This is a genomic window from Novosphingobium sp. UBA1939, from assembly GCF_002336885.1.
Classification (GTDB): domain Bacteria; phylum Pseudomonadota; class Alphaproteobacteria; order Sphingomonadales; family Sphingomonadaceae; genus Novosphingobium.
In genome coordinates this window covers 1-52,362 of record NZ_DDFB01000111.1, presented here as the reverse complement: position 1 = coordinate 52,362, position 52,362 = coordinate 1, and the positions used below count along the sequence as shown (strand labels likewise).

Annotated in this window: 50 protein-coding genes, 1 tRNA gene, 1 pseudogene and 1 CRISPR repeat array; of the genes and pseudogenes, 25 read left to right on the top strand and 27 right to left on the bottom strand. The window is 63.7% G+C overall.

All coding sequences use genetic code 11. From position 1 onward, the window contains the following. Positions 1 to 575: carboxyl transferase domain-containing protein (locus B3547_RS14590; RefSeq protein ID WP_292964251.1), on the bottom strand; the 575-nt coding region annotated here is incomplete at its 3' end. A 113-nt stretch (positions 576 to 688) separates the two neighbouring features. Here B3547_RS14590 and B3547_RS14585 point away from each other — a divergent pair. Continuing rightward, positions 689 to 2,110 carry a helix-turn-helix domain-containing protein gene (locus B3547_RS14585; RefSeq protein WP_292964249.1) on the top strand — a complete coding sequence of 474 codons (1,422 nt, stop codon included), beginning with the start codon at positions 689 to 691 and terminating at the stop codon, positions 2,108 to 2,110. A gap of 1 nt (position 2,111) precedes the next feature. Here the strand turns inward: B3547_RS14585 and B3547_RS14580 are convergent, their stop codons facing one another. From B3547_RS14580 to B3547_RS14565, 4 genes are read right to left on the bottom strand one after another with little or no spacing between them, the layout of a single operon-like run. Further along, positions 2,112 to 3,404, bottom strand: a complete 1,293-nt coding sequence (locus B3547_RS14580) for a dicarboxylate/amino acid:cation symporter (protein ID WP_292964247.1) — start codon at positions 3,402 to 3,404, stop codon at positions 2,112 to 2,114. Between the two features lie 33 nt (positions 3,405 to 3,437). Then, positions 3,438 to 3,659: a hypothetical protein gene (locus B3547_RS14575; protein ID WP_292964258.1), complete on the bottom strand. Its 222-nt coding sequence runs from the start codon at positions 3,657 to 3,659 to the stop codon at positions 3,438 to 3,440. Next, positions 3,656 to 4,909: a TetR/AcrR family transcriptional regulator gene (locus B3547_RS14570; RefSeq protein WP_124810564.1), complete on the bottom strand. Its 1,254-nt coding sequence runs from the start codon at positions 4,907 to 4,909 to the stop codon at positions 3,656 to 3,658. Before B3547_RS14570 ends, B3547_RS14575 begins: the two co-directional genes overlap by 4 nt. 5 nt (positions 4,910 to 4,914) lie before the next feature. Continuing rightward, a complete protein-coding gene (locus tag B3547_RS14565) occupies positions 4,915 to 6,684 on the bottom strand; it encodes a class I adenylate-forming enzyme family protein (protein ID WP_414690564.1) in 1,770 nt (589 codons plus the stop codon). A gap of 325 nt (positions 6,685 to 7,009) precedes the next feature. On the opposite strand from B3547_RS14565, the gene B3547_RS14560 reads away from it, so the two are divergent. The 15 genes and pseudogenes from B3547_RS14560 to cas2 all read left to right on the top strand — a co-directional run bounded on the left by B3547_RS14560 (position 7,010) and on the right by cas2 (position 24,415). Continuing rightward, complete coding sequence (locus B3547_RS14560; protein ID WP_125954721.1) at positions 7,010 to 7,789, top strand: thioesterase family protein; 780 nt, start codon at positions 7,010 to 7,012, stop codon at positions 7,787 to 7,789. A 17-nt stretch (positions 7,790 to 7,806) separates the two neighbouring features. After that, entirely contained in the window at positions 7,807 to 9,039 is a 1,233-nt protein-coding gene (locus tag B3547_RS14555) for a serine hydrolase domain-containing protein (protein ID WP_292964253.1), read from the top strand. 52 nt (positions 9,040 to 9,091) lie between these two features. After that, positions 9,092 to 10,336 (top strand): annotated as a pseudogene (locus tag B3547_RS14550) (3-hydroxyacyl-CoA dehydrogenase NAD-binding domain-containing protein); the annotation flags it as partial. A gap of 26 nt (positions 10,337 to 10,362) precedes the next feature. After that, a complete protein-coding gene (locus B3547_RS14545) occupies positions 10,363 to 11,961 on the top strand; it encodes a class I adenylate-forming enzyme family protein (protein WP_292964244.1) in 1,599 nt (532 codons plus the stop codon). After that, entirely contained in the window at positions 11,954 to 13,129 is a 1,176-nt protein-coding gene (locus tag B3547_RS14540) for an acetyl-CoA C-acyltransferase (protein ID WP_194919602.1), read from the top strand. The genes B3547_RS14545 and B3547_RS14540 overlap by 8 nt, the downstream gene beginning before the upstream one ends. A 313-nt stretch (positions 13,130 to 13,442) precedes the next feature. Beyond that, on the top strand, positions 13,443 to 14,684 hold the full coding sequence (locus B3547_RS14535) for a tyrosine-type recombinase/integrase (RefSeq protein ID WP_125954717.1): 1,242 nt from the start codon (positions 13,443 to 13,445) through the stop codon (positions 14,682 to 14,684). A 181-nt stretch (positions 14,685 to 14,865) separates the two neighbouring features. Continuing rightward, a complete protein-coding gene (locus B3547_RS14530) occupies positions 14,866 to 15,771 on the top strand; it encodes a lysozyme inhibitor LprI family protein (RefSeq protein WP_292964241.1) in 906 nt (301 codons plus the stop codon). A gap of 411 nt (positions 15,772 to 16,182) precedes the next feature. Then, on the top strand, positions 16,183 to 16,821 hold the full coding sequence (locus tag B3547_RS14525) for a hypothetical protein (protein ID WP_125954715.1): 639 nt from the start codon (positions 16,183 to 16,185) through the stop codon (positions 16,819 to 16,821). A 95-nt stretch (positions 16,822 to 16,916) separates the two neighbouring features. Further along, complete coding sequence (locus B3547_RS14520) at positions 16,917 to 17,270, top strand: DUF3768 domain-containing protein (protein ID WP_125954714.1); 354 nt, start codon at positions 16,917 to 16,919, stop codon at positions 17,268 to 17,270. A 322-nt stretch (positions 17,271 to 17,592) separates the two neighbouring features. Then, on the top strand, positions 17,593 to 18,843 hold the full coding sequence (locus B3547_RS14515) for a hypothetical protein (protein WP_125954713.1): 1,251 nt from the start codon (positions 17,593 to 17,595) through the stop codon (positions 18,841 to 18,843). A gap of 36 nt (positions 18,844 to 18,879) precedes the next feature. After that, positions 18,880 to 19,350, top strand: a complete 471-nt coding sequence (locus B3547_RS14510) for a hypothetical protein (protein ID WP_292964237.1) — start codon at positions 18,880 to 18,882, stop codon at positions 19,348 to 19,350. Positions 19,351 to 19,429: 79 nt separating this feature from the next. Next, positions 19,430 to 19,822, top strand: coding sequence for a hypothetical protein (locus tag B3547_RS14505; RefSeq protein WP_125954711.1), 393 nt, complete (start codon positions 19,430 to 19,432; stop codon positions 19,820 to 19,822). A 224-nt stretch (positions 19,823 to 20,046) separates the two neighbouring features. Continuing rightward, positions 20,047 to 23,223 (top strand): type II CRISPR RNA-guided endonuclease Cas9, encoded by a 3,177-nt coding sequence (gene cas9 / locus B3547_RS14500; RefSeq protein WP_125954710.1) that lies wholly within the window; start codon positions 20,047 to 20,049, stop codon positions 23,221 to 23,223. Further along, positions 23,181 to 24,083 (top strand): type II CRISPR-associated endonuclease Cas1, encoded by a 903-nt coding sequence (gene cas1 / locus B3547_RS14495; protein ID WP_125954709.1) that lies wholly within the window; start codon positions 23,181 to 23,183, stop codon positions 24,081 to 24,083. The genes cas9 and cas1 overlap by 43 nt, the downstream gene beginning before the upstream one ends. Positions 24,084 to 24,085: 2 nt before the next feature. Further along, a complete protein-coding gene (cas2, locus tag B3547_RS14490) occupies positions 24,086 to 24,415 on the top strand; it encodes a CRISPR-associated endonuclease Cas2 (protein ID WP_125954708.1) in 330 nt (109 codons plus the stop codon). Between the two features lie 57 nt (positions 24,416 to 24,472). Continuing rightward, positions 24,473 to 25,168: a CRISPR direct-repeat array (repeat unit 36 nt; unit sequence GTCCTACCATGGGCAAATCGGTAGGGAAACCACGGC). A gap of 73 nt (positions 25,169 to 25,241) precedes the next feature. Here cas2 and B3547_RS14485 read toward each other — a convergent pair. The 5 genes from B3547_RS14485 to B3547_RS14465 form a co-directional block, all read right to left on the bottom strand. Further along, entirely contained in the window at positions 25,242 to 25,817 is a 576-nt protein-coding gene (locus tag B3547_RS14485) for a recombinase family protein (RefSeq protein ID WP_125954707.1), read from the bottom strand. Between the two features lie 231 nt (positions 25,818 to 26,048). Continuing rightward, positions 26,049 to 31,877 carry a DUF3320 domain-containing protein gene (locus B3547_RS14480; RefSeq protein ID WP_125954706.1) on the bottom strand — a complete coding sequence of 1,943 codons (5,829 nt, stop codon included), beginning with the start codon at positions 31,875 to 31,877 and terminating at the stop codon, positions 26,049 to 26,051. Between the two features lie 117 nt (positions 31,878 to 31,994). Continuing rightward, positions 31,995 to 32,333: a hypothetical protein gene (locus B3547_RS14475; protein WP_125954705.1), complete on the bottom strand. Its 339-nt coding sequence runs from the start codon at positions 32,331 to 32,333 to the stop codon at positions 31,995 to 31,997. A 314-nt stretch (positions 32,334 to 32,647) separates the two neighbouring features. Then, positions 32,648 to 33,553: a hypothetical protein gene (locus B3547_RS14470; RefSeq protein WP_125954704.1), complete on the bottom strand. Its 906-nt coding sequence runs from the start codon at positions 33,551 to 33,553 to the stop codon at positions 32,648 to 32,650. A gap of 198 nt (positions 33,554 to 33,751) precedes the next feature. Continuing rightward, the gene (locus tag B3547_RS14465) at positions 33,752 to 34,261 is read right to left on the bottom strand and encodes a hypothetical protein (RefSeq protein ID WP_125954703.1); all 510 of its coding nucleotides are present in this window, start codon (positions 34,259 to 34,261) and stop codon (positions 33,752 to 33,754) included. Between the two features lie 233 nt (positions 34,262 to 34,494). On the opposite strand from B3547_RS14465, the gene B3547_RS14460 reads away from it, so the two are divergent. Beyond that, entirely contained in the window at positions 34,495 to 35,136 is a 642-nt protein-coding gene (locus B3547_RS14460; RefSeq protein WP_125954702.1) for a hypothetical protein, read from the top strand. A gap of 106 nt (positions 35,137 to 35,242) precedes the next feature. Here the strand turns inward: B3547_RS14460 and B3547_RS14455 are convergent. From B3547_RS14455 to B3547_RS14440, 4 genes are all read right to left on the bottom strand, one after another. Beyond that, positions 35,243 to 35,318 (bottom strand) — tRNA-Lys (locus B3547_RS14455). 12 nt (positions 35,319 to 35,330) lie between these two features. Continuing rightward, entirely contained in the window at positions 35,331 to 35,852 is a 522-nt protein-coding gene (gene folK / locus B3547_RS14450; RefSeq protein ID WP_292964228.1) for a 2-amino-4-hydroxy-6-hydroxymethyldihydropteridine diphosphokinase, read from the bottom strand. Then, a complete protein-coding gene (aguB, locus tag B3547_RS14445; RefSeq protein ID WP_292964226.1) occupies positions 35,849 to 36,700 on the bottom strand; it encodes an N-carbamoylputrescine amidase in 852 nt (283 codons plus the stop codon). The genes folK and aguB overlap by 4 nt, the downstream gene beginning before the upstream one ends. An 83-nt stretch (positions 36,701 to 36,783) precedes the next feature. Beyond that, complete coding sequence (locus B3547_RS14440) at positions 36,784 to 37,635, bottom strand: class I SAM-dependent methyltransferase (protein WP_125954699.1); 852 nt, start codon at positions 37,633 to 37,635, stop codon at positions 36,784 to 36,786. Between the two features lie 112 nt (positions 37,636 to 37,747). Here B3547_RS14440 and msrA point away from each other — a divergent pair, with 112 nt between their 5' ends. Then, entirely contained in the window at positions 37,748 to 38,275 is a 528-nt protein-coding gene (gene msrA, locus B3547_RS14435) for a peptide-methionine (S)-S-oxide reductase MsrA (protein WP_292964223.1), read from the top strand. Positions 38,276 to 38,278: 3 nt separating this feature from the next. On the opposite strand, the gene B3547_RS14430 is transcribed toward msrA, so the two are convergent. Continuing rightward, positions 38,279 to 39,541: an RsmB/NOP family class I SAM-dependent RNA methyltransferase gene (locus tag B3547_RS14430; protein WP_292964221.1), complete on the bottom strand. Its 1,263-nt coding sequence runs from the start codon at positions 39,539 to 39,541 to the stop codon at positions 38,279 to 38,281. A gap of 70 nt (positions 39,542 to 39,611) precedes the next feature. On the opposite strand from B3547_RS14430, the gene B3547_RS14425 reads away from it, so the two are divergent. Then, positions 39,612 to 39,788, top strand: a complete 177-nt coding sequence (locus B3547_RS14425; RefSeq protein ID WP_124810593.1) for a DUF1674 domain-containing protein — start codon at positions 39,612 to 39,614, stop codon at positions 39,786 to 39,788. 26 nt (positions 39,789 to 39,814) lie between these two features. Here the strand turns inward: B3547_RS14425 and B3547_RS14420 are convergent, their stop codons facing one another. The 4 genes from B3547_RS14420 to dksA all read right to left on the bottom strand — a co-directional run bounded on the left by B3547_RS14420 (position 39,815) and on the right by dksA (position 42,847). After that, positions 39,815 to 40,246 carry a DUF4112 domain-containing protein gene (locus B3547_RS14420; RefSeq protein ID WP_292964218.1) on the bottom strand — a complete coding sequence of 144 codons (432 nt, stop codon included), beginning with the start codon at positions 40,244 to 40,246 and terminating at the stop codon, positions 39,815 to 39,817. A 5-nt stretch (positions 40,247 to 40,251) separates the two neighbouring features. Beyond that, positions 40,252 to 41,721: an ABC transporter substrate-binding protein gene (locus B3547_RS14415; protein WP_124810576.1), complete on the bottom strand. Its 1,470-nt coding sequence runs from the start codon at positions 41,719 to 41,721 to the stop codon at positions 40,252 to 40,254. A 102-nt stretch (positions 41,722 to 41,823) separates the two neighbouring features. After that, positions 41,824 to 42,192 carry a PilZ domain-containing protein gene (locus tag B3547_RS14410; protein WP_190287332.1) on the bottom strand — a complete coding sequence of 123 codons (369 nt, stop codon included), beginning with the start codon at positions 42,190 to 42,192 and terminating at the stop codon, positions 41,824 to 41,826. 196 nt (positions 42,193 to 42,388) lie between these two features. Further along, a complete protein-coding gene (gene dksA / locus B3547_RS14405) occupies positions 42,389 to 42,847 on the bottom strand; it encodes an RNA polymerase-binding protein DksA (RefSeq protein WP_124810578.1) in 459 nt (152 codons plus the stop codon). Positions 42,848 to 43,194: 347 nt separating this feature from the next. Between dksA and B3547_RS14400 the strand changes: the two genes are divergently transcribed. Then, positions 43,195 to 43,506, top strand: a complete 312-nt coding sequence (locus tag B3547_RS14400; RefSeq protein ID WP_190287333.1) for a sel1 repeat family protein — start codon at positions 43,195 to 43,197, stop codon at positions 43,504 to 43,506. 42 nt (positions 43,507 to 43,548) lie between these two features. Here B3547_RS14400 and B3547_RS14395 read toward each other — a convergent pair whose 3' ends face one another. From B3547_RS14395 to B3547_RS14375, 5 genes are read right to left on the bottom strand one after another with little or no spacing between them, the layout of a single operon-like run. Continuing rightward, positions 43,549 to 44,679 carry a GNAT family N-acetyltransferase gene (locus B3547_RS14395; protein ID WP_292964215.1) on the bottom strand — a complete coding sequence of 377 codons (1,131 nt, stop codon included), beginning with the start codon at positions 44,677 to 44,679 and terminating at the stop codon, positions 43,549 to 43,551. Further along, positions 44,676 to 45,452: a glycerophosphodiester phosphodiesterase family protein gene (locus tag B3547_RS14390; RefSeq protein WP_194919593.1), complete on the bottom strand. Its 777-nt coding sequence runs from the start codon at positions 45,450 to 45,452 to the stop codon at positions 44,676 to 44,678. Before B3547_RS14390 ends, B3547_RS14395 begins: the two co-directional genes overlap by 4 nt. Then, the gene (locus tag B3547_RS14385; protein ID WP_292964214.1) at positions 45,424 to 45,891 is read right to left on the bottom strand and encodes a RidA family protein; all 468 of its coding nucleotides are present in this window, start codon (positions 45,889 to 45,891) and stop codon (positions 45,424 to 45,426) included. The genes B3547_RS14390 and B3547_RS14385 overlap by 29 nt, the downstream gene beginning before the upstream one ends. Then, complete coding sequence (locus B3547_RS14380) at positions 45,884 to 46,513, bottom strand: HAD family hydrolase (protein WP_292964213.1); 630 nt, start codon at positions 46,511 to 46,513, stop codon at positions 45,884 to 45,886. The genes B3547_RS14385 and B3547_RS14380 overlap by 8 nt, the downstream gene beginning before the upstream one ends. Next, complete coding sequence (locus B3547_RS14375; protein WP_414690565.1) at positions 46,510 to 46,776, bottom strand: DUF3572 domain-containing protein; 267 nt, start codon at positions 46,774 to 46,776, stop codon at positions 46,510 to 46,512. The genes B3547_RS14380 and B3547_RS14375 overlap by 4 nt, the downstream gene beginning before the upstream one ends. Positions 46,777 to 46,851: 75 nt before the next feature. Here B3547_RS14375 and B3547_RS14370 point away from each other — a divergent pair, with 75 nt between their 5' ends. Further along, positions 46,852 to 47,214, top strand: coding sequence for a response regulator (locus B3547_RS14370; protein WP_125954689.1), 363 nt, complete (start codon positions 46,852 to 46,854; stop codon positions 47,212 to 47,214). A gap of 10 nt (positions 47,215 to 47,224) precedes the next feature. On the opposite strand, the gene B3547_RS14365 is transcribed toward B3547_RS14370, so the two are convergent. Further along, on the bottom strand, positions 47,225 to 47,869 hold the full coding sequence (locus tag B3547_RS14365) for a Pycsar system effector family protein (RefSeq protein ID WP_292964210.1): 645 nt from the start codon (positions 47,867 to 47,869) through the stop codon (positions 47,225 to 47,227). 130 nt (positions 47,870 to 47,999) lie between these two features. Between B3547_RS14365 and B3547_RS14360 the strand changes: the two genes are divergently transcribed. Then, positions 48,000 to 48,239 carry an acyl carrier protein gene (locus tag B3547_RS14360; protein ID WP_124810586.1) on the top strand — a complete coding sequence of 80 codons (240 nt, stop codon included), beginning with the start codon at positions 48,000 to 48,002 and terminating at the stop codon, positions 48,237 to 48,239. An 8-nt stretch (positions 48,240 to 48,247) separates the two neighbouring features. Beyond that, positions 48,248 to 49,447, top strand: coding sequence for a serine palmitoyltransferase (gene spt / locus B3547_RS14355; RefSeq protein WP_292964208.1), 1,200 nt, complete (start codon positions 48,248 to 48,250; stop codon positions 49,445 to 49,447). A 51-nt stretch (positions 49,448 to 49,498) separates the two neighbouring features. Here spt and B3547_RS14350 read toward each other — a convergent pair whose 3' ends face one another. Both B3547_RS14350 and B3547_RS14345 read right to left on the bottom strand, forming a co-directional pair. Next, positions 49,499 to 49,768 (bottom strand): usg protein, encoded by a 270-nt coding sequence (locus B3547_RS14350; RefSeq protein ID WP_124810588.1) that lies wholly within the window; start codon positions 49,766 to 49,768, stop codon positions 49,499 to 49,501. 126 nt (positions 49,769 to 49,894) lie between these two features. Beyond that, positions 49,895 to 50,545: a YqaA family protein gene (locus B3547_RS14345; protein ID WP_292964207.1), complete on the bottom strand. Its 651-nt coding sequence runs from the start codon at positions 50,543 to 50,545 to the stop codon at positions 49,895 to 49,897. 205 nt (positions 50,546 to 50,750) lie between these two features. Here B3547_RS14345 and B3547_RS14340 point away from each other — a divergent pair, with 205 nt between their 5' ends. After that, entirely contained in the window at positions 50,751 to 51,266 is a 516-nt protein-coding gene (locus tag B3547_RS14340; RefSeq protein ID WP_292964206.1) for a hypothetical protein, read from the top strand. After that, a partial coding sequence (locus B3547_RS14335; RefSeq protein WP_292964205.1) for a DNA-packaging protein occupies positions 51,256 to 52,362 on the top strand: 1,107 nt, incomplete at its 3' end. The genes B3547_RS14340 and B3547_RS14335, both read left to right, overlap by 11 nt.

Below are 52,362 nucleotides of genomic sequence, written 5' to 3'. Positions count from 1 at the left end.
ACGAACATGTACGAGCTGTCCTTCACCATGAAGATGAAGTCGGTCATCGCCGGGGAATAGACCGCGCCGCCCGCGCACGGCCCCATGATCAGGCTGAGCTGCGGCACCACGCCCGAAGCCAGCACGTTGCGCTGGAAGATTTCGGCATAGCCACCCAGCGAGGCGACGCCTTCCTGGATGCGCGCGCCGCCGGAATCGTTGAGGCCGATCACCGGCGCGCCGACTTTCATCGCCATGTCCATGATCTTGCAGATCTTCATGGCGTGCCGTTCGGACACCGCGCCGCCGAACACGGTGAAGTCCTGGCTGAACACGAACACCAGCCGGCCGTTGATCGTGCCCGAACCCGTGACCACACCATCGCCGGGGATCACCGTGTCCGGCATCCCGAAATCGACGCAATTGTGCTCGACGTACATGTCGACTTCCTCGAAGCTGCCTTCGTCCAGCAGCACTTCGAGCCTTTCGCGCGCGGTCAGTTTGCCCTTGGCGTGCTGCGCGTCGACGCGCCTCTGCCCGCCGCCCATCCGTGCGGCTTCCCGACGCTTTTCCATTTCGGCGATATTCGCAGACATATCCTCGCCCCAAACTGACCTGATAATCGGCCGCGATGGCGCAAGGGAGCGGCAGAGTCCAATGTTAAGTTGCAAACTTGCAAAGCATGAATTTGCAAATTATCGACCAAAGGATGAGCAAACGCCGCGTCTTTGCCGGAAACCAGCTGCGCACATTGCGAACGCGGCGCGGTTTGTTGCAGACCGCGATGGCGCGCGCGCTGGGCATCAGCGCTTCCTACCTGTGTCAGCTTGAAAACGACGAGCGCCACCTCACCCCCGCGCTGGCCGACCGGCTGCGCGCGCAATTTCCCGTGGACTGGGAAGACCTTGCCCCGGACCGGCAGGATCTGCTGGCCGATGCGCTGCGACAGGCGGTAGCCGATCCGCTGCTGCCCGCCGCGTTGCCCAGCGATCAGATCGAGCGCGTGGCCGAACAGTTCCCCGCCTTCGCCGAACAGTTCGTGCGGATGCACGCCATCCACCGCCGCGACCGGCAGCGGCTGGAAATGCTGGACGAAGCGCTGGGATCGGACAGCGTGGCGGCGGGGATCACCGGTGGCCGCCTGCCGTGGGAGGAAGTGCGCGACTGGTTCCACCTCGCCAACAACTACGTCGATCTGGTCGACCGCCACGCCGAAATCCTGGCGCGGGAACTCGCCCCCGATCAGGCGTCGCCCTCGATCGACCGGATGGAAGCGTGGTTCGCGGCGCGCGGCGTGACCATCGACTACCGTCCCGGCGGCCCGTTGCGCCTGTTCGATCCGGCACAGCGGCGGCTGGTGATCGATTCCAGCCAGCCGGTCGAAAGCAGCCGGTTCCAAATGGCCTACCAGTTGACCGCCATGGCGCTGGAGCAGGACATCGCCGCGATCGTCGAGGACACGTTGCTGGCCAGCGATGCCGCGCGGGAGCTGCTGACCGTGGGTCTGGGCAACTACGCCGCCGGCGCGCTGCTGATGCCCTACGAACAGTTCCGCACGGCCGCGCGCGCGCTGCGGCACGACGTGGACCGGCTGCGGCAGGTGTTCGGCACCAGCTTCGAACAGACCTGCCACCGCCTGTCCACGCTGCAACGCCCGCAGGCGCGCGGCATCCCGGTGTTCTTCTGCCGCGTCGACATGGCCGGCAACATCACCAAGCGCCATTCGGCCACGCGCCTCCAGTTCGGCCGGTTCGGCGGCGCCTGCCCGCTGTGGATCGTGCACGAGGCGGTGGCGATCCCCGACCGCATCCACGTGCAGGTGGCCGAGATGCCCGATGGCGTGCGCTATGTCTCGATCGCCAAGGGGCTGGTGAAGCCATCGGCCAGCTTCTACCGCCCGCCGCGCCGCTATGCCGTGGCACTGGGCTGCGAAGCGGCGCTCGCCAGCGAATTCGTCTATGCCGACGGCCTCAATCTCCAGCGCGACGAGGCGGTTGCGCGGATCGGCGCCTCTTGCCGCATCTGCCCGCGCGATACGTGCGACCAGCGCGCCTTCCCCCCCAGCGACAAGGCGATCATGGTCGATCCTAGCCAGCGCGATCTGGTGCCCTACCGGATCGGGGAGGGGTAGCTCAGGTCCTGCCCAGCGCCTCCCGCAGCGCGGCTTCATCCAGCTTGCCCTCCCAGCGCGAGACGACCACCGTCGCCACGGCGTTGCCGATGAAGTTGGTCAGGCTGCGGCATTCGGACATGAAGCGGTCGACGCCCAGGATCAGCGCCATGCCCGCCACTGGCAACGAAGGCACGATCGACAACGTCGCCGCCAGCGTGATGAAACCGGCGCCGGTCACCCCCGCCGCGCCCTTGGACGAAAGCATGGCGACACCGAGCAGCAGCACCTGTTGCCCCAGCGTCAGTTCCACGTTGCAGGCCTGCGCGATGAACAGCGCCGCCAGCGTCATGTAGATGTTGGTGCCATCGAGGTTGAAGCTGTAGCCGGTGGGCACGACCAGGCCGACCACCGCCTTGGGGCAGCCGGCGCGCTCCATCTTGTCGATCAGCGCGGGCAGCGCGCTTTCCGACGAGGACGTGCCCAGCACCAGCAGCAGTTCCTCCTTGAGATAGGCGATGAGCCGCAGGATCGAAAAGCCCGCCAGCCGGGCGACAACGCCCAGCACCACCAGCACGAACAGCGCCGAGGTAAGGTAGAACGTGAGCACGAGGTGGAAGAGGTTCGCCAGGCTGTCGATGCCATACTTGCCGATGGTGAAAGCCATCGCGCCGAACGCGCCGACGGGCGCCGCCTTCATCACGATCGCCACCAGCCGGAAGAACGCGACCGAAACGTCTTCCAGCAGCGCCACCACGCGCTCGCCCCGCGCGCCCGTGGTGGCGAGCGCGATGCCGAACAGGATCGCCACGACGAGGACTTGGAGGATGTTGCCCTCGCTCAGCGACGACAGGAAGGTTTCCGGGATCATCGCCATGAGGAAGCCGGTCACGCTCGCCTCGTGTGCCTTGGCGGCGTAGGCGGCGACCTTGCCGGCATCGAGCGAGGCGGGATCGATGTTCAGCCCCGCTCCCGGCCGCACGATGTTGCCCACGATCAGCCCCACGATCAGTGCCAGCGTGGAGAAGAACAGGAAATAGGCGAACGCCTTGGCGGCCACCCGGCCGACCGAGGCAAGGTCGCGCATCCCGGCAATACCGGTCACGATCGTCAGGAAGATCACCGGGGCGATCACCATCTTCACCAGCTTGATGAAGGCATCGCCCAGCGGCTTCAGCGCTTCGCCCGTGGCCGGAGCAAAATGACCGATCAGCACGCCGGCGGCGATCGCGACCAGCACTTGCAGATAGAGATGCCCATACCAGCGGCGCGGCGCGGCGGGCGCATCGGCCGGCGTTTCGTCGTGGAGTTTCATGGACACGGAGCATTGCGCAGTCCACGCCGCTTGTCATCCGATCACACCGTCAAAAACGTGCATACCCGGCGTTAACCCGGGCACGGTAAAAAGCGGGCCATGATCGACAAGATCACCGTGCTTGTGCCACATTTCCTGATGGCTCTGATGATCTGGCGCCTGCTGCACCGGCCCGATCTCGATCGCGATCCGCTGGTCGAAGGCAAAGGCGGATCGCCGGATGCGCAGGACCGCAAACCAGGCCGTTGGCGTCAAACGGGTTCCACGCCCGACAGCAGGCCATAGCAAAAGCAGGCGGCATAGCATTCCACCGCCTGCGCCGGATCGTCGAAACCCGCCGCCCAGCTCCGCAATTCGTTGGCCGGATTGATCGTCGCCGCCAGCACTTCGGCGGCGACCAGCGGATCGACCGGCAGCAACGAACCGTCCGCGATCCCGTCCGAAAGCATCCCGGCGAACCGCCGCGCGATGCGCTGCGCGCTGTTCAGCACCGCGCCGCGCCGCTCCTGCGGCAGGGCCTGCAACGCCGTGGTGCGCAGCAGGGGCGTGGGATCGGAAAGCTGCAACGCCACCAGTTCGGCCACCGCGCTCGAAATCCGCCCCCAGCCGTTCCGCGGCAGCGTGGCAGCGGCGAACTGCACCGCCGCGATCCTTTCGTTGCCGTGTTCGAAGCAGGCCAGCACCAGATCGTCCTTGGCCTCGTTGTGGTGGTAGAAGCTGCCCTTGGTCACGTTCAACCCGCTGGCGATGCGATGAACCGAGGCGCCTTTGTACCCGCGCTGGTTGATCGTGAGCGTGGCCATGCGCAGGAATTCGCCGTGGGGATTGCGCAGGCCCGCCGGTGGGGTCCGCCATGGCGCCTCACCGCCGCCGAGCGTTTGCGGCTGCCATGCTGCATCGCGCGGCGCGATGCCGTCCGCCAGCACGGCCAGCAGCCGCTGTTTGAGGCGCGGGAAATCCTGCTCGGAATAGAGCGGCGTCCACGCCGGCAGCCAGAACATCACCTGCAACAGGATGTGCGCCCGTGCGGTGCGCACGGCATGATCGCGCTCCCCCGCCCCGGCCGGCAGCAGATCGCGCACCACGCGGAACAGTTCGATGTACCGTTCCTGCAACGGACGGTGCAGCGCTTCGGGCAGCGTGCGCATTTCCGACAGGACGGCGATACGCCCTTCCTCGCCCCGCCGGATCATCGCGCGCAGATCGACGTGTCCGTCGATCCAGCAGGCCAGCCGCGCGCGCGGGGTGGGCGCCTGCGCCGCGATCCGCGCCAGCGCGATCAGGCGGTCGATCGTGGCCTCGAACACCGCGTGGACAAGGTTCTCCTTGCGCCCGAAGTAGTAGGCAACGCTGCTGGTGTTGAGCCCGACGCGCGCCGCCACTTCGCTGAACGTGGTGCCCTTCACGCCCTTTTCGTTGATGAGGTCGGTCGCCGCGCGCACGATATCGCGGCGGCGGCGCTCGAACCGTCCGGCGTCGTTGTCGGGATGCGCCTCGCTCGCCATGCCGTTCAGGCGAAGTGCCGCCGCAGTTCGGACTTGAGGATCTTGCCGTTGGCGTTGCGCGGCAACGTCTCGGCGCTGAACACCACGCGCACCGGCACCTTGAACGCTGCCAGCCGCGCCGCCACAAAGGCACGCAGTTCCTCCTCGCTCGCCTGCGAGCCCGGCGCAAGGTGAACCACCGCCGCCGGTTCCTCGCCCAGCGTGCGGTGCGGCATGCCCACCAGCGCCGCGTCGGTCACCGCCGGGTGTTCGTAGAGCACGTTCTCCACCTCGATCGAATAGATGTTCTCGCCGCCCCGGATGATCACATCCTTGGCGCGATCGGCGATCGTGCAGAAGCCTTCCTCGTCGATCCGGGCAAGATCACCGGTGCGCACCCAGCCGTCCACGAACGTCTGCGCGGTCGCCTCCGGCCGGTTCCAGTATCCCGCCACGATCATCGGCCCGCGCGCCCACAATTCGCCGATCTCGCCCGCCGGCAGCACGGTCACGCCATCGTCGGCACGCACCTCGATATCCGCGACGGCGACCGCCGGGCCGCAGCTCGACGGACGGTTAAGGTAATCCTCCGCGGCATGGTGCGTCAGCGTCGCCATCGTCTCGGTCATGCCCCAGCCGTTGCCGGGCAAGGCGCCGAAGGTCTGCCAGATCGCCTGCACCAGTTCCGGCGCGGATGGCGCGCCGCCATAGGCGATCGCTTCCAGCGAGGAGAGATCGTACTTCGCGCGGTCGGGATGCTCGATCAGTTGCCAGGCGATGAAGGGCACGCCGCCGGTGGCCGTGACCTTCTCGCGCTCGATCAGCCGGAAAGCCTCGACCGTATCCCACTTGTGCATCAGCACCAGCTTGCTGCCGCTGGCCAGCGAACCCATCAGCGTGGCGCTGCACGCGGTGACGTGGAACAGCGGGATCACCATCAGGATGGTGCGCGGCTGGGGCGCTGGCGGCATCTCGCCCCGGCGCAACGCGGATTGCGCGCCGCTGAAGGCACTGGACAGGATGTTGGTGGTGAGATTGCGGTGCGTGCCCAGCGCGCCTTTCGGCCGCCCGGTGGTGCCGCTGGTGTAGAAGATCGTGGCAGGATCGTCGGGCGAGATACCAGCGTCGGGCAAGGGACGGTCGGGCAGCGCCGCATAGCCATCCGGACCGCCGATCACGTCCTCCAGCAAACGGGTGCCTTCCGGCGCCGTGGTGTCCTTGTCCGCGCGGCACACCAGCACATGCGCCAGGCCAGGCAGTTCCGCACGATGGGGAGCGATGCGCTGCCACCGGTCGGCATCCGCGATCAGGACATGTGCACCGCTATCCGACAAAGCGAAGGCCAGTTCGTCGCCCTTCCACCAGGCGTTGAGCGGCACCGCGATCGCGCCGAGAACCGTGGCGGCGAACAAGGCCACCGTCCATTCGGGCAGGTTGCGCATGGCCATCGCGACGCGGTCCCCCTTGCCCACGCCCAGTTCCGCCAGATGGGCGGCGAGCGTGGCGACCGCGCGATGCCAGGCATCGAACGAAACCCGCTCCGTGCCATACACAAGGAACGTGCTGTCCCCGTGCTGGCGGGCCAAGGCGGCCAGAGCGCCGAGATGCGGCAGGGCGTTCTTCCACACGCGCGTCCGCACGCCCCGGATCGTCACCGTCTCCATCTCGAACGGCATGCCCGGAGCGCAAAGCTTCGCCCGCACCTCCTCCAGCGACATCGCCGGCCAGCCGGCCGGGATGGCGGGCAAGCGTTCGTCTCTGGCCGCATGGTCGGTGGCATGGCGTTGCTCTGTCATGGTGATCCCGTCCCGATCGGGCCATCCTGCCCGGATTGTCGTTCGCCGCGCAGACTATCTGCGCCACCCCCGTTCCGGCAACCCGTCGAAGCAAATTTTCATGAATAGGGTATGGCCTGCGCGAAGCACCGGATTCCGTAACGTAAAGCATGAAATTATCTGTTTTTTGCATGAAAATGCCGCCTGCATCACCGTGCGAATCCCCTTTTCTGAAAAGACGGTATGGACTAGCCACGGGATGGGATTCGGGCTTAACGTGCCTGCGGGAGAGATTGCGCCATCATGAAACCAAGCCTGGAAACCTCCGCCGCATGAGCCTGCTGCCATGAGCATGGGCGCACTGATCGCGCGGCTGCAGCCGGATGGCACTGACAGGCTGGTCCTGTCCGACGCGGACGGCTGGATGCAGGGACGCACGATGTATGGCGGCGCATCCGCCCTGATCGCCTATGCGGCCGCGCGCAGGCAGCGACCGGACCTGCCACCGCTACGCGGCGCGCAAATCGGCTTCGTCGCGCCGGTCGGCAGCGATGTGGAAGCGCGCGTTGGCGTCCTGCGCGAAGGGCGCAGCGTGGCGCAGGTGACGACCGACCTGTTCTGCGAAGGCGCGCCGGTGCTGCGCGCGCTGTGGCTGTTCGGGGCCGCGCGGCCGACCAACGGCGGCGTGCCTGCCATGCGAGCCGACGAAACCATCCCCGTCGAAGAGGCCGCTCCCGTAACCGCGACCGGCGATGCGCCGCAGTTCATCCACAATTTCGAAATGCGCCGCGCGGAACCCCGGGGCGGGGCGCGACCGGGTGCCATCCGCCGCTGGGTGCGCCTGCGCGATCGCAAGGGGCTCGATCCCATCGCGGAACTGGTGGGCATCGGCGATGCCCTGCCGCCCGGCGCGGTCCGGGCCATGGAACGGCGCGGCCCGATCAGTTCGATCAACTGGTCGCTGACGCTGCTGGGTGACGCTCCGCAGACGCGCGACGGTTGGTGGCTGCTGGAAACCGCGTCCAACTACATGGCCGACGGCTTCAGCAGCGAAACCCTGCGCATGTGGAACGCCGATGGCGTGGAAGTGATGCGCGGCCTGCAAAGCGTGGCCATTTTCGGCTGATGGAGAACCAGCAAGCGATGGACCTGATCCGCCCCGAAGACGCCGGTTTCGACGCCGCCCGGCTCGCCCGCATCCCGGCCTTTCTCGAAGAACGCTACCTTGCCCCCGGCAAGCTGGCAGGAACCGACGTCCTGGTGGCGCGCGACGGCCTGCCGTTCTTCCGCGCCACGCTGGGCAAGGCCCGTGCCGATGGAACGCCGCTGCGCGAGGATGCCATTTTCCGCATCGCTTCTATGACCAAGCCGGTCACCTCGATCGCGCTGATGATGCTGGTCGAGGAAGGGCTGATCGCCCTCGACGATCCCGTCACGCGCTTCGTGCCGGAGTTCGCGAACCTGACGGTCTATGCGGGCGGCGGGGGCGAAGCGCCGTTCGTGCCGGGCAAGCCCGCCACGGGGATGCGGATCGTCGATCTGCTGACGCATATGTCGGGCCTCACCTATGGCATCCAGAACCGCACGAACGTCGACGCCGCCTATCGCAAGGGCAAGCTGGACGGGCACGCCAGCCTGCCGGGCAACGACCATTTCGTGACCGAACTCGCCAAGATCCCGCTGGAATACGCGCCGGGCACGGGCTGGAACTATTCGGTATCCACCGATGTGCTGGGCGTGATCGTGGCGCGCGTTTCGGGCCTGAGCCTGGGTGAATTCTTCCGCACGCGGATTTTCGAACCGCTGGGCATGATCGATACCGCGTTCCATTGCCCGCCCGAAAAGCAGGACAGGCTGACCGACGCCTGGAACTACGTGCCCGGCAAGCCGCCCGAACTGCTCGACGAAGCGGCGAAGACCAATCTCACCCGCGAACCCCGCTTCGAAAGCGGCGGTGGCGGCCTGCTGTCCACCACGGCCGACTACCACCGCTTCTGCGCGATGCTGACCGGAGGTGGCGCGGCGAATGGGGCGCGCATCGTTTCGCCCAAGACGCTGCAGCTGATGGCGCGCAACTACCTGCCGGGCGGCGTCGATCTCACCCAGGTCTCCACCTCGCTGTTCAGCGAAGCGAACAACGCCGGCACCGGCTTCGGGCTCGGCTTCGGCGTGCTGCTCGATCCGGCCAAGGCGCTGGTGCCCGGCAGCGCCGGCGAATTCTTCTGGGGCGGCATCTTCTCGACCGCCTTCTTCATCGATCCCGTGGAGAAGCTGCACATGGTCTTCATGACCCAGCTTCTGCCCTCCTCCGCCTATCCGATCCGGCGGCAGCTCAAGACCCTGATCTACGGCGCGATGGCGCAAAGCCGCGCCTGAACCCGCAACCAGACCCCATACTCAGGAGAGGTACATCATGTCCGACCCCATTTCCGGCGCCAAGGAACACATCGACGCGGCCCGCATCGCCGCCGCGCGCGTTGACGACATTCCGGCCGACACCCCGCTGCTGCCCGTCAACCGCGTAGGCGTGATCGGCGCGGGCACCATGGGCGGCGGCATCACCATGAACTTCCTGACCGCCGGCATTCCCGTGACGATCGTGGAAATGACGCAGGAAGCGCTCGATCGCGGTGTGGCCACGATGCGGAAGAACTACGAGAACACGGTGAAGCGCGGCAAGATGGACGCCGCGCTGGCCGAAGCGGCCATAGGCCGCCTCATGCCGACGCTGGACTTCGGCGCGCTGGCCGAAGCCGACCTCATCATCGAGGCGGTCTATGAGAACATGGACGTCAAGAAGGAGGTCTTCGGCCGGATCGACGGCATCGCCAAGCCCGGCGCGATCCTGGCCAGCAACACCAGCTATCTCGACGTCAACGAAATCGCCGGCGCCACGTCGCGTCCCGAAGCGGTGCTGGGCATGCACTTCTTCTCGCCCGCCAACGTGATGAAGCTGCTCGAAGTGGTGCGTGGCGCGAAGACCGGCAAGCAGCAGCTCGCCACGGTCATGGCTCTGTCGGTCAAGATCGGCAAGGTGCCGGTGGTTTCGGGCGTGTGCCACGGCTTCATCGGCAACCGCATGCTCTCACCGCGCCAGGCCCAGGCGCACGCGCTGATCATGGAAGGCGCGAACTACTGGGAAGTGGACGAGGCTCTGCTCGAATTCGGCTTCCCGATGGGGCCGTACCAGATGTCGGACCTCGCCGGCGTCGACATCGGCTGGCATCGCGATCCCAACCGCATCGAAACGCTGCGGGATTCGCTCTGCGCGGTCGGCCGCTGGGGCCAGAAGACCAAGAAGGGCTTCTACGATTACGACGAGAACCGTCAGCGCACGCCGTCGGAAGAAGTGAAGACGATCATCGCCGAATGGGCCGCGCGCGAAGGCAAGCCCCAGCGCACGATCGGCAAGGACGAGATCCGCGAACGCCTGCTCTATCCGATGGTCAGCGAAGGCGCGCTGATCCTGGAGGAAGGCATTTCCCAGCGCGCGTCGGACATCGATACGGTCTGGCTGAACGGCTATGGCTGGCCAGCCTGGACCGGCGGCCCGATGTTCTGGGCCGACCACATCGGGCTGGATACGGTCGCCGCCGGCCTGGAAAAGTACGGCCTGCCGGTCGCGCCGCTGCTGGCGCGCAAGGCCGCCGCCGGCGAAACGTTCAACGCCTGATCCACCACGGCGGCGGGAGAGAAGCCTTGCGGATCGAAGATATCGCCGAAGCGGAGTTCGTCCCGCTCACCACCATCCTGCGCGCGCACGCCGCGCGCAGGGGGAATGCCACCGCCATTGCCGACGAACATAGCAGCGTGAGCTGGGCGGAGCTGGACGCGCTGCTCGACCGCGTCGCCGCCGCGCTCCAGCGGGAAGGCGTGGGCAAGGACGAACCCGTCGCCATTGCCGCGCTCAATTCGGTGCGCACGGGCCTTGCCTTCCTCGGCGCGATCCGGGCCGGCGCCGTGGCCGCGCCGCTGACCTCCACCGCCGCGCCCGAAACGGTGCTGGCGATGCTGGCCGACAGTGGCAGCCGCGTGCTGCTGCTCGATGCCGAGATGGCGGATCGGCTGGCGGGGCTGCCGTTCCCCACCGGCGTCCGGCGCATCGCGCTGGACGACAGCGCCGCCGGGGAACCCTTCTCGCGGTGGCTTGCCCCGGAAGGCGCACAGCCCGAGGAACGTCTGCCCGCGCCCGGCGATCCGTTCAACATCATCTATTCGTCGGGAACCACCGGATCACCCAAGGGCATCGTGCAAAGCCACAAGATGCGCCACGAATACGCGCGGCGCACGATCGTCGGTGGCTATGACGACGATACCTGCGTGATCTGCTCCACGCCGCTCTATTCCAACACCACGCTGGTCAGCTTCCTGCCCACGCTTACCGCCGGCGGCAAGGTGGTGCTGATGAAGAAGTTCGACGCGCGCGGCTTCCTCGAACTCTCCCAGCGCGAACGGGTCACACACGCCATGCTGGTGCCGGTGCAGTACCGCCGCATCATGGAAGTGCCCGATTTCGACCGCTTCGATCTGTCGTCCTACCGGCTCAAGTCTTCGACCTCGGCGCCCTTCCCCGCCTGGCTCAAGGCCGATGTCTTGCGGCGCTGGCCCGGCGGCCTTACCGACGGCTACGGCATGACCGAAGGCGGCGCGACGGCGATCCTGGTGGCGCACCTCCACCCGGACAAGCTCCACACCGTCGGCCAGCCCAGCCCCGGCCACATCATCAAGATCATCGACGAGGCAGGCAACGAGCTGCCGCAGGGCGAAGTCGGCGAAATCGTCGGCCATTCCCCGATCATGATGAACGGCTACCACGGTCAGGACGAGAAGACGCGCGAAGTCGAATGGTTCGACGGCGAAGGCCGCCGCTACATCCGCCACGGCGATATCGGCAAGTTTGATGAGGACGGCTTCCTGATCCTGATGGACCGCGCCAAGGACATGATCATTTCGGGCGGTTTCAACATCTTCCCGACCGATCTCGAAGCCGAACTCACCCGCCAGCCCGCCGTGCGCGAAGCGGCGGTCGTCGGCGTGCCCAGCGAGAAGTGGGGCGAAACCCCGCTCGCGGTGGTCGTGCTGGCCGATACCGCCGCCGATCCGCAGGCGATCCTGGCCGAAGCCAACAGCCGCCTCGGCAAGACGCAGCGCATCGCCGCCATCGAGGTGGTCGACGAACTGCCGCGCAGCCCGATCGGCAAGGTGCTCAAGCGCGAGCTGCGCGACCGCTTCGGCGGAAATCCCATTGCCCAAGCCACATCAATGACCCGGAACATCAAGGAGAACGACCATGCGTGATGCCGTTATCGTCGCCGCCGCGCGCACCCCGATCGGGCGCGCCTACAAGGGCGCGTTCAATGCCACCCCCGGCGCCACGCTGGGCGCGCTTTCGCTGCAGGCCGCCGTCGCGCGCGCCGGGATCGAGCCGGGCGAAGTCGATGACGTGGTGTGGGGCGCGGCGCTGCAACAGGGCGCGCAGGCCGGCAACATCGCCCGCCAGGTTGCGCTGCGGGCCGGCCTGCCGGTCACCACATCGGGCATGAGCATGGACCGCCAGTGCTCGTCGGGCCTGATGACCATCGCCACCGCTTCCAAGCAGGTCATCATCGACCGCATGGACGTGGTCGCCGCGGGCGGACAGGAATCGATCAGCCTTGTCCAGACCAAGGACATGCGCGTCATGCCCGACCGTTCGCTGGTGGAAATGCACAAGGCAATCTACATGCCGATGCTGCAGACGGCGGAAATTGTCGGCCAACGCTATGGCATCGGCCGCGAAGCCTGCGACGAGTACGCGCTCCAATCGCAGCAGCGCACCGCTGCGGGGCAGGCGGCCGGCAAGTTCGATGACGAGATCGTCGCCGCCGATGCCTCGATGGCCGTGGTCAACAAGGAAACCGGGGAAGTCACCTATCAGGACGTCCACCTCGCCAAGGACGAAGGCAACCGGCCCTCGACCACACTGGAAAACCTGACCGCGCTGAAGCCGGTGATCGAAGGCGGCATCGTCACCGCCGGCAACGCCAGCCAGCTTTCCGACGGTTCCGCCGCCGTGGTGATCATGGAAGCCGCCGTGGCCGCGCAAAAGGGCCTGACGCCGCTGGGCCGCTATGTCGGCATGGCGGTCGCCGGCACCGAGCCGGACGAGATGGGCATCGGCCCGGTCTTCGCCATCCCCAAGCTGCTCAGCCGCTTCGGCCTCAAGATGGACGATATCGGCCTGTGGGAACTGAATGAGGCCTTCGCCGTGCAGGTGCTGTACTGCCGTGACAAGCTGGGCATCCCCAACGATCTGCTCAACGTCAACGGCGGCTCGATCTCGATCGGCCACCCCTATGGCATGACCGGGGCGCGTTGCACCATGCACGCCCTGATCGAAGGCAAGCGCCGGGGCGCCAAGTACGTCGTGGTAACGATGTGCGTCGGCGGCGGCATGGGCGCGGCCGGCCTGTTCGAAGTGCTGTGAACCACGCGGAGGGGGCGCAGCCGCGCTCCCTCCGATCGGCGCGCATATGGTGCGTTGGCGCCCCGTCCGGATGGGGCGCTGCGTGCAAAACCGTCGATGCTGGAATGGTGAGCCCTGCTGGATTCGAACCAGCGACCTACTGATTAAAAGTCAGTTTTTTGGGACTACGGCGGTTTGCCCCCGCTTACCTCTCCCCACCATGGAGTTACTGATTTTACGTAATTTTTCTATTCATACGGCAACGCCGCTTTGCCATTGAATGCCACCATATGCCATGTTGCGTGGTTGCTATGTGGTTGCTATTTGTGCGTCAATGAGCAAGCTAACCAAACGTGAAATCGATGCGCTGGAGGCTGGTGGCCCGGCTCCCGTCTTCCTCTGGGACGAGGCCGTACCCGGGTTTGGCGTCAAGGCTCTGCCCAGTGGTCAGAAGCGTTTCATCCTGAAGTACCGCACCGATGGCGGCGGACGCAGCGCCAAGCAGCGATGGTACACTATCGGCACCTACGGAGCGCTAACGCTGGATCAAGCGCGTGACCTCGCAAGGCAGGCATACGCAGAGATAACGCGAGGCGGAGACCCACAAGGCAAAAGAAGCCTGCTGCGCGCCGCGCCAAGGCTCAATGACGCATGGGCGCGATTCGAGAAAGAGGAACTGCCCCGGAAGAAGCCACTCACCCAGCGCGACTATAAGGCAATCTGGAACGACCTGATTGCCCCCCGGTTCGGGACCTCCAAGGTCGAAACCCTTGCCCGAAGCGACATCGATCGGTTCCACAAAGGATACCGTGACGCACCCTACCGCGCCAACCGAGCACTTGCCCTGCTCTCCAGATTGATGTCGCTAGCTGAAGCATGGGAATGGCGCTCCCAAGGAACCAACCCTTGCAAGCACGTTGCCCGTTTCGAGGAGCGGTCACGTACACGGTATCTGACCGGGACCGAACTCAAGCGCCTTGGCGCATCGCTGTCGAAGCTTTCAACGGACGGCACGATAACCCAGACGGCCCGGAATGCGATCGAACTCCTCCTGCTCACGGGCGCGCGCCTGAACGAGATACTGACCGCACAGTGGAAGTGGGTCGATCTCAAGCATGGCGTGCTGAACCTGCCCGATAGCAAGACAGGGGCAAAGCCGGTCTACCTCAGCGACCAGGCTAAAGTCGTGCTGAAGCGCCAGAAGAGCATATCCGGTCGGAAACTTTATGTTTTTCCCTCGGCCTCGGACCCCAAGAAGCCATTCGCCAACCTGCGCAAGCCCTGGCAGCGGGTATGCGTGGACGCAAAGATCAATGAAGTGCGACTGCACGATTTGAGGCACACAGCCGCCAGCATCGCGGTTTCGCAGGGCGCATCCCTGCCAGTCATCGGCCGCCTCCTCGGTCATTCGCAGGCCCAGACCACCCAGCGATATGCCCACGTCGACTCCGACCCAGCACTCAAAGCCGCGAACGAGATCGGGACGTTCATTTCAACCGCTTTTACTCCCGCAAAGAAGAGGGCCAAAGCGAAGGTGCGGGTAAAAAGGACCTCGGACGTGATTGAGATCATTTAAGCATCACGCCCCCCCTTTTGGAGACACGCTATCGAAGAATCTGGCGACCGTCGCGGCAGCGGGCAATTAACATCCATAATGGCAGGTAATTGCCTTACGGCATCCCATAATATTGACGCATCCCCATAATTTACTAACGATTAATCGAATGCACGGGAGTGCGTTGCAAACGGGGGACACAATGGTTCGTTCGGCTGCTCTGCTTTTGTTTGCCACCGCATGCCTGTCGGGTTGCGGCAGCGCCTTCGGCGAAAAACTCGGCTGCACCTCCTCCTCGGGCCAAGAGACTACGATATCGATCATTAAAGAGCAGATCGAAAAGAAGATTTCTTCTGAGAGTGAAGGAATTTACGGATCGATTATTTCAAAATCAAAAATTCGAGCAGCTCTCGAACAGATCAAATTCGTGATAGAGGATGTGCGCACATCGAAAGAAGATCCGAACAGCACGAAGAAATTCTGCACCGGCAAATTGAAGGTCGTTTTTCCAGACGCGATGATTACGGATGCTGATAAAACACGAGAGATGCAAGGCCTGAACAAAGTCTCAGAATTGGCTGACAACAGCGGCGCTGAGCGTGAAGCCAATGCATTTAAAATTGATATCGATTTCAACGTGCAGCCGACCGATGATGGCCAGAAGGTTTATTCCGAACTCGAAAATGCTGACGCGACACCCACATTCATCAGCGCGATCTTGGGCGGACACCTCGGCTACAGGTCTATCCAGCAATCGCATCAACAAGAGCAGCAGCAGGCCCAACTCGCCGAACAGCAGGAACAAGCAGCGTTGACCGAGCAGAAGCAGGCCACACTCGGTGAGGCCAAGGCGGAGTTCGATCTTTCGAATCAGACGATCAACACGATCTGGGGAGCCATCCCAAGCGACCAACGTGATCAACTCCTTCCCGTCCAACGCGCATGGATCAAGCGGAAGACTGCAGACTGCAAAATCGAAGCAGCTTCGCAATCAATAGAGCCATCCGTGAGAGAAGCAGCGAGGCTAAATTGTGAGACGCGGATGAACAACGAACGGTCGGGACAGCTTCGCCGCTTCACCTATCACGATAACGACAATGGCTACTGAGCCCAGATTGCGCGCTCCCGTCGAAACGACACATCTGTTATATGCGCACGGAAAGTGAGCATGCATGACCTCACGCATAGCCTTTGGTAGAGGGCAATATTTGCAATGAAATTTCCATAAGTTATTGAATAGAATATCCTTTTTAGCGCCAGCAAACTGGCCATTTTTGACATTTTCGGCCCCCTCCGCTAGTATGGCGCAGCGCCAGCCATTGTCGCCGCCGGATGAACCGGGGTTGGCGCATTCTCGAAACGCGGTCCACGAAGGGGATGGTCGGGATGGTCCCGGCCGGGTCAATGTGCGTGCCGTCGGGGGATGTTCCCCGCGACCATCGCACCCTGCTGCAAGACCGGTGTCACACCGGAGGAGGTCCCCTTGGTGGCCTCCACTTCTGCAAAGGGATTGACAAACATGGACCACGAACACCGCGCCAAGGCCGCCGATCGGCAGGATCACGAATGGGCCGCCCGGGTGGTGCGCACCATTGGCCAGATCGAAGCGGACTTCTTCCACGCCGCCGGACCGTTGAGCGAGCGAATGATGACCGAGGGGCTGCTGGCGATCGAGAAGGTCGCCAAGGACCCGTGGCAGGTCATCGAGAACGATTGGATGACACAAGTGGTCTGCCCGGACTGGAAGATGACCCGGGGCGTCGGCACCGGCGACATGTGGCTGCAGGTGTCGGAGATTTCGGCAGACGAGGAAGGCAACGAGCATACCTGGATCGCCGCCGCGACCAAGACCGGTCCCTCGTTCCTGTGCGTCGAGCTGGTGTTCCGCAGGGGCCTGCAGGAATATGCCGAAGCGATCATCCGCGATGACAAGGCGGTGGCGGCCTTGTGGCAGCAGGGGTTTGCCCGGGACGAGGAAAGCCTCGCGCTGTTCGTGCCCATCCACATTCCCGCCGAGAAGTTGGCGCAGGCGTTCGAGCAGAACGACCTGACCGCGACCGTGGCCCCCTTCGGCAAGGCCATGGCGCAGGCCATCGCCGCCAAGCCCGCGCTCGACACGTTGCTCGAGCAGGTCCGCGCCGCCGCCAAGCGCAAGTAGGAATAGCGGGCCGCGCGGCGGACCGGTCTTCTTCATGGAGGCTCGTCCGCCGCGCGGCGTCTCCCCATCATTATTTGCCAAGAGGGATATTGATCATGGCTGGCCATGAGGATGTGACGCGCGATCCGAGGACGCGCAGGATACGGGAACTGAACGACCGGCTGCGCAAGACCGGGATCGGCGGGAAGTATGTCCTGACCCGGACGGTGACGGTGCGGGCGGCCGGGGAATTGCCCGAGCTGCTGCGCCTGATCCGCGCCTTTGACGATTTCAGGGCGGGCAACGACCCGTGGGGCGAACATGACTTCGGCGAGGTCACGCTCAACGGGGAGCGCTTCTTCTGGAAGATAGACGCCTATGACATCAATCTCGAATTCGGCTCGCCCGATCCGGCCGACGAGGCGGTAACGCAACGGGTCCTTACCGTCATGACCGCGATGGACCTGTGACCATGGGCCGGCGCCATCTTGAAAAATCGCGGCCTTCGCCGCATAGCACCCTTACCTGTGGTCAGTCCCACGGGGGAGGCCTAGTAACCTCAAACAGCGAACGCCGGTCGAGCTTTTCGGCCGGGCGGTCGTCCGCGCATGTCCAGGGCTCGCCTAAAGGCGGCGACGCCTTGGGTTCGCTCGGGGTTACTAGCGCCCGGCTTTGCCCGGCGCCTCCGTTGAACAGGGAGGCACGTGTGCAGCAGGGGTATCGTTCACGATCCAGTCCATTCGCCATCAGGTCTGACCTCCCCCACGCCGATGATCACGGTGGAGGCCGGTCATGGTGCTGATCCGAGCCTATGGCCACAACGCCGCCGTCGATCTGTTCGAGCATCATCTGGTGATCACGCGTCGACGCGGCAGCATGCTCTTCGATGCGGCCGCGTCGGAACAGTTCATTCCGCTCTCAAGCATCAAGTCGGTGGAATTCCATCCGGCCGGCTTGGTGGCGCGGGGACGGATGATCCTCACGCTTGCCGGCAACCCGTCCCGACATCCGGGAACGGAATCCGATGTCAACACCGTGTTCTTCGCCAAGGGGCAGGCGGACCAGTTCAAGCAGATCGTCCATGCCATCCGCGATGCCATCGCCACACCTTCGCTCGAACAACTGGCAATGGCGGCACAGCGCAACCGGGGACAGGATCGCGTATCGCAGGCACACCCTGCGCAGCGTTCCGGATCGGAGCCGACGCGCAACACGCTCCAGCGGATCGACGACCTTTCGTCTTCCCATGGCGGCGGATACGGCAACGCGGGTTCTTCCGGCCCTTATGAGTACTACAGGCAAGCTCCCCGGCAGGACACGCCACCGCATGACCCCATCGCCAGCCTTCCCACTGGGGGATGGTGGCAGGACATGCCCTTGGCGGGCAAGATCATCCTGATCGCCGTCATCGTGATCGCGGTCTTGGCAATGTGTTCACGCAATGAAGGGGCCACGCCAGATGCGGGTGAGCAAGCCTCTTCGGCCGCAACGGGAGAAGCCAGCGGTGAAGCCAGCGAGGCGGCGTTCAGCCCGGCCGAGGTTCCACCAGCCGTTTCTCAACTGGTCATGGATGGCGATAGCCGGGCCTGTGCCGACTCCGGAATAATCGAGACGGTTCGGAACATCCTCCTGCCCGATGGGCTGCGGCCAGAACCGTTCGGCTTGACGCCCGCCGAATTGAGGAAGGCCGAGCGCATGGCCACGACCGTGATCACGCAAGTGACGATGGATGACATACGCGATGACATTCACGAGATCAGATGCATTGGAAAGCTCGACTACGGGGACAGCGATGCCACGTCGATCGAGTTCACGTTGCGCCCAACCGCCGATCAAAGCGGTGACGTCATGGTCTTCGTCAAGGATCAACCGCTTCTCACCGGGCAGATTCTTGAAGGCCCGGTGAATGCCGTCCGAAGCCAGCGCCCCCAGTTGCAGCCTCAGGCGCCACAGCAGCCAGCCAACTCCGGACCGATGGGGCGGCCGACGCCCCGTCCTGCCGAGCCGACCGAGGACGACCTCTATGCGCCGCATAGCAACTGACTGGCGCTGGAGGACATGCCGATGCTCTTGAGCACCTTGGCCGTTCTCGCCGCAGGGCTACAGCCGGCCAGCGCCATCAGTCCCGCCAAGGCCGCGGACCTTTGTCTCGACAGCCGCATGCGCAAGGTGGCCGCCGATCTGGTCGGCGCGTGGTCGCAGAACTATCCCTTCGCCCGCGTCATCATCGGCAGCGATGGGCAGTATGGCGATCTGGGCGTGCCACACCCCGCCGTGACGGGGGCAAACTTTGTCGTGTGCGCGGCGTCGTACAACCTGATCAAGGTCGGCCGCGACGGCCGGGCCTACAGCGTCACGATGGATCGCTTCTACTTCCGCATCACCGGCACGGGCGAAGGCTATCAGGTCAGCCTCGAGGATCTCCCGGACTCGCTCGAGGGCACCGGCATGACCAGCCGCGAATTGATCGGGCGCTTCAAGATCAATGGCAGGCCCTACGCCGACATCCTGGCGGAGAACCAGCGGCGCATCGAAGGCAAAAGGCAGTGATGCCGGGCAACGGGTGTGATGCCAACGCGCAAAGCTGCGCCCTTGTCCCCCATGGCGCACGAACGCAGGAGAAAGAGCGATGCCATATGCTATCCTTGCCTTGTTGATCGCAAGCATCGCCAGCATACAGATGCATAGTCCGGACACCGCACGATTGACCCTAATCTTGGCCATACCTCTTCTACTGGCCCGATGGGCGCGCGAAGGTCTCCTTGGACCGGACTTGCACGCCATGGTCACAAGCCCCCCGGCATGGAAGATTTTGGCTGTTGCCGTTTTCATCATCGCCATCGAAGTGCTCGTGGATGGCCTTGCCTTGCCCCCGATGGTATCGCGCCACGTGCGTTCGGTGATGGGGCCGGTCAGCTGCGGCATCATCATCCTTGCTGGCGAAGTCGCGTATCATCGATACCGGCAAAGAAACATCGCGTCAGGCAAAGCTCAAAGCAACGGCGACACCTGGGAGATGTGACTGCTACTTCGCTCTCCAACAACAAAACCCTCCCCGGTAACCCAGGGAGGGTCTTGTGAATACAGAAGCCTCTGTATCAGTGCTCCAACAAGGAATTTCCCCTTCGGGATGATCCTTCACAGTGAAGCTCTGTTACCGTGGCTTCCCTACCGATTTGCCGCAATCACGATTGCCGATTGACCTTGCCGGGTCAAGGCGCTTCTTTCGAAAGAAAGGGGAAAGTAATGAACGGCCTCGTGTTTGGTATCGATCTGGGCATTGCATCTTGTGGGTGGGCCGCGCTGCGCCATCCCACCTCCGGTGATTCATCCGGCGAGATTGTCGCCATGGGATCATGGATGTTCGATGTTCCCGAAACCGACAAGGAACGGACGCCCACCAACCAGGTCAGACGCGGCAACCGCCTGCTGCGCCGGGTCATCCGTCGTCGCGCGCAGCGGATGGCAGAAATCCGCCGCCTGTTTACCCAGCGCGGATTGCTGGCTGGCAACGAACCGGATGCTCTGAAGCGCGCCGGACTTGATCCGTGGGAACTGCGCGCGCGAGGGCTGGACAAGCCACTTTCCCCCGCCGAATTCGCCGTTGCCCTGGGGCACATCGCCAAGCGACGTGGGTTCAAATCGGCCAGAAAGGGCAAGGAGGCGAATACCGCCGGCGACGATCAGAAGATGCTCAGGGCGCTGGAGGCGACCCGCGAGCGGCTCGGCCGCTATCGAACCGTTGGCGAGATGTTTGGCCGCGATGCAGATTTCCGTGATCGCAAGCGCAATCGCGATGGACTGTTTGACCGCACCCAAAGCCGTGATGATCTGATCCATGAGGTCGGAAAGTTGTTCGAAGCGCAGCGTCGCTTGGGCAATGATACGGCTTCAACCGCCCTTGAAGCTGAGTTCACTGCCATCGCTTTTCGCCAGTTGGAAATGCAGGACAGCGAAAAGCTGGTCGGCATGTGCCAGTTCGAGCCCAAGGAGAAGCGCGCCGCCAGATTTGCCCCGTCTTTCGAAAAGTTCCGCCTGCTCGGCAAGCTGGTGAACTTGCGCATTACTACGCCGGAGGGTGAGCGCCCGCTCACGCCTGAGGAGGTCAGACTGGCGACGGGCGATCTGGGCAAAACGGCCAAGCTCTCTGTCAAGGAGGTGCGCAAGCGGATCGGGTTGCCAGCGGATCAGCGATTCACCGCATTCAAGCCGGAGGAAGAAGCGCAAGACATCGCAGCGCGCACCGGCGAGGCGATGCACGGTACCAGGAAGCTGCGCGACGCGCTTGGCGAAGTGCTCTGGGTGGAATTACAGGACAAGCCGGAGCAGCTTGACCAGATCGCTCATATCATCAGCTTTCACGAAACGGCTGACAAGATTGGCGAGGAATTGCGCAAGCTCGGCCTTCGCGCCGCAGCGGTGGACGCGCTGCTGGAAGACCTTGCTGCATTTTCGCGGTTCAAGGGGGCGGGTCATATCTCCGCAAAGGCGGCGCGCGCACTGATCCCGCACCTCGAAGCGGGGCTGCGTTACGATCAGGCTTGCGAGGCCGTCGGATATGACCATGCGGCGTCCCGCTGGTCGAAGCGCGAGCAGGTAGCGGACAAGGCGGGGTTCAATGCGCTGGTCAAATCGATGGGCGACGAAATAGCCAATCCCGTCGCGCGAAAATCCCTCACTGAAGGGCTGAAGCAGCTTTGGGCGATGCGCAATCGCTGGGGTTTGCCCGATGCTGTGCACATCGAGATAGCGCGCGATGTCGGCAACAGCCTTGAAAAGCGCAACGAGATCAAGCGCGGCATCGACAAGAATACGGCAGAGCGCGAACGCCAGCGCGATGAAGTCCGCGAGCTGCTGGGCATTGAGGACGTGAACGGCGATACGTTGCTGCGTTACCGTCTATGGAAGGAACAGGCCGGGCGCTGCCCATACACGGACAAAGCGATTCCAGCGACGGCGATCATTGCAACCGACAACAGCCATCAGGTCGACCATATCCTTCCATGGTCGCGGTTCGGGGATGACAGCTACTCCAACAAGGTGCTCTGCACTGCGCGGGCAAATCAGGAGAAGAAGGGGCAAACACCCTTCGAATGGATCATGTCATCGCAAGGCGAGGATGCCTGGAATACCTTTCTAGCCCGGATCGAAGGGAACACCGCGTTCCGGGGCGCGAAGAAGCGCAACTACGTCCTCAAGAACGCGAAGGAGGCGGAAGAACGCTTCCGCACACGCAACCTGAATGACACTCGTTATGCATCGCGCCTGCTCGCCGAAGCAGTGAAGCTTTTCTACCCGGAAGGTGACCGGCAGGAAAAAGGCGGCAACCGCCGAGTGTTCACGCGGCCGGGCGGGCTGACCTCAGCCCTGCGCCATGCGTGGGGCGTCGAGTCCCTGAAAAAGGTTGACGGCAAGCGCGTCGAGGATGCCCGCCACCACGCTCTCGATGCACTCGTCGTTGCTGCGATCGGAGAATGGGAAGTGCAGCGGCTCACCCGGTCCTATCAGGAATGGGAACAGAAAGGCCTTGCCCGCCCGCTACGCCAGGTTGATCCGCCATGGGGCGATGCCGCCAGCTTCCGCCGGGAGGTCAAGGAAGCATATGACAGTGTTTTTGTCGCAAGGCCGGAACGGAGACGTGCGCGCGGCGAGGGTCACGCCGCAACCATCCGCCAAGTTAAGGAGCGCGATGGCGCGCTTATCGTCTATGAACGGAAGGCTGTGATCGACCTTGGCATGGAAAAGGGTAAGTTTTCCAAGGCCAAGGCTTTGAAGCAACTTTCAATGCTGAAGGATCGTGAACGCAACCTCGCGGTCGCAGAGGCAATCGAAAACTGGATCGAAAGGGGGCGTCCCGTGGAAAATCCTCCACTTGGGCTACCCGTTTCGAAAGAGCCCGACGCACCACGTCACCCCATTCTAAAGGTCCGCCTCGCTACAGAGAAGAAGCCAGCCGTGGGCGTTCGCGGTGGCGTCGCTGACCGAGGGGAATTTGTTCGAATCGATGTGTTCACCTTGCCAAACAAGAAGGGAGAGGACGAATTCTACCTAGTGCCGATTTACCCACATGAGGTTCATAGCAAGACTCCTCCGGCAGCCTTCATGACGACGGACGGCCAAGAGAAGTCTCTTACTTCCGATCATATCTTCAAGATGAGCATTTATAATCGAAGCTATGTTGAGATCGAGAAGCGGGACGGTCGGGTGGTTGCTGGATACGTGGTGTCGTTTGATCGATCTGTGGCAGCTCTGAAGATCTATGAGCACCATACACTCAAGCCAGTTGAAAAGAGCTCGGGTGTAAAGACCCTAAAAAGATTTTCGAAATATAATGTGGATCGCTTCGGCGTGCGTTCCGAAGTGAAATCCGAGGTCCGCACATGGCATGGCGTGGTCTGCACATCTCCAATCCCGCCAGACTGACGCATCGCAGCCGTCAGATCGTTGTCGATCCTGAAGATAGCGATGAGGTGCTCACCTTCCCGGTCGAAGACATCGCCTGGATAATTCTCGATACTCCGCAAGTCTCCGTAAGCGGCTCCCTGCTAAGCGCCTTGGCGGAAAACGGTGTTGCGATGGTGGTGCCAGACGCGAAACACCATCCGGCTGGAATGCTCATGTCATTCCACCAGCATCATGCGCAAGCCGCCATCGCCCACGCTCAGATCGGGATGAGCCAGCCGCTGAAAAAGCGGCTGTGGCAAAAGCTCGTTTCCGCCAAGATTGAAAACCAAGCCGCCGTCCTGCGCGGAATTGGAAGTGATCATGCAACCGCTCTGTCCGCCATGGCGGGACGGGTTGGCTCGGGCGATCCTGACAACCTGGAGGCCCAGGCTGCCCGTGCCTATTGGCAGCGCCTTTTCGAAGGATTCCGGCGCCATGACGAAGACCGGCGAAATGGCCTGCTGAATTACGGATATGCTGTGGTCCGCGCCGCTCTTGCACGGTCCTGCGCTGCATCCGGCTTGCTTCCCGCCTTCGGCATTCATCACAGATCCAGAACAAACCCATTCAATCTTGTCGATGATCTCATTGAACCATTCCGACCGGTCGTCGATCGAATGGCCCGTGCACGGGTAACCGCCGAAGAACGCGACGAGATGGACGTCGAGGATCGCCGCCATATGGCGGGCATCCTGAGCGAGAACACCTCGATCGGCGAAGAGCGCTTGACGATTCTTGCAGCAACAGAGGCGGTCGCCGCCAGCCTGGTCAGATCGATCGAAGCCGGCAACGCCACACCGCTAAACACACCGGCGCTTCCGCTGGCCCGGCGCAACTAAGCATGGAGGCCGACGAGGTACGCTTCATGTGGTTGATGGTATTCTTCGACCTGCCGGTGAAAACAAAACCGCAGAGACGGCGAGCCAGCCAATTTCGCCAGTTCCTCAAGAAGGACGGCTACATGATGCTGCAACTTTCGGTTTACGCGAGGGTCTGCCGGGGGCAAGATGCTGTGGATAAGCATATCCGCCGGGTGCGAAGCAGCCTGCCCAAGGAAGGCAGCGTGAGGACGCTCCAGGTTACGGACAAGCAGTATGGCAGAATGGAATTGATGTTAGGGACCGCGGCAAAAACTGAACAAGTCGGGCCATCCCAGATGGTTCTGCTGTGATTTCGGTGGAGTATTTCCACGAAAATCACAGCAGAACCAATCCGTTACCGTCGAGCAGTCCTACCATGGGCAAATCGGTAGGGAAACCACGGCTATGGCGTGCGCCGTCATACTGCCTCCGGAGTCCTACCATGGGCAAATCGGTAGGGAAACCACGGCCGTGGTGATGACCCTCCGTCAAGCCATCGCGTCCTACCATGGGCAAATCGGTAGGGAAACCACGGCTCTTCTGCGCTGTGTCGGCATAGATCGCACGTCCTACCATGGGCAAATCGGTAGGGAAACCACGGCTCTTGAGGCGACCCAGCGCAAAGGCCTTGTGTCCTACCATGGGCAAATCGGTAGGGAAACCACGGCACAGCGGCGGCGGCAGGGAACCACGCCCCGGTCCTACCATGGGCAAATCGGTAGGGAAACCACGGCCTGGTTGACCTTGACCTCGCGAATGCGGATGTCCTACCATGGGCAAATCGGTAGGGAAACCACGGCCAAAGCAGGGTTTCAGCGCTGCAATGCGTGTCCTACCATGGGCAAATCGGTAGGGAAACCACGGCGCGCAACTCGACGCCGCAAGTATCGACCGGTGTCCTACCATGGGCAAATCGGTAGGGAAACCACGGCCGTGCCGCCGGTGCTGGTGTCGATCGCGGAGTCCTACCATGGGCAAATCGGTAGGGAAACCACGGCCACCACCGGGGGCCGTAAGTCTGCCATCCTGTCCTACCATGGGCAAATCGGTAAGGGAAACCACGGCATCATCGAGAGCGACAAGAAGCACAACAACGTCCTACCATGAACCAAGAGCATACCATCATCCGGGGCTCACTCATTGCGCCTGTTCAACACGCTGAATTGCGGAACGGCTAACCCCGAATGCCTTGGCGAGTTCGCCAAGCGATGCCCCCTCTTTGCGCCGCCTGCGGACCGCTTGCTGCTGCTCAACCGTCAAAGCGCTAGGACGACCCAGTTTCTTCCCTTGCGCCTTCGCGCGCGACAAGCCCGCTTGGGTTCGTTCGACCAAGAGGTCACGCTCGAACTCAGCCACAGCGGCGATCACCGCCATGGTCATTTTGCCGGCGGGGCTCGTCAGGTCCACGCCGCCCAATGCCAAGCAGTGAACGCGGACACGCATTTCAGCGAGCTTCTCGACCGTGGCGCGAACATCCATCGCATTGCGCCCCAGACGATCGAGCTTGGTCACGACCAACACGTCATGCCAGTCGAGCCGAACGATTAGCTTGCGAAAGCCCTCCCGCTCCATGGCTGGTGTCGAGCCCGAAACCGTTTCAGCGACGATGTGTCTCGGCTCGAGTTGGAAACCCGCAGCCTGAATTTCGAGAACCTGGTTTTCGTGGGTTTGTTCAACCGTGCTGACACGGCAATATGCAAATACGCGCGACATGACACACCTGTATTGAAAATGTGTCTCGAATTATGTATTGTATCGAAATTAGGAGCAAGCTACTTTTCGAAACGGCGCACTTCCCTGTATTGAAAATGCTCGTTTTCAATACATGAATTCACGCCCTTGATGGCTCACCGCTTCGATTCAATGGCAACTGCTGCGGTCATTCCGAAACGGCGGATTTGGAAACGCAGAAGGCCACAATCTGCCTTTCGTGCTGGCGCAGGCCTAAGTCAGTTTGTGACCAATTGCTGCCTCAATCCTCGCTCGCGCGGATGCACTGAGTCTGCGTATCCCGAACATGCGAGCGATCTCAACGGGATCATCGCAACCCGTCGCGCGTAGTTCAATGAGAGCAACATCCTCTATCTGCCTGATGTGATCCTCGCTGGCGGGGAACCGGGCGGTCACCCCCATGGCCAGCGCCTTCACGCTGTTCCATATGAATGCCTCGCGACCACCGTCCGACGCCACGTGATGTTGCTGGCGCGCAAGGTGCATCACCCTGTTGTGAATCCGGCTCCCGGAGCGCTGGAAGCCATGAGCTCTGGCAATCCGGTTCACCAGTTGGCTTTCGGCGATGGGGCCTTCGGCTTCAACAACTCGAGCGACCAGCTTGCGCAAGGTCGGATAGTAGCTGGGCTCATAGAAGGTGGCAGCGTCGATAAGGCTGGTCAGTTCACCGAAATCGGTAAACCTGAATACCCCGGGTTCCGAGCCTGATGCCGACGGAAACGCCATGGGCAGGAGGTCGTCGACCGTAGCCTGCTTCGCGTAAACAACGGCTTCCTCGTCTTGAGTGAAGTCATCGCGCGCATCTCCTGCCGCGTCTTCGGACTCCGCATCTTCCTGAGCCGCTTCCGTTTCGGCGGCCTCGGCTCTGGCCTTGCGGTCTTCTTCCAGTGCATGAAGCAGGGCCTGATGCAGCTGATCCGCGGCCCGCTCGCGGTTGAACCACCACTCGGTCGACCAGATGCGCAGCAGCTTCCAGCCCAATCCTTCCAGGATGGCCGCGCGCACCTTGTCACGATCACGGGCCGTCGCGGCACTATGGTAAGCCGCGCCATCGCATTCGACGCCGACCAGGAAATCACCCGGCCAGTCGGGATGGACGATGCCGAGATCGATGCGGAACTTCGAGACGCCCACTTGTGGAACCACCTGCCAGCCCCGTCGCTGCAGATCTTGGCCCACCGCTTCCTCGAAAGGCGAGTCATAACCGCCCTGTGATCCCCGGTCAGCCGACGCGATAGCGTCCTTGCCGCGATGGGCGAACTCGACGAACGCCTTGAGATCGCGCACGCCGTCGGCATTGGTGCGGGTCAGATCGATCATGCCGGGGTCGAACGAGGTGAACACCTGCATCTCGCGCCGCGCCCGGGTGACCGCCACGTTGAGCCGCCGCCAGCCGCCGTTGGGGTTCAGTTTGCCGAAGTTCATCGACATGGTCTTCCCGCCGGGTTCGGTGGGGCCGAAGCTGACGCCCAGCAGGATGACATCACGCTCGTCGCCCTGCGCGGTCTCCAGATTGCGGACGCACACCGGTTCCAGAGTGGCATCCGGATTGAAGTGTTTCTCGATGGCCGGATATCTGCTTCGGGCCTTGTCGAGCAGGTCTTCCACCAGCTTCATCTGCTGGATGTTCATGGTGATGATGCCAAGGCTCAGCTTTTTTCCCCGCTCGTCGACAAAGGCGGGATCGCGCAGCAGGCGCACGGCCTCGTCGACGATCGCCTGGGCCTCGACTCCATTGGTGCGCTCCTTGCCCTTGGCGAAAACGCCGTCGACGCGGCGCCACTTGACGGCACTCGGCCTAGTGTCGGGGGCGGGGAAAGTGACCAGACGGTTCTCGTAATAGCGGACGTTGGAAAAGGTGATCAGGCTCTCGTGCCGGCTGCGATAGTGCCAGTCGAGGTTGATCTGGGGCACCCCGGCGCCAAGGCACTCGTCGAGGATGCTCTCCATGTCCTCCTCGGTATCGTCGTCATCGCTAACCGAGTTGCCCTGCCGCTCGAAATTGTTGCTGGGCGGCATCTGACGCGGATCGCCGGCGATGATGACCTGCTTGCCTCGCGCCATGGCGCCAATGGCGTCCCAGGGGGTAATCTGCGACGCCTCGTCGAAGATCACGATGTCGAACAACGCCTGATCCGGCGGCAGATATTGCGCGATCGACAGAGGGCTCATCAGCATGCACGGGGCAAGGCGCGTGAACGCGTCGCCCATGTCGCTCGCCAACTGCCGGATCGGCTTGCTTGGGCGCTGAAGCTGAAGCTGGTGGCGCAGGACGCCATAGCCGCTGTTCTTGCCGACACCCTCCTTGTCCGGGATCGACCCGCAGATCTTTGCCCGGATATACTGCGAAGCCAGTTCGCTCATGCGGTCATCGATGTCGCGGAAGCGTTCTATGCGGTCGGCATGCTCGCCCGGCATGAAGTTCCGCAGCAGGGGTTCCGCGTCCATGCGATGGAACGCGAACCATCTGGCATAGCCGGTCTCGAACTCGCGCACAGCGTCGGCAACCGCGAAGTCCTCGTTTTCGAGTCCCTCCACCAGTGGCGACAGGTCGAGCCGGATCGCTTCCTCGACGACACGTTGCCAGTTCGCCCAGTCCCGCAAGCGCCGCTCTTGCGCGACAACTACAGAGGCGCGGGCACGAAGCTCCGCCAGACCTGCTTCGCTTTCCGCACGGCTCAGGCGGTCGAACGCTTCCACAGCCTCGGCCATCTCGGCCGTTGCCCGATCAAGGCGTTTCGCCGCTCGATCAATGGCGCCGTCAGGTCCAAGAAGTTCATTGGCGTCCACGACCAAGCGGGCCACAGCGCCCCGCAGGGCTATCAGATCATCTGCCCCGTAGGCCTCGGCGGCAAGCGAATGGCGAAGTTGTTCGCCCCGCTGGATCGCGACCTCGACATCCTCCCTCTTGGTGGCCAGTCCGTGCCATCCGGGTACCGCCGCGGCCTTTCCGGCCAGCGCCTCGATCCGTTCCAGCAGATCATGCATTGCGGTCAGATGTGGCAGGTCGCTTTCCGGATCGACCTTGCCAGTCGCGCCGCCAGCCTGGGCAAGGCCCCGCGCCACCTTGCGCTTCGCCAGCGCCGAGAGGAACCAGAACTTCGTGCCAGCCTGCGTCCAGGCCTCCCGCAGTCCCTCGAGATCGAGCCGCCTCGCCACCTCGGAAGCATAGCTGGCGCTCAGCGCGCGCTCCTCCGCGAGGTATGCCTCGACGAAATCGATTCCCTTTCGAGCCGCCTCGACCTTCTCGGCCATGTCGGGACTGAACGCGAAACGCAGATCGTGCCCGTGCGCGGCCAAGCACGCATTGGCCAGCACCATCAGCCGTTTGCCATCCTGCCGGCTGTCTCCATTAGTCGGAAGCTGACTGGCTTTTGCCAGCCCCGCCACCGCCTCCTCGAAATCGTCGAGGACGGCCGGCAGCGCGCGGGCGGACGCGACGATCTGTTCCTGCCAGCCGTTGGTCCAATCGGCATGGGTTACGCCATCCAGTTCGACCGGAAGGTCGCTCACGGCCTGATAGGCAATGCCCAGACGCCGCGCGACATCGCGCATCGCATCCATGTCCGCTTTCGAATGGCGGGCTGTGGGCGGGAAGTTGAATTTAGGCGTGTATTCCTTGCCGTCGCGGACGACGCGGCCGATCGCCTGATGGATGGTGTAGCCGTTGTAGTCCTGCCGGTGGAGCAGGGCGACGGTTTCGTTCAGTTGGTCCCTAAGCGATTTCGCCTGACCCGCGCGCATGTCCCAAACGGCCGCCGACATTTCATCGCGAGTATCCCAAGCTGTGCCGAGCTGCCTCAGGACAGCCGATTTGGTGGCCTTGGCGGAGTGCAGTTCGAGGCAGAATGGCGCCAGCCCCTTGTCCGTCAGGCGCCGGTGGACGACATCCAGCGCCGCCTTCTTTTCCGCAACGAACAGAACGCGCCGGCCAAGTGCCAGATTGTGTGCGATCATGTTGGCAATGGTCTGCGACTTGCCGGTGCCCGGAGGTCCGTCCAGCACGAAATTATGGCCGCGCGCCGAGGCGATCACGGCCCGTATCTGGGAGCTGTCGGCCGGCAGAGGGGTGAACAGCTCGGCCGGCGTGATATCCCGGTCCAGATCCTCGACACGCGGCAATCCGCCCTGATCGAGATTCACCGCGCCATCCCGATCTATGAGATGCCGTACCAACGGACTTTCGCGCAGCAGTGCCTCGCGATCCACGAGGTCTTTCCACATGAGGTATTTGGCGAAGGAGAAGGTTCCCAGCGCCACGTCCTCTACGACCTCGAAGCCCGGCATTTCCTTGACCGCATGGCGCACGGAGCGCCAAATCCGGGCGACATCGATGCCGGAGTGATCGCGCGGAAGCTCCCCCTCGAGTTCGGGAATGGTCAGCTCGAAATCCTGCCGGAGCAACTCCAGCAGAGTGAGGTTGAATCTGGGTTCATCCTCGTGCTGGACCATTACCACGCCGGAAAGGGCGCTTTTGCGTTCCAGCTTGACCGGCAAGAGAATCAACGGTGCCCTGTAGACCTTCGTTTCCTTGTCTGACTTCTTCCATTTGAGGAAGCCGATCGCGAGGAAAAGCGTGTTGGCGCCGCCCTCCTCAATATCGGAATTGGCCTTGCGGTAGAGGTCGACAAGCTGGCCATCCAGCTTGTCCCTAGGGATGAGCGCCAGCACCTCATTCCGGTCCAGCGCCTCCGCCGCGACCTCCCGCCGTAGGCTGGAGGTATTTTGCTGATTGTAGAGTTCCTCGTCGCGGTCGCCGGTATCGAGATCGGGCATGGGACGGATGCGGACCTTCTTGCCTGCGGCGAGCAGGTCTTCCAGCCTGCCGCAATCAGGGCAAAAGAGACGCACAGCTTTTGCAGTATCGGAGAGATGCAGAAGCCGGTTCGCAGTCGTCAGGTTAAGCAGTTTGCGTTGCCATTGGCGCACCCGGCCGCCGGGCGTGACAACCTCCTCCACGACGTCAGAGTCAAATGACGGAAGGGAGGGAGCTTCTTCGACCGCTTCCGCCACCGATATGGCCCGCTCCGTCGGTTCCTTCGGCGTTAGGGCAACGCCCAGCGGCCGGATTTTCTGCATCCGGGCGCGGCGGACATCGACCGCCATCTCGAATTCTTCATCTAACCTTTCGTTGAGCTTCCCGTGGCCAGCGGCGATAGCCTGTGAGAAACTGGGCGGGTGATCCTGGGTGATGAGCGTCGTTTCGAAGACGATAAGTTCATCGAGGTCGAACCGCCGTCTAATTGCCGCCGCTTCATCAATGATGAGCGAGCTGAACTCGGTCGGCTGAAGCCACACGCCGACGAAGGCGTGGCCCTTGGTGAGGATCACCAGGGGATTAAGGCTTGCCTGCTCCAGAGCGGCAGCGAAAAGCAGGGTCGTGTCGAGGCAGGTGGCCATCCGGCCGTCCAGAATCTGGGACGGCGTTCTGATCTTCTGCCCGCTGCGTTCGAAGCTGGCTGGCGGCAGGGCATAGGACAGCCGAAGTCCCGCCACCGCCGACCATATCGCGGCGGCTAGCTGCCACACCCGGGTCCGCTCCCGACTTTGATACCCATCGATCGTATCGGGTTTGCCGGTTCGCCGCAGGCAGTCGGACGCTGCTTTGAGAATTTGGTCAACAGCGGGATCATTCGGCATGACGAACGCCGGGATTAGGTCGGCCATTTCACCCACGCCGCCCCACTCGTTATGAGCAAGAAGTTCCAACGGCTGGCGGGCCGATGCAAGTTCATGATCGGCGGAGTCCAGCAGTGTAAGAATCACGGAGGCAGTCATCGCCTCGGTAAGCCCCGACAGCAGGGTGCCGTTGAGATGGACGTCGCGATCTGAAATGACGATCTCATCCAGCGCGGAAACTCGATCGATGCGCCAGGTCTTTTCGGCCAGAAAAGGTGGGTCCGCGCGCAAGATCACGCGGCATCCGTCAACTGGCCTGTCGCCCCCGTTGCGGATGATGAGATCCCGGATGACTGGCGCCGAGTTCTGATGCGAGGCAAAGCCGACTTTGCCGGAAATGGTTGCCTCGATCGATAACGTCATTTCTTACCCCTTCGTTCTACTGGTCATTCGAATGAAGGCGTAAGTAAAGGGCTATCAGCATCGCGAAATGACCTCGTTACAGCCGCTTTTGTGGCGGATGCCGAAAGCGCAGCCGGATCAGCGCTTCTTCTTGGCGATGGTGGACGTGAAATCGGGGTCCTTATTCGCTACCCAATCGACGAATTTGCGCACGGCCGGGTTGGCGAGCAGACCCTCTACTTCCATGCCGTGGCGCTGCAGTTCGGAATTGGTGAAATTGGTGATCAGCGTCTGCTGGCAAATGGGGTGCATGGGAACCACATCGCGCCCACCCCGGCTCTTGGGCACGGGGTGGTGCCAGACAATGGTCTTGCCGGTCGGTCGGCCACAGAGCCAGCAGAGCACCACGGCCTCGGGAGCCTCTTCGTCCTGATGGAGGTCCTCATAAGGGCCGTGCTTCGAATGTTTGCGGGCCATTGGTCTGCCTGAATTGCCTGAGCTTGTGGTAGCCGCCTCATAACGGGTGATGTCGGTATTGCCACACCCGTGTCTCCGACCGGCGCGATCTCCACTGCAAAGGCATCCCACTTCAAATGACCGCTATCGAACCGCTTCAAATCTACGTTGAACGACGGCAACCAAGGTGCCCTTCCCTGTCGCGCCAGACGGCTGGAGTAAGTCAGAGTCCTTCGTTATCAGCTTCAGTAAACACTCCAGAACTCTCAAGCTTGATGGGCGAAACACAGAGTATCATCGTGTATCGCCCATCACGGACATACTGCGCTTAGCAACTAATCCACGCTGAACGGCTTGTCGTAGCCAAAACGGCCACTCCTATGCCTTCGCTGCCAAAAATCGGCTAGGTCAAAGCGGCGACCTTTCCCATAGCGAAGCAATCTCTTTTGGTGCCAATCGACTAACTGCCGCTTCCAATCCAGCCGATAAAACCTTCCCTCTCCTACACTAAAAACAGCGTCGAAAATGGAATAGTGCGAGAGGCCTTCGGCGATCCTGAGCGCCAACCGATTGGGATAGCCCTGCAATGTCGGACGGAAGCGCCACTTGTCCTCGCCGACGGGTACACGAATTTTTCCGTCGTGCGGAAGCTTTGCCACATAGCAGGCGATTCGAAGGACATCGTCAAATTTTCTCAGGTGACGATCTTTCACAGGTTCGGCCCCGAACTTATTTTGCCAAGATCTTGATTGGTTGAGCGCCCTCTTCGCGGACCTGTAAGCCCGGCGAGATGTCGAGCCCCAACATAGAGCGTGAGCATGCAACATCAGCGTGCGCCCTTCACCAAGTGCAGGGTAGTTCAAGAGAGGCTGTATCTCGATGAAGACAAGCGCTGACAAACCCAGAGTTCGAATGGCCTTGTCCACCTTGCGCTTCAGAGCACAAAATCTCAGGAGCGGATAGCGGTCGGACGTTATGCCGATATCATCGATAAACGTGATATGGCGGAACTGGACGCCAGAGCTATCAAATCTAGCCCTCAAACCGCCGACGACGTCGAAGAGTATTTCGGCACTCTTCTTTCTTGCCGATACATCGCACAGACGCAAATCGGCACGGCATTCATTGACACCTAGCAGAGCATGCAACTTTCGACGCCCGAGCAAAGGTGGTTTGATAAGTTCCACCCCATGAAGGACACGGTTAAGGAATGCTTCTGCCTTCTGCTGCTGGTGATGCAAAGTGTCCCGGGGAGACCTCTTTGGGTATTTCCGCATTTTGAAAAATCCCGCCAATGCAGGTGTAGCTCCAGAGCATCAGCAAAGCTCTGGAGAGCGTCAGACCTAGGAAGTTGGCCCCTTTAGGCTGCCCACCTGCGTATATTGCATGTGTCGACCAATTCGGAGGGGGCATTGGCCCCCTCCGATGATGCGCCGAGTTTACACCTTGATCGCGTGTTGCCTTGCAGTGCGGCTGGCGAAGGCATTCTCGGCTGCATATGCCCGAGCATCCTTCAGTCGATACCGAACATTTCTTCCAAAGTAGGTCACCATCGGTCCATCACCTTTGGAACGCAAATTTCGAAGGAACTTCACCGACACCCCCCACATGGCGGCAAGGGCCTTTTCGTCAACGTAATGCGGCCTTGGCGTTTCGCTCTCAACCGATGCGGTCAGCTTGGCTACCAACGCATACAGCCTGGTGAGCTCCTTTCGGCAATCGGCCTTACTTTGCATGACCGTTTCGATCCGTTCCGCAGCGGAATGTTTTGTCCGGCTGGCAGCCTGCAGATTCGCTTTGCCATCAAATGCAGCTACGATATCAGGCTTTGCCTTCCGCTCGGCCGATATCTTGCGATTCTCCGCACGCCGCTTTGCAGCAGCATTGCGCTTCCTACGGGCAGTCCGGAATGCTTCAACATTCTTGGCTGGTGCAAACTTCGATTTCATACTCAACTCCATTCTGTTGCTACAAAAGCGGAGCCCCGCGCGGGGCTCCGGATATTGTTTACCGAATGGGTTTTCGTCTTTGTGATTTTAGGTCTAAATATATATAATATAACGATATTATTTTATCTCTTTATGTCCTATCATATAAGGACATAAATCTGCGAAGTCTGGATTGTCCGCCTCCAAGAGGACATATTGTAACGAGAATTAATGTCCTCTATCGAGAGGACATTATGACACAACCGGCAAAACTCGTTACGAAAGGCAACGGCACGCGCCCGACGCCCGCGTTGGCTAAAGCGAATAAGGCTATCGCTGCTGAACGGAAGTTCATTCGGGACGGCCAGCGCCTGCTTCGGGAATGGTTAAAGCGGGTTGGGGAGAAAAAGCGCGTCAATGACAAACGCCAGATTCCTATCGAAGATCCGGATGATTGGATGCGGAGGACCACCTACCTCTATCTCAAACGAGTGATTGAGAAGACACCTCGAGTCATAACCCGGTTGCTGAAGGACTTGGATGGGAAGCACAAACGGGGGCCGAGCATCGCACGTCAACCCTTTAAGCAGGGCCTGCTTTTGATGCACGCTTTGCCGGCAATGAAACCGGTGGGGAGAGCCATCGCGAATGCAAACAGCCCTCCGAAGTTAGCAATGCCTAAGCTTCTCTCAGATCGGCAGCGGCGCGCTGATCTTGGCGACGCAATGGCATACGCCTACAAGCATGGTGTGACATCAAAGTACTTCAACGCGTTTTGGCGATATGTCGGCATGACACGAATCAAATCAAGGCTGCATTGTGACGAACTTGAGCCTGGATTTAGCCATCCCAAGAGTAAGGCCACAAAGGCAAAAAGGGCGCTTCCTAAGCGCTAACCATTTACCCTGGAGTACCCGGAGATGCCTTGCCGCGTGGTTGCCATGTGGTTGCTATCGACTTTGCGCAGCTGACCACGCCCTCCAGCAAGCTATTGATTTTAAATGGTGAGCCCTGCTGGATTCGAACCAGCGACCTACTGATTAAAAGTCAGTTGCTCTACCGACTGAGCTAAGGGCCCGACCAAGGCCGGTCACCTAGGGCGCGGGGTGCGGCGGGTCAAGCGGGCGTTGTGGTGTTTTATGCGCAAGCCGGTTTCGGGATCGCGCCAGCCGGGGGCGATGGCGGCGGCCGGGGTGAGGACGAACGTCCGCTTGCGGTATTCCGGATGGGGGATGCGTAGCGCGGGCGCGGTGCGCGGTGCCTGGCGCCAGACGCCGCCGCTCCACAGGATCACATCGAGATCGAGCGTGCGCGCTCGCCAGCGCTGGCCGCGTCGCACGCGGCCGAAATCGAGCTCGATCTGCTGGAGCAGCCGCAGCAGCGCGGGAGGCATCAGATCGCCAGCCACGATCGCCGCCGCGTTGGCATAGCGCCGGCGCGAAGGCCCGAGCGGAGCGCTGGCAATCGTGGGCGAAACCGCCTCCACCGCCAGCCCCTGCGCCGCGAGAGCGCGCACCGCGGCGCGCAGAACGGCGGCCGGAGCACCATGCCGCGCGTGGCGGACGTTGGCCCCCAGCGCGATCAGGTAACGCTGCGGCGGCGAAGCGGTCACACGTCCTGCGCCAGCCGCGCGTAAAGCTGCGGGCGGCGATCGCGGAAGAAGCCCATGCCGGCGCGGTGCTTCGCGGCTTCGGCCAGATCGATGTCCGCCACCAGCACACCGGTTTCCTCCGCCCCGTATTCGGCGAGGAAATCGCCCCACTGATCGCTGATGAAGCTGTGCCCGTAGAAGCGCTGTTCGTTCTCTTCGCTGCCGATGCGGTTGGCGGCGATCACCGGCATGCAGTTCGACGCGGCGTGGCCCAGCATGGCCCGGCGCCAGATGCGGCTGGTATCGAAGCTGGCGTCATAGGGTTCGGAGCCGATCGCGGTGGGGTAGAACAGCAGTTCCGCCCCCATCAGCGCCATCGCGCGCGCGCATTCGGGGTACCACTGGTCCCAGCACACGCCCACGCCGATGCGCGTGCCGAACACGTCCCACACTTTGAAGCCGGTGTTGCCGGGGCGGAAATAGAACTTCTCTTCGTATCCCGGACCGTCGGGAATGTGGCTCTTGCGGTAGATGCCCATGATCTCCCCGTCGGGGCCGATCATCGCCAGCGTGTTGTAGTAATGATGGCCATCGCGCTCGAAGAACGAGGTGGGGATGGCGATGCCCAGCGCTTTCGCCAGCTGGCGCATCGCGCGCACCGAAGGGTCCTGATCCAGCGGATAGGCCAGCGCGAAGCGGGCTTCGTCCTCCGTCGTGCAGAAATAGGGGCCGGCGAACAGTTCCGGCGGCAGGACGACCTGCGCCCCGCGCGCGGCGGCCTGTTCCACCAGCGCGGCGACAGCGGCGATGTTCTGCGCTTCGCCGGCGTTGAGGGCGAGTTGCAGGGCGGCGACGGTGATCTTGCTCATGGCCGGGGACTTATTGCCCCCGGCCCTGCAATTCAACGGCAAGACTGTGACAAAGCGCCGCCACGGTCAGGACCTCGGCGCGATCAGGGCCGCTTGCGGAACAGCAGCGTCATGCGATCGCTTTCCCCCACGCCGGCAAAGCGCATGCGATCGGCATCCCCTTGCGAGAAAGTGGGCGGAAGCGACCAGACGCCGGCGGGGTGATTCGCCGGGTCCTTGGGGTTGGCGTTGATCTCGCTCTTGCCGACGAGTTCGAAACCGTGCGCCTCGACCATGGCGATCACGTCCTTTTCGCGCAGATAGCCCTTGCTGCCATCGGTGTAGGAGGCCGGGGCATCGGGCCGGGCGCGATGCTGGACGATGCCAAGCAGGCCGTCGGGCTTGAGCAGGCGGCGGATCGCCAGCAGATCGGGATAGAGCCAGCCCCCGCGCCACATGTTGTGCACTTCGCGGAAGATCAGCGCGCGATCGACCTTGCCGTCGAGATCGGCGGGCAGGCTGTCGGTATTGAAGGCCAGGATGCGCTCGGCGGGGACGCCGGTCCACTGCGCCGCCTTCGCCGGGAAGGTCGCGCCGAGGTTGCCGAAGGCCTGCTTCGTCCGTTCGGGCGCGTTGGCGACACCGGGATTGAGGCCAATATACTGGCCCTGCGGCCCGAGGTAGGGCACCAGGACGCGCGTGTACCATCCGCCCGACGGCAGGTAGTCCACCACCGTCATGCCCGGCTGCACGCGGAAGAAGCCCAGCGTTTCGGCGGGGTGACGCCAGATATCGCGGGCACGGTCACCATCGCGGCGCGGATCGGCCAGCACCGTCGCCATTGCCGGCGATGTTGCGGCGGGGGCCAGCGTTTCGGCCTGGACGGAGGTCTGGGGAACCAGGCCGGCGACCGCCATGGTCAGGCTGGCGGCAAGGGCTGTCAGGACAGTGCGCACGCGCAAATTCCTCTCTCGGTTGGGATCGCGCGCAAGGTAGCCGAGTGGGAAGCGATGACAAGCGCCGGTCGCCTTCCTATCTAGCCTGCATACAAACAGGAAAGGACAAGCGATGGCCCAGGCCATTTTCGCAGGCGGGTGTTTCTGGTGCACTGAAGCGGTATTTCGGGACGTGATCGGCGTCAGCAACGTGGAAAGCGGTTATATCGGCGGGGTGACGCCGAACCCGACCTACAAGCAGGTCTGTTCGGGCAACACCGGCCATGCCGAAGCCATCCGGGTGACGTTCGATCCCGATGCGATTTCCTACGGGCAATTGCTCGATATCTTCTTCGCCACGCACGATCCGACGCAGCTCAACCGGCAGGGCAACGACATCGGCACGCAGTACCGCTCCGCCGTGTTCCCGCTGGACGAGGAGCAGCAAGCCGAAACCGAAGCCGGCATCGCCCGCGCGCAGGCCGATCGCCCGGAGCCGGTCGTCACCACGATCGAAGGGCCGGCGGAATGGTATCCGGCAGAGGACTACCACCAGGAATACTGGGAAGGCGAAGGGCAGCGCAATCCCTATTGCATGGCCGTGATCCCGCCCAAGCTGATGAAGCTGCGCAAGAGCTTCGCCAACAAGGTCAAGGCGTAAGCATCAGACCTTGCGCCAACGGGCGGCGAAGAAGCCATCGATGCCGCCCGCATCGGCCAGCATCCCCGGATCGCTGCGCAACCAGCCTTCCGGCGTCGGCGCGATGCCGGCGGGAAGCTCCTCGGCAGCGATGGGATCGGGCGCCAGCGCGGTGAAGGCGCGGGCCTGCGCCTCGCCTTCCTCCGGCTCCAGCGAACAGACCGCATAGACCAGCACGCCACCGGGGCGCAGCCATTCTGCCGCGCGCGCGAGCATCGAGCGCTGAAGCACGGCCAGTTCCTCGATTGCCGGCAAGCGGTGCAGCACATCGGGATGCCGACGGCAGGTACCGGTGGCGGTACAGGGCGCATCGAGCAGGATCGCGTCGAACGGCTCCTCCGGCTGCCAGGCGAGCGCGTCGGCCGCAACGACCTGTGCCTCCAGGCCGGTGCGTTTCAGGTTTTCGCGCAGGCGATCAAGCCGGCGGGCAGATTTGTCGAGCGCGGTCACCTGCCAGCCGGCAGCCGCGAGTTGCATGGTCTTGCCGCCCGGCGCGGCGCAGAGATCGAGCGCGCGCCGCCCGACCCCCTGCCCCAGCAGCCTTGCCGGCACGGTGGCGGCAAGGTCCTGCACCCACCACGCGCCTTCGCCGAACCCCGGCAGCGCTTCCACCGCGCCCGCGCGCGGCAGGCGGACATGGCGGGCGATCAGCGAGACGCCGCCCAGCCGCTCGGCCCACTCGGCGGTGGCATCCGGATCGCGCAGGGTCAGGTCGATCGGCGGCGGATCGGCCAGGCCCGTGGCGATCGCTCCCGCTCGGCTGTGCCAGGCGGCTTGCCAGCGTTCGTCCACCAGCGCGGGCAGAGTTGGCGCCGCGGGCAGCTTTGCCGGACCGCGGATCACCGCCGAGAACACGCCATGGGCCAGCCGGCGCGGCCCACCCGCGAGCAGCGGCAGGCCGGTGGCCACCACGGCATGGGGTGGCAGCTCCAGCCGCAGGGCTTGCGCTAGCATCAGCCGCAGCACGGTGCGCGCCTTGGAATCGTCCGGCAAGCGCTGGCGCGTGGCCCCATCGATCAGGCGGTCGAGGTCCTGCATCCAGCGCAGCGTTTCCTGCGTGATCGCCATAACCAGCGCGCGATCGTCCCCACGCTCTATCCCGCGCAGGACAGGGGGGGCGATCTGGTCCAGCGGATCGCCCCGGCGCAGCACGGCATCGAGCAGGCGCAGGGCGGCGCGGCGAACCGGCAGGCCGGGCGTATCGTCTTGAACGGGGGGACGCGACATCGCGCGCCTATCGCGCGTCCGGCCGCGCTTGGCAATTGAACTCGGCGCCGGGAAGGTCGATATGGAGCGCATGGACAAGCCCACCCCCCGCGCGACCAAGCGACCGGCCGGTTTCACGCCGCCCGACTACTGGACCAATCCGCCCGTGCCGGAACCGAAAGCGGCCGTTCCGACGGACGACCCCGACGGGCTCGATCCCACGCGCTTCGGCGACTGGGAAAAGAACGGAATCGCGATCGACTTCTGATGGCTGGCGTTTGACTACTGACGCGATCAGCCTTCGATGATCCGCGTCTGCGGATGATGGCGGTCGAGATGCTTGCGGATGATGCGCAGGTTGCGCGTGTTCGAGCGGAACAGGAAATCGAAGGCGTCGCCGGCAACCGGCACCGCACCCAGCAATGCGTCGAACGCGACATTCGCACCCATCCGCAGCAGCTTCCATTTGGGCAGGCCGAGATTGCGCGCTTCCCACACGAGCCACGCCCCCATCGCCGCCGTCACGAAATCCCCCACCACCGGGATCAGGCCGGCAAGCGCATCGAGGCCCACCGGCCGATTGATGCCGGGGATCACGAAGCTGCGTTCGAGCAGATGCTCCATCAGTTCGATGCGCTGACGCACCGACGCCGGATCACGACCGGTGCCGGGCAGTTCGATGCCCATCCGCACGGGACGGGCGCGGGATCGGGATGCCTGTGCCATGCCCCCTATTTGGGAAGCAGGGCCAGCGGCGGCAAGGGATGCCATCCCCAGGGGTTGGGCGCGAAGCCCGTCACGCGGCTGCGCACCAATGACCAGCGCAGCGGACGGGCGATGGGAATATAGCCGTTGACGGCGGTTATTTCCGCTTCGGCCTCCGCCAGCAGGGCGGCGCGCTGCTGCGGATCTTTCGCCGCGCGCGCGTCATCCAGCCGGGCATCACCCGCCGGGCTGCACACCGGCCGCCGTGCGGCGCAGGCCAACTGGTTCAGGAACCACGTGGCGCGACCATAGCGGGCGACGGAATCGATCAGGCGCAAGTCGGCCGGCGCGGTTTCGTCCACCCGCTGCACCTGAAGGCCGATGGCGGCGAAATCCGCGCGCAACCGGTCAAAAACGACCTGCGAACCGGGACCGCCGCCGATGGCGATGCGCAGCACCGGCAGCGGGTTGCCCGCCGCCTTCCAGCGCGCCACGCGCTCCGCCGCCGCCGCCCGGCGCTGCTCGATCCCCATTCCGGCCCAGCGTTCGCCGATGGTGCCCAGATCGCCCGGCGTTTCCGGGGCCACGATCCGCGTGGTCCCCGACCAGCCGCTGACATTGAACGCGCCCAGCAACGCATCGCGATCGATCGCCATGGCCAGCGCCTCGCGATTGGCCGCCTCGCCCAGATAGCCCTGCGCGTTTTCGACCATCAATCCGAACAGGCCGCTGACGGGGTCTATCTGCACGTTGCCGCGGACCAGTCCGCCGACGCCCGCCAGCGGCAGGGAATCGATCCGGCCGCCCAGCAGAACGTCGATATAGCCGTCGTTGAAGCGGGCCACTGCCTTTTCGGCGGGCGCTACTTCGACGATTACGGAGCGAGCGCGGCGGGCGAAATCCTCCTGCGCCGGCAGCCCGCGCTTGCCGGGCGGGATAAGCGACAGCACCGCGCCCTGCGGGGTGCGCTGCATCGCCATAGGGCCGCCGCCCTGTCGCGCATGGGGAAGGCCGAGTTCGGGCTGCGCCAGCAAGGTCAGCAGATCGGGCAGCGGGCTTTGCAAATCAACCTCGATCACGCGATCGGTCATCACCCGGATCTCGTCGATCGAGGCAAGGTCGAGGCCCAGTGGCGATCCGCGCAGGGCGGCCAGCGCGCGCCGCAGCGAAGCGGCGACATCTTCGGCATCGATCCTGGCGCCACCGGGCCAGGTGCCGTCGCGCAGGCGGAAGATATAGCTCTGGCCATCGTCGGTCACGATCCAGCGATCGGCCAGCCCCGGCACCACCCGCCCTTCGGCGTCAAACCCCACCAGCCCTTCCACCGTGGCGGCGCGCAATGTCTGCCCGGCGGGAGAAAGCCGCACGCCTTGCGCCTTGAACGCATCCGAATCGCCCACCAGGCCGAGTTGGAGCGCACCGTCACCGCGCCAGCCGCACCCCGATGCCGAAGCGGCAAGGGCAATGGCCAGGGCAAGGCGGGAAAGACGCGGCATTTCAATACCGACCTAGCAGAAGGCAATCAGGTGGTCAGCGGTCAAAGCCGAGAAATGTGCGCATGGCGGAGAACGCCAAATGGCGCGGGACGCCGATACCACTCAGATCTTGCGCATCCGGCCGCGCTCATGCGTCGGCAGCGGCGGTCGCACGAAGCGGGGAGTCAGTTCGTCCGCCGTGGGCCCTGAGGCGGTGGCGCGCACCACCTTGGGATCGATGTCCTCGATGAAGGCGATGCCGAAGCGGTTTTCCTGAATCCAGGCGACGACGCCTTCGACCCAGCCCAGATTGCGCAGGTTCACTTCCAGCCGTTTCCCGACAACCACGCGGACGTTGCCTTCGGCCATCATCCCGCCAGCCGAAAGGTTGCGGACCTTGACCTTGTGTTCGCCATCCACGCCATCAAGACGCAGATCCGCCATAAGGAACAGGCTGTCGCGCCCGATCTGACGATGCTCAAGCTCTGTCACGGCGAAACCGACCACTCCTGCAAACCGCCGAAAATGCTCCGCAATGGATACCGAGCCGGCACCTTGGACAAATCGCATGATTCCCTCTCCACGTCCTATACGGATGTGGCAAAGAAATCGTTAAACGCACCCCGATTAACCAAGCAAACGTGCCATTTCCGGACAGTCCGCATGGTCCGGGGCGGAAAGGTTTGACTCACATATCGCGCGAGATTTTTTCCCGGCGTTCATGCGCTTCCTGCGCTTCGACGGTCATCGTCGCGATCGGGCGGGCGATCAGACGGCCCAGGCCGATCGGCTCTCCGGTCACCTCGCAGAAACCGTATTCGCCTTCGTCGATCCGGCGCATCGCGGAATCGATCTTGGCGATCAGCTTGCGCTGGCGATCGCGCGTGCGCAGTTCGATACCCCAGTCGGTCTCGCTCGAGGCGCGATCGTTGAGATCGGGTTCGCGCAACGGTCCGTCCTGCAACGCGGAAAGCGTGCCAGCCGACGCGGACAGGATCGATTTCTTCCATTCGAGCAGAAGGCGGCGGAAATAGTCGAGCTGCGCCTCGCCCATATAGGGTTCGTCATCACTGGGAACGTAATCACCCGGCATGGCCCGGCGAGCCTTGGCCAGAACGTCAATCTCGTCACTCAAAACGCCAGCCATCCGGCCCTCCAGATAAACGCCTTCCGACCCGACCGGCAATCGCCGCGACGCATCGCGCGTTCCCGGTTTGTGGCGCCCTATAGGAGCCGCCCGGAACCGGCACAAGCCATTCCATGCGGGTGATGGCACAAGGAAGTTGAAGCCCGGCGGAACGCCAAAGCGTCAGAAATCGCCGTTTTGGCGGGTTTTCCGGAGCCGCCCCACCCCGGCGTTAACCATTTGTTGAGCAAACTTGGTGACTGTCTGACACGCCGGGACCCGTGAAAGGCCCGGATAACTTGGTTTTCAACCGGGGGTATTGGTAAATGGGACAAGCCTGGATCAAGCTGGTCGCCGATGACGCGGCCATGACATACGCCGAAAATGCCGGTCTGCACGAAGGCGCCGACCTTCTGGTGGCAACCTGCCTGGCCGCCGCCGCGCAAGGGGACACCAACGCGCTGTTCGACCTGGGCGTGGCCTTTTCGACGGGCAGCCACGGGGTGGAATGCGATCTGATCGAAGCGCACAAGTGGTTCAACCTTGCCGCCGTGGGTGGCCATGACGATGCCGCGCAGTGCCGCGCCGACATCTCCGAGGAAATGACCGCGCGCGAAATCGCCGAAGCGCAACGCCGTGCGCGCGAATGGATCCGCGCCTCCAGCCGCCGCGCCGCCTGATCGACCTGTTGCCTGGTCTATCGGCCGGCACGCGCCGGACGGCTATCCTTTTCTGAAAGGCGTATGCTCGCCCAGCGTCAGCTGGTCCTGCGCCACACCCTGCCTTTCCCGCTCGAGAAAATCGGCGACGGCGGCCCGAAATCCCGGGTCCACGATGTAGTGGGCCGACCACGTGCGCACCGGCTCGTAGCCACGCGCCAGCTTGTGCTGGCCCTGCGCCCCCGCCTCCACCCTGCCGAGGCCCAGCGCGATCGCCGCGTCGATCGCCTGATAGTAGCACAGCTCGAAATGCAGGAACGGCCTGTCGACGATCGCGCCCCAGTACCGGCCGTAGAGCGCGTCCGCGCCGATGAAATTGAGCGCCCCGGCCACGGCCTGCCCATCCAGGAAGGCCAGCACCAGCAGCACCCGATCGGCCATGCGATCGCCCAGCAGATCGAACGCCTGCCGGGTCAGATAGGGCCGCCCCCACTTGCGCGCGCCGGTATCCTGATAAAACTGCCAGAAGGCATCCCAGTGTTCGGGCCGCAGCGCGTCGCCGGTCAGCGCCCGGATCTCCACGCCCTGCTGCGCCGCCGCGCGTTCCTTGCGGATGTCCTTGCGCTTGCGCGACGACAGCGCGGCCAGGAAATCCTCGAACGAGGCATAGCCCCGGTTTTCCCAATGGAACTGGATGTCGGAGCGCAACAGCCAGCCCGCCTCCTCGAACAGCGGCAACTGGGCCGGTTCGATGAACGTGGCGTGGGCGGATGACAGTTCGTTGCCTTCGCACAGGCGCTCGGCCACGCGCAGCAACGACGGCGCAAGGTCGGGCCGCTCCCCCAGCAACAGGCGCGGTCCGGTGGCAGGCGTGAACGGCACGCTGATCTGAAGCTTGGGGTAATAGCTGCCGCCCGCGCGCTGCCAGGCATCGGCCCAGCTGTGATCGAACACGTATTCGCCCTGGCTGTGCGCCTTGAGATAGGCGGGCAGGGCCGCCGCCGGGCGGCCGGCCTCGTCCTCGATCACCACCGGCAGCGGGGACCATCCGCTGCGCCCGCCGACGCTGCCCGATTCCTCCAGCAGCGACAGGAAGGTGTGCGCGGTGAACGGATTGCCGCCGCCCGCCAGCCGATCCCAGTCATCGGCCGCGATCTCGCTGATGGAATGATGGATACGCGCGGTGACGCTCACGGCAGGCCGGCGCCCTCGGCAATCGGGGCGTCGGCGTGGGCAGACGCCTTTTCCGCCAGTTCGGGCGAGCGCACCGTCCAGGTCAGCACCGGCAGACCCCGGCGGCGCTGGAGCGCGGCGAAACGGCTGGGGAGATCGCGCACGTCGTAGGCAAGGAACTGCGGCTTGCCGTGCCACAGCGCCAGATGCCGGCGCGCGCGCGCGAACAGGGTGCGGCGCCCTTCCTCGGTCACGACAAGGCCGTGGACGATGTGCGGCGAATAGCGGCGGAACCATGCCGGCACGCGCGGGTCGAAGCTCATGACCGCGACATCGCCGCGATAGCCTTCCAGCACCCGGCGCACCGCCAGGCACAACGGCGCCACGCGCAGATCGCGGCGCGACTTTATCTCGATCAGCAGCGGCGCGCGCCCGGCGACCAGATCGAGCATCTGGCGCAAGGTAGGAATGTGCTCCCCTTCGGCACCGCTCAGCGCGATCGCGCCAAGCTGGGTGGAACTGTGGTCGATAATCGCGCCGGCAGCGTCGGTCAGGCGATCGAGATCCCAGTCATGGAACACCATCGCCTGGCCATCGCTGGTGCGCTGCACATCGCATTCGATCCCCAGCCCGCGCTCGATGGCGAGCGCGAAGGCAGCGAGCGAGTTTTCCGGCACGCCCGCGCGGTGCAGACCACGATGGGCATAGACGCGCCCGCGCAGCCAGCCGACCCGTTCCGCCGGCGGAACGGGGACGAGCCAGCGATCAAGCAGGGCGAACAGCAAATACAGCATCGACTTCCACGGCCGCGCCCAGCGGCAGGACAGGAACGCCAACGGCACTGCGCGCGTGGCGGCCAATGTCTCCGAACACGGCGACCATCAGTTCGGACGCGCCATTGGCGACTTTCGGCTGATCGGTGAACGTCCCGGCGGAGTTGATGAACGCGCCCAGCTTGACGACGCGCTCCACGCGATCGAGCGAACCCAGAGCCGCCTTGACCTGCGCCAGCAGCATCAGACCGCAGGCCTGCGCAGCGGCGACGCCCTGATCGAGCGAGACATCCTCGCCCAGCCGCCCGGTCACCAGCTTGCCATCGACGAACGGCAACTGGCCCGACACGTGCAGCAGCCCCCCGACCTCGACCGTCGGCACATAGGCTGCGACCGGCGCGGCGGCCTGGGGAAGCGCGAAGCCCAGTTCGGCAATCTTCGCGGCAACGGCATCAGTCATCATTCGCTCCATGAATTTGCGCCATCAGCCAGGGCAGCGCGGCGGACCATTCGTCGATCCGGGCGTGCGCGTGCCCCTGCTGATGCGCGCAGTCGATATGGGGGGCCAGCATCGGCTCTCCGCACAAGTGCAGCCGCGTGACATGGGGTGCCAGTTCGGCAACCGATCCATGGTGCTGCGGCAGATCGTCGATGAACACCGCGCGTTCCGGGCGGTATTCATCGAGAATCGCCTTGAGCGCCGGCCCCTTGGGCCCGGTGTTCGTGAAGACCCGCGCGTTGATGCCGACATCGCGCAACTGCCGCGCGCGATCCTCGCGCCGGTGATCGCCCAGATTGGTGAGGATCACCACATCGGCATGTTCCGCCAGCGCGTTGACGCTCTCCACCGCGCCGGCGATCGGCTGCTGCCGGTACATCTCGGTATCGAAGAACAGGTTGAGCAGGCGCCAGATTTCGGCCGGTTCGACATACCCGCCATCGGCATAGCGCATGGCCTTGCCGAAATCGTTGCTCTGCATGGCAAAATCGATGCCGTGCCGTTCGGCCAGCCATTCCTTGTAGGGCGCGACCATGTGCAACAGCACTTCATCGCAATCGCTGATGATCAGCGGGCGGCTCATCTCAATTTCTCCCGGATGGCGGCAAGGGCTTCGGGTGCAATGTCGAGTGCTTCCGCCGCCGCGACAAGGTCCGATTCATGGTTGGCGAGAAAATCCAGTACCGCGCCCAGCACGCCCGGATCGCCAAGGCCGGCGCGCAGGGCTTCGGGCGTCAGCCCCGTCAGCGCCAGGAACCGGTCGGCCCGGCCACTATCCGCCAGTACCCTGCCGAGCGCCTGCAAGGCCACGGTGCGTGCATCAGAAACCGGAGCGGGTTCACGAATGATTGTCAGGGCCTTTCCGGGTCAATAGAGGGTCAACGGCGCAGCCGGCTTCCGGCGCTCGCACCCGAGGGCTCAGTGGCAAAAAGAATTCTGGTTGTCGAGGATAACGACCTCAATCGCAAGCTGTTCTGCGACCTGCTGAAGGCCAACGGCTTCACCGTCGAACCCGTTGCCGACGGGCGCGAGGCGATCGAGCGGACCCGCCTGTTCGTCCCCAACCTCGTCATCATGGACATCCAGTTGCCCAACGTTTCGGGCCTGGAACTGATCGAGGCGCTGAAAGGCGACGCCGAACTGCGCACGATCCCGGTGCTGGCCGTGACCGCCTATGCCGGCAAGGGCGACGAGGAACGCATCCGCGAAGCCGGTGCCGAAGGCTATCTGGCCAAGCCGGTATCGATCGGCCCGTTCATGGCGGCGGTGAACAAGCTGGTGTGAGCCGGCCCTGTCAGGAGGGCACGTAGGCGCGCAGGTGCTCGATCGCGAACGTCACGACCGTCAGGCACAGGCCGACCATGAACACGCGGTAGGCATAGCCGAGGAAGCGGTACTTCTTGCGCTGGAGCACCTGGCCGTTCTGGTAGATGTCGCGCAGCATCGTGCGGAACACGGTTTCATCGGCGTGGAGTTCATCGAGCACGCTGTCGATCCATTCCTCTTCCGCGACGTGGGTGAAATAGCCGAAGAACAGCTTGTTGGGCGACGACGGGCCAGCCTGCCCCCTACCCGTCTTGCCTCGGTCTGGCCCGCCGATCGAGGGCAGCACCGCGAACACCGCGCACATCGCGGAAATGAACGCGGATAGCGCCAGCACGCCCAGCGACCACGGCATCGTTCCGCTTTTCGCCTGCCCGACCGCGATGGTGAACACCAGGAAGGTGGCCCCCATCAGCAGCGAAGCCTTGGCATCGGCCATCTGGCTGAGCGTAAGGTTCATCTGCTGCGAGGTGCGCACGAGATGGATGGCGTGGTTGGAGAAACCCGACGGCGAGAGCGGCGAGGGCGTGGCGCGGACCGGCTGCGCTCCGCCCGTATCCCCGGTTTCCGCTGAAGCGCCCGATGACGATGGCGGCAACGGCGACGGCTGGTTCAACGCATTTCCCCTTGATGCGGCATCGCGGCTGGGGATGACACAGGACGGTCCGGCTTGACAAGCGGACCGCGTGGCCGCTTTTCAGCCGCAATCGTCTGGCAGGGGGCTTGCCCCACAGTGGAGAATACCGATGGACCGCGCCGCAACCGCAAACCGGATCGCCGAGCTGATCGAGCCGTTCAACAAGAAGGGCATCGCGATCGCCGAGGATACGACCTTTGCCGGTGACCTTGAATGGGACAGCCTGACGGTGATGGATTTCGTGGCGGCGATCGAGGACGAATTCGACATCATCATCACCATGAACCAGCAGGCCGAGATCGAAACCTACGGCCAGCTGATCGACGCCGTGACCAAACTGCAAGGCTGACGCCCACGATGACCGATCTGTTCAGCAAGTTCGACCCGCTGATCGAACAGCGCCGCGCCCTTCTCGCCGGTGGCGTGGAAGACCCGTTCAACCTGGTGATGGAGCGCGTGCTCTCGCCCACCGTGGCCGTGTGCAACGGGCGCGAAACGATCCTGCTGGGCACCTACAACTACATGGGCATGACGTTCGATCCCGACGTGATCCTGGCGGGCAAGCAGGCGCTGGACGATTTCGGTTCGGGCACCACCGGCAGCCGCGTGCTGAACGGCACCTATGCCGGGCACCGCGCCGTGGAGGACGCGCTCAAGGACTTCTACGGGATGGAGCACGCCATGGTGTTCTCCACCGGATACCAGGCCAACCTGGGCATCATCAGCACTGTCGCCGGCAAGGGCGACTACATCGTGCTGGACATCGACAGCCACGCCTCCATCTGGGACGGCTGCAAGATGGGCGATGCCGAAGTGGTGCCGTTCAAGCACAACGACATCGTGGCGATGGAAAAGCGCCTGAAGCGCATTCCCGAAGGCGCGGGCAAGCTGGTGGTGCTGGAAGGCGTATATTCGATGCTGGGCGACATCGCGCCGCTGAAGGAAATGATCGCCATCGCCAAGGAAAATGGCGCGATGGTGTTGGTGGACGAGGCGCATTCGATGGGCTTCATCGGCCCCAACGGACGCGGCGTGGCCGAAGAGCAGGGCGTGCTGGACGACGTGGACTTCGTGATCGGCACGTTCTCCAAGTCGGTCGGCACCGTCGGCGGCTTCTGCGTGTCCAACCACCCCAAGTTCGAGATCCTGCGGCTGGTCTGCCGCCCCTATGTCTTCACCGCCAGCCTGCCGCCGAGCGTGGTCCACACCGCCGCGACATCGATCCGCAAGCTGATGCACGCGGGCAACAAGCGCGCCCACCTGTGGGAAAATTCGCGCACGCTGCACAAGGGCCTGCGCGACCGGGGCTTCCAGCTTGGCACCGAGGAACCGCAGAGCGCGATCATCTCGGTCATCATGCCCGATCTGGAGCGCGGCGCGGGCATGTGGGAAGCGCTGCTCCACGAAGGGCTGTACGTGAACCTGGCCCGCCCGCCGGCGACGCCCGCCGGGATGACGCTGCTGCGCTGTTCGCTGTGCGCGGAACACACCGCCGAACAGGTGCAGACGATCATCGGCATGTTCGAACGCGCCGGCAGGAAAGCCGGAATCATCTGACCGTGATGGCTGGCCGGAGGATATTCCGGCCGGCCGGTTGGTGCCATTTCGTCAGTGCAGCCGGATCTCGCCGTCCACCGCCCGCCATTCGCTGGGGCGGATCAGGTGGTTGTGCGCCACGCGGACCGAATGGATCACCGCCTCGATATCGCGCCGCCAGAAATCGAGGAACCGTTTCAGTTCCGGGAACCGGGGTGCGACGTCGTAGCGCTGCAGGACGAATTCCTGCAGCAGGCTGGGATGATCGGGCATGTAGTAATGGATCTGCCAGGTGGCCAGCCCGTAACCGGCCAACTGAAGCCGAAAGTCGCTGTCTTCCATAGTCCTCCTTCCCCCTCGCTGGTGAAGAAATACCGGGAAGCAGCATGCTCCTTCATGGTTAACGGACCGTCAACGGGGTCCGCCGCCCTTTTTTTGTGCACTGCAGCAATCAGGAACGCGCGCGGCTCAGGTGCTGGCGGTGACCGACTGCATCGTGGCCCCGCTGCATTCGTCAGCGCCCTTCTGCCCGTGCCCGCCCAGCATCGCGGCGGCGACGAAGCCGGCCAGGATCAGCGCGATGAACCCGACCACGGCCAAGCCCAGATAGCGATCGATCCACGCCTTGATCGGCGCGCCGAACAGGCGGAACAGCACGCCCACGATCATGAAGCCGATGCTGCGCGAGATCAGGCTGGCGAGCAGGAACTTGCCGATCGGCATGCCGATGAAGCCGGCGGTGATGGTGATCAGCTTGAACGGGATCGGCGTGGCGCCCTTGGCGATGATCGCGAGAAAGCCGGCCTCGCCCCGCAGCTTGCACGCGGCATAGGGGAAGCTCTGCGTCAGGTGGAGCGCGGACAGCAGCTGTTCGCCCACGCTGGCGAACAGGAAATGGCCGATCGCATAGCCCAGCATCCCGCCGATGACCGAGGCAATCACGGTGATCGCGGCGAAGCGGACCGCCTTCTTCGGTTCGGCGAGGCACATCAGCCCCAGCAGCGGGTGCGGCGGGATCGGGAAGAAGCTGGCCTCGACGAAGGCGAACAGGGCAAGCCACCATTCGGCGCGCGGATGCGCGGCCTTGGCCATGGTCCAGTCGTAGAGGCGGCGAAGCATGGGCAAGGCATCCGTTAACGCGGCTGTGTATCGCGCGGGTGCTTAGGGCAGCGGACGGCAAAGCGCCATAGGCGGAATATCCGGCCCACAGTTCGGCCTTGACAACGTGACGCTGAATGAGTACATAACAGGAACATAGCGAAAGACCGAGTCGCCCGCCTCCCGTCGCGACCGGTGCGAAACCTTCCCCAGATACGGATATTACATGGCAGCCAGATCACCGGGCGCGTCGCTGACGCGTGCCGTAAAAGCGCGTGCGGGCGAAACGTCCGCGCGCCGCGCCTCCGCGCCGCCGCGCTGGGTCAAGCCGTTCCTGGCCGCACTGGCCGACACATCCAACGTCGCCGCCGCCGCGCGCAAGGCCAAGATCGATACCTCGGCCGCCTACCAGCGCCGCCGCAACGATGCCGAGTTCAACCGCCAGTGGCAGATCGCGCTGTGCGAGGGATACGACAACCTGGAAATGGAACTGCTGCACCGGCTGCGCACCGGCGAAGTGAAGCCGCCCCCCGGCGCGAAACGGGCGGCCCGGTCTTTCGACAACGCCACCGCGTTCCGTCTGCTGGCCGCCCACCGCGAAAGCGCGGCGCGCCAGCGCGCCATCCGCGACCAGGTGAGCGCGGCCGACATCCGCGCTTCGATCGACCGCAAGGTGGAGGAACTGCGCCAGCGCGTGCTGGCCGCGAAGGCGCTTTCCGAACGGCCGCGCGATGCCGGCTGACCGGCTGGATTTCCTGCGCGAGGATCTCGGCGGGCTGAGCGCGGACATCGGCGAGACCTTCGATCAAAGCGAAAGGGACGAATGGCACTGGAACTGGCCGCTGTGGGCGCGCGCCGCGCAACTGCCGCCCGATGGCGACTGGCGCGTCTGGCTGGTGATGGCGGGGCGCGGCTTCGGCAAGACCCGTGCCGGCGCGGAATGGGTGCGGACGATCGCCGAAGCCGATCACGAGGCCCGCATCGCGCTGGTGGGCGCTTCCTTGCACGAGGCGCGGGCGGTGATGATCGAGGGCGAAAGCGGGGTGATGGCGGTCTGCCCGCCGCACCGCCGCCCGCGCTTCGAACCCTCGCTGCGGCGGGTGATCTGGCCCAACGGCGCGCAGGCGATGCTCTATTCGGCGGGCGAGCCGGAATCGCTGCGCGGCCCGCAGCACAGCCATGCCTGGTGCGACGAGATCGCCAAATGGGATGACGGACAAGCGCAGGCCCGGCGCAGCTGGGACAACCTGTTGCTGGGCCTGCGCCTGGGCGAGTCTCCGCGCATCGTGGCGACGACCACCCCGCGCGCGGTGCCGCTGGTGCGCCGGCTGCTGGAGCAGGCGGGAAGCGAGGCCGACGTGGCGGTGACGCGCGGCGGCACGCGGGAGAATATCGCGCATCTGCCCGCACGGTTCATCGCCGATGTCGAACGCGAATTCGGCGGCACGCTGCTGGGCCGGCAGGAACTGGACGGGGAACTGATCGAGGACCTGCCCGGCGCGCTGTGGACGCGCGCGCTGCTGGAACGGTGCCGTGATGGCGCGGTGCCAGCGATGACGCGGGTGGTCGTGGGCGTCGATCCGCCGGCCAGCGCGCAAGGCGATGCCTGCGGGATCGTGGTCTGCGGGCTGGGCGAAGACCGGATCGCGCGCGTGCTCGCCGATGCAACGGTCGAGCGGGCCAGCCCCGAGCGGTGGGCCGGCGCAGTGCGCGATGCGGCGCGGGCATGGGGCGCGGACCGGGTGGTGGCCGAAGCCAACCAGGGCGGCGCGATGGTGGGCGCGGTGCTGCGCGCGGCCAATGCCACGCTGCCGCTGCGGCTGGTCCATGCCAGCCGG

Bases quoted from the DNA above. Each gene is read 5' to 3' on its own strand.
- B3547_RS14585 (WP_292964249.1), top strand. From the start codon at position 689: ATGAGCAAACGCCGCGTCTTTGCCGGAAACCAGCTGCGCACATTGCGA.
- B3547_RS14580 (WP_292964247.1), bottom strand. From the start codon at position 3,404: ATGAAACTCCACGACGAAACGCCGGCCGATGCGCCCGCCGCGCCGCGC.
- B3547_RS14570 (WP_124810564.1), bottom strand. From the start codon at position 4,909: ATGGCGAGCGAGGCGCATCCCGACAACGACGCCGGACGGTTCGAGCGC.
- B3547_RS14565 (WP_414690564.1), bottom strand. From the start codon at position 6,684: ATGACAGAGCAACGCCATGCCACCGACCATGCGGCCAGAGACGAACGC.
- B3547_RS14560 (WP_125954721.1), top strand. From the start codon at position 7,010: ATGAGCATGGGCGCACTGATCGCGCGGCTGCAGCCGGATGGCACTGAC.
- B3547_RS14555 (WP_292964253.1), top strand. From the start codon at position 7,807: ATGGACCTGATCCGCCCCGAAGACGCCGGTTTCGACGCCGCCCGGCTC.
- B3547_RS14540 (WP_194919602.1), top strand. From the start codon at position 11,954: ATGCGTGATGCCGTTATCGTCGCCGCCGCGCGCACCCCGATCGGGCGC.
- B3547_RS14535 (WP_125954717.1), top strand. From the start codon at position 13,443: ATGAGCAAGCTAACCAAACGTGAAATCGATGCGCTGGAGGCTGGTGGC.
- B3547_RS14530 (WP_292964241.1), top strand. From the start codon at position 14,866: ATGGTTCGTTCGGCTGCTCTGCTTTTGTTTGCCACCGCATGCCTGTCG.
- B3547_RS14525 (WP_125954715.1), top strand. From the start codon at position 16,183: ATGGACCACGAACACCGCGCCAAGGCCGCCGATCGGCAGGATCACGAA.
- B3547_RS14520 (WP_125954714.1), top strand. From the start codon at position 16,917: ATGGCTGGCCATGAGGATGTGACGCGCGATCCGAGGACGCGCAGGATA.
- B3547_RS14515 (WP_125954713.1), top strand. From the start codon at position 17,593: ATGGTGCTGATCCGAGCCTATGGCCACAACGCCGCCGTCGATCTGTTC.
- B3547_RS14505 (WP_125954711.1), top strand. From the start codon at position 19,430: ATGCCATATGCTATCCTTGCCTTGTTGATCGCAAGCATCGCCAGCATA.
- cas9 (WP_125954710.1), top strand. From the start codon at position 20,047: ATGAACGGCCTCGTGTTTGGTATCGATCTGGGCATTGCATCTTGTGGG.
- cas1 (WP_125954709.1), top strand. From the start codon at position 23,181: ATGGCATGGCGTGGTCTGCACATCTCCAATCCCGCCAGACTGACGCAT.
- cas2 (WP_125954708.1), top strand. From the start codon at position 24,086: ATGGAGGCCGACGAGGTACGCTTCATGTGGTTGATGGTATTCTTCGAC.
- B3547_RS14485 (WP_125954707.1), bottom strand. From the start codon at position 25,817: ATGTCGCGCGTATTTGCATATTGCCGTGTCAGCACGGTTGAACAAACC.
- B3547_RS14480 (WP_125954706.1), bottom strand. From the start codon at position 31,877: ATGACGTTATCGATCGAGGCAACCATTTCCGGCAAAGTCGGCTTTGCC.
- B3547_RS14475 (WP_125954705.1), bottom strand. From the start codon at position 32,333: ATGGCCCGCAAACATTCGAAGCACGGCCCTTATGAGGACCTCCATCAG.
- B3547_RS14465 (WP_125954703.1), bottom strand. From the start codon at position 34,261: ATGAAATCGAAGTTTGCACCAGCCAAGAATGTTGAAGCATTCCGGACT.
- B3547_RS14460 (WP_125954702.1), top strand. From the start codon at position 34,495: ATGACACAACCGGCAAAACTCGTTACGAAAGGCAACGGCACGCGCCCG.
- aguB (WP_292964226.1), bottom strand. From the start codon at position 36,700: ATGAGCAAGATCACCGTCGCCGCCCTGCAACTCGCCCTCAACGCCGGC.
- msrA (WP_292964223.1), top strand. From the start codon at position 37,748: ATGGCCCAGGCCATTTTCGCAGGCGGGTGTTTCTGGTGCACTGAAGCG.
- B3547_RS14430 (WP_292964221.1), bottom strand. From the start codon at position 39,541: ATGTCGCGTCCCCCCGTTCAAGACGATACGCCCGGCCTGCCGGTTCGC.
- B3547_RS14425 (WP_124810593.1), top strand. From the start codon at position 39,612: ATGGACAAGCCCACCCCCCGCGCGACCAAGCGACCGGCCGGTTTCACG.
- B3547_RS14420 (WP_292964218.1), bottom strand. From the start codon at position 40,246: ATGGCACAGGCATCCCGATCCCGCGCCCGTCCCGTGCGGATGGGCATC.
- B3547_RS14415 (WP_124810576.1), bottom strand. From the start codon at position 41,721: ATGCCGCGTCTTTCCCGCCTTGCCCTGGCCATTGCCCTTGCCGCTTCG.
- dksA (WP_124810578.1), bottom strand. From the start codon at position 42,847: ATGGCTGGCGTTTTGAGTGACGAGATTGACGTTCTGGCCAAGGCTCGC.
- B3547_RS14400 (WP_190287333.1), top strand. From the start codon at position 43,195: ATGACATACGCCGAAAATGCCGGTCTGCACGAAGGCGCCGACCTTCTG.
- B3547_RS14390 (WP_194919593.1), bottom strand. From the start codon at position 45,452: ATGCTGTATTTGCTGTTCGCCCTGCTTGATCGCTGGCTCGTCCCCGTT.
- B3547_RS14385 (WP_292964214.1), bottom strand. From the start codon at position 45,891: ATGACTGATGCCGTTGCCGCGAAGATTGCCGAACTGGGCTTCGCGCTT.
- B3547_RS14380 (WP_292964213.1), bottom strand. From the start codon at position 46,513: ATGAGCCGCCCGCTGATCATCAGCGATTGCGATGAAGTGCTGTTGCAC.
- B3547_RS14360 (WP_124810586.1), top strand. From the start codon at position 48,000: ATGGACCGCGCCGCAACCGCAAACCGGATCGCCGAGCTGATCGAGCCG.
- spt (WP_292964208.1), top strand. From the start codon at position 48,248: ATGACCGATCTGTTCAGCAAGTTCGACCCGCTGATCGAACAGCGCCGC.
- B3547_RS14350 (WP_124810588.1), bottom strand. From the start codon at position 49,768: ATGGAAGACAGCGACTTTCGGCTTCAGTTGGCCGGTTACGGGCTGGCC.
- B3547_RS14345 (WP_292964207.1), bottom strand. From the start codon at position 50,545: ATGCTTCGCCGCCTCTACGACTGGACCATGGCCAAGGCCGCGCATCCG.
- B3547_RS14340 (WP_292964206.1), top strand. From the start codon at position 50,751: ATGGCAGCCAGATCACCGGGCGCGTCGCTGACGCGTGCCGTAAAAGCG.